Origin of the sequence: Nonomuraea sp. N2-4H, assembly GCF_045291505.1 — a bacterium.
Lineage (GTDB): Bacteria > Actinomycetota > Actinomycetes > Streptosporangiales > Streptosporangiaceae > Nonomuraea > Nonomuraea fastidiosa.
Genome location: NZ_CP147987.1, coordinates 285,026 through 340,979, shown reverse-complemented (window position 1 = coordinate 340,979; position 55,954 = coordinate 285,026). Strand labels below are relative to the sequence as shown.

Annotated in this window: 53 protein-coding genes and 1 tRNA gene (2 of these 54 cut by a window edge); 28 read left to right on the top strand and 26 right to left on the bottom strand. The window is 72.2% G+C overall.

The annotated features are described in order from the left end of the window. The 6 genes from WBK31_RS01560 to WBK31_RS01535 all read left to right on the top strand — a co-directional run. Positions 1-3,045, top strand: partial view of a BTAD domain-containing putative transcriptional regulator gene (locus WBK31_RS01560; RefSeq protein ID WP_364058686.1) — the 3' portion only. The gene continues 102 nt to the left of window position 1, outside the view; the window shows 3,045 of its 3,147 coding nt (coding positions 103-3,147); its start codon lies beyond the left edge, outside the window; its stop codon occupies positions 3,043-3,045. 51 nt (positions 3,046-3,096) lie between these two features. After that, positions 3,097-3,648: a sigma-70 family RNA polymerase sigma factor gene (locus WBK31_RS01555; protein ID WP_364058689.1), complete on the top strand. Its 552-nt coding sequence runs from the start codon at positions 3,097-3,099 to the stop codon at positions 3,646-3,648. Between the two features lie 30 nt (positions 3,649-3,678). Next, positions 3,679-4,896: a hypothetical protein gene (locus WBK31_RS01550; RefSeq protein WP_406674214.1), complete on the top strand. Its 1,218-nt coding sequence runs from the start codon at positions 3,679-3,681 to the stop codon at positions 4,894-4,896. A 261-nt stretch (positions 4,897-5,157) separates the two neighbouring features. Further along, entirely contained in the window at positions 5,158-6,102 is a 945-nt protein-coding gene (locus tag WBK31_RS01545) for a sugar kinase (RefSeq protein WP_364058695.1), read from the top strand. 53 nt (positions 6,103-6,155) lie between these two features. Beyond that, positions 6,156-6,530 (top strand): BlaI/MecI/CopY family transcriptional regulator, encoded by a 375-nt coding sequence (locus WBK31_RS01540; protein WP_406674213.1) that lies wholly within the window; start codon positions 6,156-6,158, stop codon positions 6,528-6,530. A 75-nt stretch (positions 6,531-6,605) separates the two neighbouring features. Continuing rightward, positions 6,606-8,264, top strand: a complete 1,659-nt coding sequence (locus tag WBK31_RS01535) for a catalase (RefSeq protein WP_364058701.1) — start codon at positions 6,606-6,608, stop codon at positions 8,262-8,264. 57 nt (positions 8,265-8,321) lie between these two features. Here WBK31_RS01535 and WBK31_RS01530 read toward each other — a convergent pair whose 3' ends face one another. Further along, on the bottom strand, positions 8,322-8,903 hold the full coding sequence (locus WBK31_RS01530; protein WP_378784961.1) for an HD domain-containing protein: 582 nt from the start codon (positions 8,901-8,903) through the stop codon (positions 8,322-8,324). A 50-nt stretch (positions 8,904-8,953) separates the two neighbouring features. Here WBK31_RS01530 and WBK31_RS01525 point away from each other — a divergent pair, with 50 nt between their 5' ends. From WBK31_RS01525 to WBK31_RS01515, 3 genes are all read left to right on the top strand, one after another. Next, positions 8,954-9,817: a DUF4429 domain-containing protein gene (locus WBK31_RS01525; RefSeq protein ID WP_364058708.1), complete on the top strand. Its 864-nt coding sequence runs from the start codon at positions 8,954-8,956 to the stop codon at positions 9,815-9,817. A 138-nt stretch (positions 9,818-9,955) separates the two neighbouring features. Continuing rightward, positions 9,956-10,390 (top strand): nucleoside deaminase, encoded by a 435-nt coding sequence (locus WBK31_RS01520; RefSeq protein ID WP_364058711.1) that lies wholly within the window; start codon positions 9,956-9,958, stop codon positions 10,388-10,390. Between the two features lie 70 nt (positions 10,391-10,460). Further along, positions 10,461-10,790 carry a hypothetical protein gene (locus WBK31_RS01515; RefSeq protein WP_364058714.1) on the top strand — a complete coding sequence of 110 codons (330 nt, stop codon included), beginning with the start codon at positions 10,461-10,463 and terminating at the stop codon, positions 10,788-10,790. A gap of 433 nt (positions 10,791-11,223) precedes the next feature. Here WBK31_RS01515 and WBK31_RS01510 read toward each other — a convergent pair. The 3 genes from WBK31_RS01510 to WBK31_RS01500 form a co-directional block, all read right to left on the bottom strand. After that, a tRNA-Lys gene (locus WBK31_RS01510) sits at positions 11,224-11,300 on the bottom strand. 82 nt (positions 11,301-11,382) lie between these two features. Further along, positions 11,383-12,309 carry a nucleoside hydrolase gene (locus WBK31_RS01505; RefSeq protein ID WP_364058716.1) on the bottom strand — a complete coding sequence of 309 codons (927 nt, stop codon included), beginning with the start codon at positions 12,307-12,309 and terminating at the stop codon, positions 11,383-11,385. 504 nt (positions 12,310-12,813) lie between these two features. Then, positions 12,814-13,206 (bottom strand): OsmC family protein, encoded by a 393-nt coding sequence (locus tag WBK31_RS01500; protein ID WP_364058719.1) that lies wholly within the window; start codon positions 13,204-13,206, stop codon positions 12,814-12,816. A gap of 52 nt (positions 13,207-13,258) precedes the next feature. Between WBK31_RS01500 and WBK31_RS01495 the strand changes: the two genes are divergently transcribed. Together WBK31_RS01495 and WBK31_RS01490 are read left to right on the top strand one after the other, a co-directional pair. Beyond that, positions 13,259-13,960 carry a hypothetical protein gene (locus WBK31_RS01495; protein WP_378784963.1) on the top strand — a complete coding sequence of 234 codons (702 nt, stop codon included), beginning with the start codon at positions 13,259-13,261 and terminating at the stop codon, positions 13,958-13,960. A 50-nt stretch (positions 13,961-14,010) separates the two neighbouring features. Beyond that, the gene (locus WBK31_RS01490) at positions 14,011-14,892 is read left to right on the top strand and encodes an FAD:protein FMN transferase (protein WP_364058725.1); all 882 of its coding nucleotides are present in this window, start codon (positions 14,011-14,013) and stop codon (positions 14,890-14,892) included. Positions 14,893-15,007: 115 nt separating this feature from the next. On the opposite strand, the gene WBK31_RS01485 is transcribed toward WBK31_RS01490, so the two are convergent. Next, positions 15,008-15,283 carry a hypothetical protein gene (locus tag WBK31_RS01485; protein ID WP_364058728.1) on the bottom strand — a complete coding sequence of 92 codons (276 nt, stop codon included), beginning with the start codon at positions 15,281-15,283 and terminating at the stop codon, positions 15,008-15,010. A 132-nt stretch (positions 15,284-15,415) separates the two neighbouring features. Here WBK31_RS01485 and WBK31_RS01480 point away from each other — a divergent pair, with 132 nt between their 5' ends. Then, positions 15,416-15,796 carry a phage holin family protein gene (locus tag WBK31_RS01480; protein ID WP_364058731.1) on the top strand — a complete coding sequence of 127 codons (381 nt, stop codon included), beginning with the start codon at positions 15,416-15,418 and terminating at the stop codon, positions 15,794-15,796. Positions 15,797-15,809: 13 nt separating this feature from the next. Next, positions 15,810-17,144 carry an aromatic amino acid ammonia-lyase gene (locus tag WBK31_RS01475; protein ID WP_406674212.1) on the top strand — a complete coding sequence of 445 codons (1,335 nt, stop codon included), beginning with the start codon at positions 15,810-15,812 and terminating at the stop codon, positions 17,142-17,144. Positions 17,145-17,304: 160 nt separating this feature from the next. On the opposite strand, the gene WBK31_RS01470 is transcribed toward WBK31_RS01475, so the two are convergent. After that, complete coding sequence (locus WBK31_RS01470) at positions 17,305-18,300, bottom strand: LacI family DNA-binding transcriptional regulator (protein WP_364058737.1); 996 nt, start codon at positions 18,298-18,300, stop codon at positions 17,305-17,307. A gap of 205 nt (positions 18,301-18,505) precedes the next feature. Here WBK31_RS01470 and WBK31_RS01465 point away from each other — a divergent pair, with 205 nt between their 5' ends. Further along, entirely contained in the window at positions 18,506-19,366 is an 861-nt protein-coding gene (locus tag WBK31_RS01465) for an amidohydrolase (protein WP_364058740.1), read from the top strand. After that, positions 19,363-19,950 (top strand): cysteine dioxygenase, encoded by a 588-nt coding sequence (locus WBK31_RS01460; RefSeq protein ID WP_378784968.1) that lies wholly within the window; start codon positions 19,363-19,365, stop codon positions 19,948-19,950. Before WBK31_RS01465 ends, WBK31_RS01460 begins: the two co-directional genes overlap by 4 nt. On the opposite strand, the gene WBK31_RS01455 is transcribed toward WBK31_RS01460, so the two are convergent. Next, positions 19,939-20,637, bottom strand: a complete 699-nt coding sequence (locus tag WBK31_RS01455) for a (2Fe-2S)-binding protein (RefSeq protein WP_364058746.1) — start codon at positions 20,635-20,637, stop codon at positions 19,939-19,941. The two genes, WBK31_RS01460 and WBK31_RS01455, sit on opposite strands and share 12 nt — an antisense overlap. Next, a complete protein-coding gene (locus WBK31_RS01450) occupies positions 20,634-21,809 on the bottom strand; it encodes an MFS transporter (RefSeq protein ID WP_364058749.1) in 1,176 nt (391 codons plus the stop codon). Before WBK31_RS01450 ends, WBK31_RS01455 begins: the two co-directional genes overlap by 4 nt. A gap of 68 nt (positions 21,810-21,877) precedes the next feature. On the opposite strand from WBK31_RS01450, the gene WBK31_RS01445 reads away from it, so the two are divergent. Then, positions 21,878-22,867 (top strand): LacI family DNA-binding transcriptional regulator, encoded by a 990-nt coding sequence (locus WBK31_RS01445; RefSeq protein WP_406674211.1) that lies wholly within the window; start codon positions 21,878-21,880, stop codon positions 22,865-22,867. A gap of 98 nt (positions 22,868-22,965) precedes the next feature. On the opposite strand, the gene WBK31_RS01440 is transcribed toward WBK31_RS01445, so the two are convergent. Then, positions 22,966-24,156, bottom strand: coding sequence for an MFS transporter (locus WBK31_RS01440; RefSeq protein ID WP_364058752.1), 1,191 nt, complete (start codon positions 24,154-24,156; stop codon positions 22,966-22,968). Positions 24,157-24,216: 60 nt separating this feature from the next. Here WBK31_RS01440 and WBK31_RS01435 point away from each other — a divergent pair, with 60 nt between their 5' ends. The 6 genes from WBK31_RS01435 to WBK31_RS01410 all read left to right on the top strand — a co-directional run bounded on the left by WBK31_RS01435 (position 24,217) and on the right by WBK31_RS01410 (position 30,993). Further along, complete coding sequence (locus WBK31_RS01435) at positions 24,217-25,194, top strand: DUF5937 family protein (RefSeq protein WP_406674210.1); 978 nt, start codon at positions 24,217-24,219, stop codon at positions 25,192-25,194. Between the two features lie 92 nt (positions 25,195-25,286). Beyond that, the gene (locus WBK31_RS01430) at positions 25,287-26,252 is read left to right on the top strand and encodes a sugar-binding transcriptional regulator (protein ID WP_406674209.1); all 966 of its coding nucleotides are present in this window, start codon (positions 25,287-25,289) and stop codon (positions 26,250-26,252) included. Between the two features lie 209 nt (positions 26,253-26,461). Beyond that, positions 26,462-27,940 (top strand): FGGY family carbohydrate kinase, encoded by a 1,479-nt coding sequence (locus WBK31_RS01425; protein ID WP_406674208.1) that lies wholly within the window; start codon positions 26,462-26,464, stop codon positions 27,938-27,940. Further along, positions 27,937-29,370 (top strand): FGGY family carbohydrate kinase, encoded by a 1,434-nt coding sequence (locus tag WBK31_RS01420; protein ID WP_364058764.1) that lies wholly within the window; start codon positions 27,937-27,939, stop codon positions 29,368-29,370. Before WBK31_RS01425 ends, WBK31_RS01420 begins: the two co-directional genes overlap by 4 nt. Beyond that, the gene (locus WBK31_RS01415) at positions 29,367-29,909 is read left to right on the top strand and encodes a histidine phosphatase family protein (RefSeq protein ID WP_378784974.1); all 543 of its coding nucleotides are present in this window, start codon (positions 29,367-29,369) and stop codon (positions 29,907-29,909) included. The genes WBK31_RS01420 and WBK31_RS01415 overlap by 4 nt, the downstream gene beginning before the upstream one ends. 76 nt (positions 29,910-29,985) lie before the next feature. Then, a complete protein-coding gene (locus tag WBK31_RS01410; RefSeq protein WP_364058770.1) occupies positions 29,986-30,993 on the top strand; it encodes a 2-hydroxyacid dehydrogenase in 1,008 nt (335 codons plus the stop codon). 76 nt (positions 30,994-31,069) lie between these two features. On the opposite strand, the gene WBK31_RS01405 is transcribed toward WBK31_RS01410, so the two are convergent. The 7 genes from WBK31_RS01405 to WBK31_RS01375 all read right to left on the bottom strand — a co-directional run bounded on the left by WBK31_RS01405 (position 31,070) and on the right by WBK31_RS01375 (position 37,512). Further along, on the bottom strand, positions 31,070-31,306 hold the full coding sequence (locus WBK31_RS01405; protein ID WP_406674207.1) for a hypothetical protein: 237 nt from the start codon (positions 31,304-31,306) through the stop codon (positions 31,070-31,072). Then, positions 31,303-31,929, bottom strand: coding sequence for a carbohydrate ABC transporter permease (locus WBK31_RS01400; RefSeq protein WP_406674206.1), 627 nt, complete (start codon positions 31,927-31,929; stop codon positions 31,303-31,305). Before WBK31_RS01400 ends, WBK31_RS01405 begins: the two co-directional genes overlap by 4 nt. Continuing rightward, the gene (locus tag WBK31_RS01395) at positions 31,926-32,822 is read right to left on the bottom strand and encodes a carbohydrate ABC transporter permease (protein WP_406674205.1); all 897 of its coding nucleotides are present in this window, start codon (positions 32,820-32,822) and stop codon (positions 31,926-31,928) included. The genes WBK31_RS01400 and WBK31_RS01395 overlap by 4 nt, the downstream gene beginning before the upstream one ends. Before the next feature lie 92 nt (positions 32,823-32,914). Next, a complete protein-coding gene (locus WBK31_RS01390) occupies positions 32,915-34,177 on the bottom strand; it encodes an ABC transporter substrate-binding protein (protein WP_364059567.1) in 1,263 nt (420 codons plus the stop codon). A gap of 266 nt (positions 34,178-34,443) precedes the next feature. Beyond that, on the bottom strand, positions 34,444-35,229 hold the full coding sequence (locus WBK31_RS01385) for an AMP-binding protein (protein WP_378784979.1): 786 nt from the start codon (positions 35,227-35,229) through the stop codon (positions 34,444-34,446). Between the two features lie 444 nt (positions 35,230-35,673). Further along, positions 35,674-37,116, bottom strand: a complete 1,443-nt coding sequence (locus tag WBK31_RS01380; RefSeq protein ID WP_364058782.1) for a penicillin-binding transpeptidase domain-containing protein — start codon at positions 37,114-37,116, stop codon at positions 35,674-35,676. 36 nt (positions 37,117-37,152) lie between these two features. Next, positions 37,153-37,512, bottom strand: coding sequence for a MerR family transcriptional regulator (locus tag WBK31_RS01375; protein WP_364058785.1), 360 nt, complete (start codon positions 37,510-37,512; stop codon positions 37,153-37,155). A 92-nt stretch (positions 37,513-37,604) separates the two neighbouring features. On the opposite strand from WBK31_RS01375, the gene WBK31_RS01370 reads away from it, so the two are divergent. Next, entirely contained in the window at positions 37,605-38,537 is a 933-nt protein-coding gene (locus WBK31_RS01370) for an aldo/keto reductase (protein ID WP_364058788.1), read from the top strand. On the opposite strand, the gene WBK31_RS01365 is transcribed toward WBK31_RS01370, so the two are convergent. Then, on the bottom strand, positions 38,534-39,190 hold the full coding sequence (locus WBK31_RS01365) for a TetR family transcriptional regulator (RefSeq protein WP_406674204.1): 657 nt from the start codon (positions 39,188-39,190) through the stop codon (positions 38,534-38,536). The genes WBK31_RS01370 and WBK31_RS01365 overlap by 4 nt on opposite strands. An 85-nt stretch (positions 39,191-39,275) precedes the next feature. On the opposite strand from WBK31_RS01365, the gene WBK31_RS01360 reads away from it, so the two are divergent. Beyond that, positions 39,276-40,610, top strand: a complete 1,335-nt coding sequence (locus WBK31_RS01360) for a GH1 family beta-glucosidase (protein ID WP_406674203.1) — start codon at positions 39,276-39,278, stop codon at positions 40,608-40,610. Here the strand turns inward: WBK31_RS01360 and WBK31_RS01355 are convergent. Then, positions 40,580-41,476 carry a hypothetical protein gene (locus WBK31_RS01355; protein ID WP_364058797.1) on the bottom strand — a complete coding sequence of 299 codons (897 nt, stop codon included), beginning with the start codon at positions 41,474-41,476 and terminating at the stop codon, positions 40,580-40,582. The two genes, WBK31_RS01360 and WBK31_RS01355, sit on opposite strands and share 31 nt — an antisense overlap. A gap of 350 nt (positions 41,477-41,826) precedes the next feature. On the opposite strand from WBK31_RS01355, the gene WBK31_RS01350 reads away from it, so the two are divergent. Further along, positions 41,827-43,260, top strand: a complete 1,434-nt coding sequence (locus WBK31_RS01350; protein ID WP_378784981.1) for an aldehyde dehydrogenase — start codon at positions 41,827-41,829, stop codon at positions 43,258-43,260. 239 nt (positions 43,261-43,499) lie between these two features. Here WBK31_RS01350 and WBK31_RS01345 read toward each other — a convergent pair whose 3' ends face one another. The 4 genes from WBK31_RS01345 to WBK31_RS01330 form a co-directional block, all read right to left on the bottom strand. Continuing rightward, positions 43,500-44,267 (bottom strand): alpha/beta fold hydrolase, encoded by a 768-nt coding sequence (locus tag WBK31_RS01345; RefSeq protein ID WP_364058803.1) that lies wholly within the window; start codon positions 44,265-44,267, stop codon positions 43,500-43,502. A gap of 148 nt (positions 44,268-44,415) precedes the next feature. Then, positions 44,416-44,796: an AMP-binding protein gene (locus WBK31_RS01340; RefSeq protein ID WP_364058806.1), complete on the bottom strand. Its 381-nt coding sequence runs from the start codon at positions 44,794-44,796 to the stop codon at positions 44,416-44,418. A 91-nt stretch (positions 44,797-44,887) separates the two neighbouring features. Further along, the gene (locus WBK31_RS01335; RefSeq protein ID WP_364058809.1) at positions 44,888-47,302 is read right to left on the bottom strand and encodes a LuxR C-terminal-related transcriptional regulator; all 2,415 of its coding nucleotides are present in this window, start codon (positions 47,300-47,302) and stop codon (positions 44,888-44,890) included. Between the two features lie 53 nt (positions 47,303-47,355). Beyond that, positions 47,356-48,099: an AMP-binding protein gene (locus tag WBK31_RS01330; RefSeq protein WP_364058812.1), complete on the bottom strand. Its 744-nt coding sequence runs from the start codon at positions 48,097-48,099 to the stop codon at positions 47,356-47,358. A gap of 177 nt (positions 48,100-48,276) precedes the next feature. Between WBK31_RS01330 and typA the strand changes: the two genes are divergently transcribed. Further along, complete coding sequence (gene typA / locus WBK31_RS01325; protein WP_364058815.1) at positions 48,277-50,127, top strand: translational GTPase TypA; 1,851 nt, start codon at positions 48,277-48,279, stop codon at positions 50,125-50,127. Between the two features lie 517 nt (positions 50,128-50,644). Then, positions 50,645-53,125 carry a hypothetical protein gene (locus WBK31_RS01320; RefSeq protein WP_406674202.1) on the top strand — a complete coding sequence of 827 codons (2,481 nt, stop codon included), beginning with the start codon at positions 50,645-50,647 and terminating at the stop codon, positions 53,123-53,125. A gap of 6 nt (positions 53,126-53,131) precedes the next feature. Here the strand turns inward: WBK31_RS01320 and WBK31_RS01315 are convergent, their stop codons facing one another. The 4 genes from WBK31_RS01315 to WBK31_RS01300 all read right to left on the bottom strand — a co-directional run bounded on the left by WBK31_RS01315 (position 53,132) and on the right by WBK31_RS01300 (position 55,692). Continuing rightward, the gene (locus WBK31_RS01315) at positions 53,132-53,782 is read right to left on the bottom strand and encodes a DUF2461 domain-containing protein (protein WP_406674201.1); all 651 of its coding nucleotides are present in this window, start codon (positions 53,780-53,782) and stop codon (positions 53,132-53,134) included. A 31-nt stretch (positions 53,783-53,813) separates the two neighbouring features. Then, positions 53,814-54,605 (bottom strand): polysaccharide deacetylase family protein, encoded by a 792-nt coding sequence (locus WBK31_RS01310; protein WP_364058824.1) that lies wholly within the window; start codon positions 54,603-54,605, stop codon positions 53,814-53,816. Between the two features lie 29 nt (positions 54,606-54,634). Continuing rightward, positions 54,635-54,940 carry a hypothetical protein gene (locus WBK31_RS01305; protein ID WP_364058827.1) on the bottom strand — a complete coding sequence of 102 codons (306 nt, stop codon included), beginning with the start codon at positions 54,938-54,940 and terminating at the stop codon, positions 54,635-54,637. 176 nt (positions 54,941-55,116) lie between these two features. Next, positions 55,117-55,692, bottom strand: coding sequence for an XRE family transcriptional regulator (locus WBK31_RS01300; protein ID WP_364058830.1), 576 nt, complete (start codon positions 55,690-55,692; stop codon positions 55,117-55,119). Positions 55,693-55,786: 94 nt separating this feature from the next. On the opposite strand from WBK31_RS01300, the gene WBK31_RS01295 reads away from it, so the two are divergent. Beyond that, on the top strand, positions 55,787-55,954 hold the beginning of the coding sequence (locus WBK31_RS01295) for a DMT family transporter (RefSeq protein WP_364058833.1). Its footprint extends 672 nt past the window's final position; the window shows 168 of its 840 coding nt (coding positions 1-168); it begins with the start codon at positions 55,787-55,789; its stop codon lies beyond the right edge, outside the window.

Here is a 55,954-nt window from a genome sequence, read left to right as displayed (position 1 = left end):
CGGCTGTGGGGCGGGGATCCGCCGCCGTCGGCGGCCGCCCGGGTGCGCGCGCTGGTCGCCGAGCTGCGCCGGGCGATCGGCGAGACGATCGAGACCCGCAGCCCCGGTTATCTCATCCCCGAGGGCACGGTCGAGGTGGACGCCGACGAGTTCGCCGCCCTCGTCAGGCAGGCGGGCGGCACGGGGCCCGCCGAGGCCGTCGCCGCCTACGACCGGGCGCTCGACCTGTGGCGCGGCGACCCGTACCCGGATCTGAGCTGCCCCGTCGCCGAGGCGGAGCGGCACCGGCTGGACGAGCTCAGGGTCGAGGCGATCGAGGGCCGCGCGCAGGCGCAGCTGGAGCTGGGGCGGCATCAGGAGGTCATCGCCGGGCTGGCCAGGCTGGTGGCCGAGCAGCCGCTGCGGGAACGTCCGCACGGCCTGATCATGCTGGCGCTGCACCGGGGCGGGCGCCTGCCGGAGGCGTTGCGGGTCTACCGGGGGTTCCGTGACCGGCTCGTACGCGAGCTCGGCGTCGAGCCTGGCAGGGAGCTGCAGGCCCTGCACCAGCGCATCCTGGCGGAGACCGCGGAGCCGACGGGGCCCGGCGAGCCGGCGCGTACGGCGGAGCCTCAGGAGGAGCCCGCGGCGCCGATCCCCCGCCAGCTTCCCCCGGTCACCGGCCACTTCGTGGGCCGCGAGGAGGAGCTGCGCCGCATGGACGACGGCCGGGTGACGCTCGTGGCCGGTCCCGCCGGGGTCGGCAAGACGGCGCTGGCGCTGCAGTGGGCGCACCGGCGGGCCGGCTGGTTCCCCGACGGGCAGCTCTTCCTCGACCTGCGGGGCTTCGACCAGCGGGCGCCCATGACACCGGCCGAGGCGCTGCCGCTGCTGCTGCAGGGGCTCGGGCATCCGGCCAGGGACATCCCGGTCGAGCTGGACGCGCAGGTCGCGCTCTACCGGTCGCTGCTCGCGGGCCGCCGCGTGCTGCTGGTGCTCGACGACGTCGGCGAGCCCGACCAGGTACGCCCGCTGCTGCCCGGCGACCCCGGCTGCCGCGTGCTCATCACCAGCCGGCACCGGCTGGGCGGCCTGGTCGCGCTGGACGGCGTCGAGCGCATCACGCTCGGCGTGCTGGAGCAGGACGAGGCGCTGCGGCTGATCTCGGCGGGCGTCGGCGAAGAGCGGCTGTCGCGCGAGTCGGAGGCGTCGCGCGAGCTGGTGGCGCTCTGCGGCAGCCTGCCGCTCGCGCTGTCCATCGCGGTGTCCTGGATCGGCGACCACGAGCACCGCAGGATCGGCGACTACGTGCGCGAGCTGGCCGAGCGCGGGCGGCTGGTGCGGCTGCGGGTGGACGGTGACGAGAGCGTGGCGGTGCGGGCGGCGCTCGACCTGTCGTACCGGGCGCTGCCCGAGCCGGCGCGGCGCGCGTTCCGCCTGCTCGGGCTGGCGCAGGGCGCCGGCATCTCCGCCGCGGCCGTCGCCGCACTGGCCGGCACCACCGCGGAGCAGGCGGCGGTCCTGCTCGGCTCGGCGGCGCGGATCCACCTGATCGAGGAGATCGGCCCCGACCGTTTCGCCGCGCACGACCTGGTGTGGGAGTACGCGGCCCAGCGCGGTCTCGCCGAGGACTCCGCCGCCGACCGGGAGGCCGCTCTCCGACGCCTGTACGACCACTACCTGCGCACGGCGGCGGGCGCGCTCACGGCGGCCGGTTTCGAGGTGCCCGAGACGCCCGGCGGCGAACCCGTGGCCTTCGCCGGACGGGAGGAGGCGCTCGCCTGGCTGGACGTCGAATGGGACAACCTGGCCGGGGTGATCGCCTCCGGCGCGCCGCACGCCTGGCTGCTGGTCGAGGCGCTGACCGACGTGCTGCTGCAGTACCGGCGCAGCCGCGTGGAGTGGCTGCGCCTGGCCGAGACCGCGCTCGCCGCCGCGGAACGCGCGGGCGACCTGCGCGGTCAGGCGGCGATGTGCCACTCGATCGGCCGGGCCCGCCTGCTCGTCGCCGACCTCAAGGGCGCGCTCGGCTACCTCGGGCGGGCGCAGGAGCTGTGCCGCCGCGCGGACTGGCCGCAGCAGGAGGCGGCGGTGCTGCAGACACTCGGCGTGGCGCGCAAGCAGCTCGGCGAGCCGCGCCGGGCCATCCCGCTCTACCGGCGGGCCGCGGAGATCAACCGCTCGCTCGGCCTGGTACGCGGCGAGGCCAGGGTGCTCAACAACCTGGCCTCCGCCCACCTCATGCTCGCCCGCCTCGACCAGGCGGAGGAGTCGCTGCTGGCCTGCCTCGGGCTCACGGGCCGGCCCGAGGACGCGCACCTGCGTACGCTGACGCTGGTCAACCTGGCGCTCGTCCGGCAGCGGCAGGCCAGCTTCGCCGACGCGCTCGGTCACCTGGACGAGGCGCTGGCCGTGGCCCAGGGGGCGGGCCTGCTCTACGCCGAGGCGGTCACGTACGAGACGTACGGCTGGGTGCACCGCGACGCCGGCGACCACGTACGCGCGATCGACGCCTTCACCCGCGCGCTCGGCCTCGCGCAGGAGGTCGAGAACCGGCGCTGCCAGATCGCCTCGCTCGCCGGCACCGCCGCCGCCGAGACCGGGCTCGGCCGGGTGGAGGCCGCGCTGGCGCATCTCGGCACGGCGGCCAAGCTCGCCGAGGACACCGGCATGGGCCTCGACCAGGTGCTGCTGGAACGCGCGGAGGTCAGGCTGCGCCAGGGCAGGCACGCCGACGCCCTGCTGGACGCGGGCCACGCGCTGGAGCTGGTGCGCACCGCCAACCCGCTCGACCTGCCCCGCGCGCACCGCCTTCGCGCCGCCGCCCACCTGGCGTCCGGCGACACCGAGTCGTGCGTACGTGAGTGCGAGCGGGCGCTGCGGCACGCCCGCAGGTCGGGGCAGCCGCTGCAGCACGCCCGCGCCCTGACGACGCTCGGGCACGCCCGCAGCAGGGCGGGTGACGACGGCCGGGCGGCCCGCCTCTGGGCGCGGGCCCACGCCCTGTTCACCGGTATCGGCGTGCCGGAACAGCAGGAGACGGCGGCGCTCCTCACCGGTCACTGAGAAATTCCGGGTCCCGTGGTAATCGAGAGACGGCCGCAGGGACTACTGGGTGTGGACGATCCCCAAGAGCGATTCACCGCGCTGTACGACCGGTACTACCGGAACGTGCTCGGCTACGTGCTGCTCCGCGTCGAGGAGGGCGCGGCCGAGGATGTGTGCAGCGAGACGTTCCTGGTGGCCTGGCGGCGGCTCGACGAGTTACCCGAGCAGGTGCTGCCGTGGCTGCTGGGCGTCGCCCGTAACAAACTCGCCAAGCAACGTCAGCTGTGGCACCGGCGTCAGGACCTGGTCGAGCGCATCTCCGCGCTGACCACCGAGCACGAGCACCTGGCCTGGGACGTCGCCGAGCACGTGGTGGACCGGGAGCAGGCCATCTCCGCCCTGCGCGCCCTTCCCGACAAGGACGTGGAGGCGTTGATCCTGGCCACCTGGTACGGCCTGACACCCGAGCAGGCCGCGACCGTCATGGGCTGCTCGGCGCGGACCTTCAACGTGCGGCTGCACCGGGCGCGCAAGCGGCTCGGCCGCGCGCTCCGCCAGGAGGCGCGGGCCGCCAGGTCACCGGCCCGATCACCCCGCAACAGATTCGCCGAGGAGAGCTGACGTGCGCACGACAACCCTCAGGGGGAGGACATGACCGACCGTACGTTCGCCCGGCTCAAGCCGGAGAAGCTGGACGAGCTCGCCGAGGCGGGCTACCGGCGGCGCCGCGACGGCGATCTCGCCAGGGCGTTCGCCGAGGCCCGGGAGGAGACCCGGCCGGAGCCCCGCCGCCTGCCCGCCCGGCGTCCCGTGTTCCTGCTGGCGGCGGGTGCGATCGCCGCCGTCACGGCGGGCGCCGTCGTCGTCTCGACCGGTGTGCTCACCGGCACGCCGCCCGCGCAGGTCCCGCCTCCGGGCACTTCGCAGGTCGCGACCGGCGAGGCGGGGGCGTCGCCGACCGCGAAGATCGACGCGCGTACCTTCCTGCTCGCCGCCGCCGACACCGCCCTGCGCGAGAAGCCCGGCTCCGGCTCCTATTGGTACGTGCGGCAGCGCACGGCCTCACCCACCGGCTACTGGCCGAAGAAGTTCTGGGACGGCGTGGCCAAGCTGCAGCGCCAGGAGCAGGCCGAGATCGACAGGACCGGCGCGAAGGACGACGAGCTGGTCGCCATCAATGAGAAGTACAACAAGAAGCTGGCGGAGCTGCGCGAGAGCGTCTACCCCGACGGCCCGCCGTTCAAGGCGTACGTCGTCGAGACCGAGGAGCAGTGGCGGCCGAAGCAGGCGGGCGGCACCAACCGCACCAAGCGCTCCGACCGCGAGGTGGTCTTCCCCACGCCGCAGGACGAGGCCGAGTGGCGCAGGCTCGGCTCGCCGAAGCTGCTCGATGACCGGTCTCAGAGCGTGGACGACACCCTGCCCAGGCCGCTGTCGATCTCCAACATGGACATCACCCTGCAGAACGTCGGCGACCTGCCCACGTCGAAGAAGGCGCTGGCCGCCCGGCTGCGCGCCCAGTTCGACCGGCTGCCGGACGACGACAAGGAGTTCGACCTCTACCTGTGGCAGACCGCCGTCGATCTGATGACCGCGCCGACCAGCCCCGGCACGCGGGCCGCCGTCTTCCGGATCCTCGCCGACCAGCCGGGCATCCGCTCCGGCGGCGAGGTGAAGGACGCCGCGGGGCGCGAGGGCGTCAGCGTGGCGGTGGACAGCGACGACGGGTACGAGTTCCGGCTGGTCGTCGATGAGGACACCGCCGAGCTGCTGGAGTACGCGGTGGCGGAGAAGGGCGAGGACGCCACGCGGGTGACGTTCGAAGAGCTCGGCTGGACCGACAAGCTGGGCCGCCGCCCGCAGAGCTGAGACTCCGCACCTGCCGGAGCCGTGCACCTGAGCCGGAGCGCGCCGCCCCGGGCGCGCTCCGGCCGGTCCGGGGTCGCGTCCGGCTCCGGCGGCCTTCAGCGCTCCCTTCCATGCCCCGGCGGCGGCCTTCACCGGTCCCTTCCATGCCCCGGCGGCGGCGCGAAAGCGCCCCGCTAGGGTGTGGGGGACGCGCCGCCACGGGACCGGCCGGGTCGCCGGGATTCGGCGCTGGTTCGAGGAAGGGCTGGGTAGCACGATCCGATGACTGAGCTGGTGACCTTCGGTGAGACCATGGCGTTGTTCGCGGCGCGGCGCACGGGGCCACTGCGCTTCGCCCGCGACTTCGACCTCGGCCTGGGCGGCGCGGAGTCCAACGTCGCGATCGGCGTGTCCCGGCTCGGCCACGCGGCCACCTGGGTGGGCCGGGTGGGAGCCGACGAGTTCGGCGACCTGATCAGGTTCACGCTCGCCGGCGAAGGCGTCGACGTGCGGGCCATCGCCGACCCCGGCGCGCCCACCGGCCTGATGATCAAGGGCAGGCGCACGGCCGACCTCATCGACGTGCGCTACTACCGCAAGGGCAGCGCGGGCTCGCGGCTGTGCGCCGACGACCTCGACCCCGCGCTCATCAGGTCGGCCAGGATCCTGCACGTCTCCGCGATCACGCCCGCGCTGTCGGCGTCGGCGCGCGAGGCCGTGCGCCACGCGATGACCGTGGCCAAGGACGCGGGCGTGCCGATCTCGCTGGACGTCAACTACCGCAAGGCGCTGTGGAGCCCCGAGGAGGCCGGTGCCTGGCTGCGCGAGGTCATCGGCGAGGTGGACGTGCTGTTCGCCACCGAGGCGGAAGGCCGGCTGATCGCCGACGTCGATGACGCCGAGGAGCTGGCCGCAGAGCTGGCCAAGCGGGGGCCGCGGCACGTGCTGATCAAGTTCGGCGCCGAGGGCGCGATGGAGCTGTCCGACGGCGCGGTGCTGCGGGCGGAGCCGTACCAGGTGACCGAGGTCGACTCGGTGGGCGCGGGCGACGCGTTCGCGGCCGGGTGGCTGGCCGACTGGCTGGCCGGCGCCGAGCCCGCCGACCGGCTGGCCACGGCGTGCGCGGCGGGGGCGTTCGCGGTCACCTCGCAGGGCGACTGGGAGAGCCTGCCCCGGCGGTCCGACCTCGACCTGCTGCGGCGGCCGTCCGACGGCGTGAGCCGCTGACCGAGTCTTGGAGCGGCGAGGTCCGTACGTGACCACGCTTTAACATGTGGGGCATGAAACGCCCCCTGGGAGAGCTCGAAGCCACGATCATGGACAGGATGTGGTCCTACCGCAGGCCCGCATCCGTCCGCGACGTGCTCGAAGACCTCCGCAAGGAGCGGGAGATCGCGTACACGACGGTCATGACCGTCATGGACAAGCTGCACACCAAGGGCCTGCTCAGGCGCGAGCCGGTCGGGCGGGCCTACATGTACGAGCCCGTCTCCACCAAAGAGGCCTACACCGCCGAGCTGATGCGCCACGCGCTGGCCGCCAGCGGCAACCAGGCCGCCACGCTGGTCCACTTCCTCGAGCGTCTCACGCCGGAGGAGGCCACCGTGCTGGAGACGGCGCTCCAGGTGGTGCCGCCCGGCAGCCGCCGCCCGTAGCCGGGCTCCCCCTGTTTCCGTCCCAGCCTCGCGGGCAGGCGGGGAGGACTACGCAAGGGGGAAGGAATCGGTACGATGACCGACGTTTCGGGTCAGGGCTCGCGGCCGGACGATCAGCGCCCCATCCTCACCAACCGGCAGGGGCATCCGGTCTACGACAACCAGAACCAGCGGACGATCGGCCCGCGCGGCCCGGCGACGCTGGAGAACTACCAGTTCCTGGAGAAGATCAGCCACTTCGACCGCGAACGCATCCCCGAGCGCGTCGTGCACGCCAGGGGCACGCTCAGCTACGGCTACTTCGAGTCGTACGGCAAGCTCGGCGACGAGCCGATCGCCCGCTACACCAGGGCCAAGCTCTTCCAGGAAGAGGGCAAGCGCACCGACGTGGCCGTACGCTTCTCCACCGTGATCGGCGGGCGCGACTCGGCCGAGACGGCCCGCGACCCGCGCGGCTTCGCCGTCAAGTTCTACACCGAGGACGGCAACTGGGACCTCGTCGGCAACAACCTCGCCGTCTTCTTCATCAGGGACGCCATCAAGTTCCCCGACGTGATCCACTCGCTCAAACCGGACCCCGTCACGTTCCGCCAGGACCCCAACCGGATCTTCGACTTCATGTCGCAGACGCCGGAGAGCATGCACATGCTCGTCAACCTCTTCAGCCCGCGCGGCATCCCCGCCGACTACCGGCACATGCAGGGCTTCGGCGTGAACACGTACAAGTGGGTCAACGCGGAGGGCGAGACCCGGCTGGTGAAGTACCACTGGATCCCCAAGCAGGGCGTGCGCAGCATGACCCAGGCCGACGCCGCCGCCGTCCAGGCGCACGACCTCGGCCACGCCACCAAGGACCTGCACGACGCCATCGAGCGCGGCGACTTTCCCGAGTGGGAGCTGCGCGTGCAGATCATGACCGACGACGAGCATCCCGAGCTGGACTTCGACCCGCTCGACGACACCAAGGTCTGGCCGGAGAACGAGTTCCCCGCGCTGCCGGTCGGCCGCATGGTGCTCGACCGCAACGTGCAGAACCAGTTCGCCGAGAACGAGCAGGCCGCGTTCGGCACCGGCGTGCTGGTCGACGGGCTCGACTTCTCCGACGACAAGATGCTCATCGGCCGCACGTTCTCCTACAGCGACACCCAGCGCTACCGCGTCGGGCCCAACTATCTGCAGCTCCCGGTCAACCAGACCAAGGCCGAATGCAGGACCAACCAGCGCGACGGCCAGATGACGTACTTCGTCGACACCGGCGGCGAGGACCCGCACATCAACTACGAGCCGTCGCTGCGCGGCGGGCTGCGCGAGGCGCACTATCCGCACCCCGACGAGGTCGGCCCGGTCGTCTCCGGCAGGCTCACCCGCAAGCGCATCCCGCGTACCAACGACTACAAGCAGGCAGGCCAGCGGTACCTGCTGATGGAGGAGTGGGAGCGCGACGACCTCGTCGGCAACCTCGTCACCAACCTCCAGCAGTGCGACCGGCCCATTCAGGAGCGCATGGTCTGGCACTTCCTGCTCGCCGAGGACGACCTCGGCCTGCGCGTGGGCGAGGGCCTCGGCATCACACCCGACGACGTCTCGCACCTGGAGCCGCTGCAGAGCCAGGACCTCACCGACGAGGACCGCGACCGGCTGGCCAAGCTGGGCAGGAACGGGCCGCGCGACGTCGAGAACCTGAAGATGACCCACTGCGTCCCGAACGAGCGGGCGGTGCACGCCGAGGCGTGACGCGCACGCGGGGCGGGCCTCCTGCGAGGGGCCCGCTCATCGCATCCGCTGGGGTCGTCAGGCCGGCCAGCGTTCGACGCGCCGCCAGTGTCCACGCCACTCGGCGAACCACGTCGCGAACCACGGATGGGCCCCGGCCAGCGGCATGATGTACGCGACCGTCTCCAGGTAGTAGCGCCGCTGAAACCGCCACGGCATGCGCTGCAGCTCCTGTACGTTGCTCACCCGGTCGGCCAGCTTCACCAGCACCGCCTTGGGCGGCGCCTTCACCAGCGAGGCCAGGTGGTCGGCCTTCGCACCGCCCGGCGGCCTGGTCACCCACCGCACCAGCGCGCCCACCTCGGGCCCGAACCGGCGCGCGACCTCCGCCTCGGTGCAGGGCGTGTCCTCCAGGACGTCGTGCAGCACGATCGAGACCAGCACGTCCCTGTCGCTCAGCCCGGCGCCGCGCACCGCCACCTCCAGCGCCTCGAGAAGATGCTCCAGGTACGGCCGCCCCGTCGGCCGCTGCTGCACGCCGTGCCTGCGCCGGGCGAAGGCGACCGCGTCACGCAGGGCGTCCACGGTGGGCGCGGGGAGCGCCGCGGCCAGCGGGCCCTCCGCGTGCGCCCAGGACGGCCAGCTCGTGAAGATCTCCATCGCGCTCCTTCGTCTGTGATCGTGCCGCGCGCGTGTCCTAGGCTGAGAATATGGCCGAGATCGCGGTGCCCGACGGGTCGTGGACGTTTGATGGGGAAACGCTGCGTATCGTCCCCGGGAGCGATAAAGGCATCGATGAGCTGCGCAGAGCTCTCGGCGACATCGACGTTCCGCTCGAGGCCATCGCGGGGGTGTCGTTCGAGCCCGGGCGCAAGGGCGGCCACCTGAGATTAAGGCTGCGCAAGGGCGCCGACGCGCTCTACGACGTGGTCGCGGGGGCGCTGACGCCGCCCGCCGACCCGTACCGGCTGGCCGTGCCCAAGGGCCGCACGGGCGCGGCCGAATACTTCGCCGACGAGGTGCGCGACACCCTGCGGGTCTTCCAGACGCCCAGCGGCCCCTGCGAGCACTACCTCGTCCGCGTCCCCGACGTGCCCATCACCGCCACCGCCGGCGACGGCACGGTCTCCTTCGACGGCGAGCGCATCCGCCTGGAGTGGACCGGCTGGGCCAGCAGCGACAAGGAGAAGCTGGGCCCGCAGGAGTTCCCGCTGACCGACGTGGCGAGCGTGGAGTGGAAGCCGCAGTCCGGCATGGGCTACGGCAGCCTGCGCTTCCGCCTCAAGGGCGGCGGGCCCGGCCTGGCACCGGACAAGGACCCGCGCTGCGTCTCGTGGGGCGTGCAGCGCTACGGCGGCACCACCGCCCTGGTGGCCGCGGCCGTGCTCGCGCGCCTGCCGCGCGATGTGCCCGAGCCGCCCCAGCCGCTGCCCGCGCCGCCCGCCGACGACGTGCACGACGCGGTGCTGCGCCGCCTGGCCGAGCTGGGCCGGCTGCACCAGTCGGGGGTGCTGACGGATGAGGAGTTCGCCGCGGCCAAGCAGGCCATGATCCGCCGCCTCCAGGAGACGTGACGGGCCGCCGCGCCCTTCCTGACGCACCTTTATCGAGTGGCGACGCGCCCGCAATGACCGGGGATGCCCTTTATTGGGTGGCGGAGTGCCGCGTCCCCTGTGAGAGGCTGCGGAGACCCCGACGACGAGGAGGAGCCGGTGACCGTGACACCTGACGAGGAGCGGCTGCTGCGCCGCGCGATCGAGCTGGCCGCCGAGGCGCGGGCGGGCGGCAACCCGCCGTTCGGCTCGCTGCTCGCCGGCCCCGACGGCACGATCCTGGCCGAAGAGCGCAACAGCACGCTCACCGACCGCGACATCACCGCGCACCCCGAGCTGAAGCTGGCCCGCTGGGCGGCCCGCGAGCTCGACCCGGACACGGCGGCGGCCACCACCATGTTCACCAGCTGCCAGCCGTGCGGCATGTGCGCAGGGGCCATCGCCCGCTCGGGGCTCGGCCGGGTCGTGTACGCGCTGTCCGGCGAGCAGCTCGACGGGCTCAAGCCGCCCGGCAGCGCCTTCACCGACCCGCCCAGCACCGGCCCGGCCCTGTACGACGAGGCCCGGGTTCCCGTCGAGGGCTACTACCGCTAGGCAACGCCATCACCCTTCGCTTACGATCGACCACGCAAAGTGATGTTCGATCGTTCGTCCAGGAGGGGCAATGTCCATGACCATCCGGATGGCCGCGGCCGCCGGCGCGTTCGCGCTGCTGACGATGGGGCTCACCGCGTCGCCGGCGGCGGCCGCCACCCACCTCGACTGCCACACGTTCGTCCACGCGATCGACCGCGACCTCGGCATCGCGTCTTGCACCAACCGCACGGGCCGCGCGTGGATCTTCCGCGCCGTGGTGGTCTGCGGCATGGCCCCTGACGTGGTCGGCGAGTGGGTCCGCCTCGAGCCCGGCGGCTCCGGCGAGTCGCAGGGCTACTGCGGCGGCATCCTCACCACCGGCGTGGGCGCGGTCGGCGTCGACGAACGCCCCGCCTGACCGGCCGTCCTGGCGACCCCACGGCGGGCACCTGAACGCGGCGCCCGCCGTCCCGCCGCATGCGCGGCCCGCCACAGCCGTTCCCGCCGTGGAGCGCCCACCGTGACGACGCCATCCCGAGGCGACGCGGCAAGCTCCTGCCGTGCCTACGCCTTCGCGACGCCGTCCACCCCTTCACCGCCTTCTCAGGAGTGCAGTCTTCGTCTGCTGGACGTAGGGAGCCGATGAGGACGAGGCCGGCTGCGATCACGTAGGCCGCGCGTCCACGGCACCTCGTGCCGGTCTTGCCCGCCTCCCACGCGAAGACGGCGACGCCCACCGCCCGGGGCAAAGACGCCCCACCGCCTGGGGCGAAGACGCCCCACCGCCTGGGGCGAAAGCGCCGCAGACGCAAGAAACCCCAGCCCGGTCATCCCGAGCTGGGGTTTTGCTGTGGTGCGCCGCCAGGGACTCGAACCCCGGACCCGCTGATTAAGAGTCAGCTGCTCTGACCAACTGAGCTAGCGGCGCAACGGGGTTAACTCTATCAGCCCTCGGACAGTGCCCGCGCCGCCCAGGCACATCCGTGCTCATCCGGTCCCTGACGACACGATCACGCCAGGCGGGCCGCCAGCTTCTCGTACGCCCCCAGCACCAGGTCCCAGAACGCCGGCACATCCATGGACGTCGCGACGAGGGCGTTGGCCTGGCGGCCTTCGACGCGGAAGTCCGTCACGGTCATGCCCCTGGTGTACTGCCCGGCGGTCTCCACGTTCACCACGGCGGGCACGCAGGTGAACAGCGACGGCCGCAGCACGTACGCGACCGCGCATGCGTCGTGGATCGCGGGCCCGCCCTCGGCCGTCACCATCCCGTAGTACTGCGCGGCCGGCACCAGCAGCTCCGACAACCGCCCGAGCGGCCGCATGCGCTCCAGCACCGGCGAGGTCACGGCGGCGGTCAGCGTCACGTCGAGACCCAGCATCTTGACCGTCCACCCGGCCTCGAAGGCGATCGCGGCGGCCTCGGGGTCGGCCAGCATGTTGAACTCGGCGGCCGGGTTGTGGTTGCCGCGCGTGAAGGAGCCGCCCATGATGACGAAGTCGCGGGCCCATTCGACGATGCGCGGCTCACGGCGTACGGCGAGCGCGATGTTCGTCAGCGGCCCCACCGCGACCAGCGTGATCTCGCCGGGCGCGGCCCGCAGCGTCTCCACGATGAAGTCGACCGCGTGCCCCTCGGAGGGTCCCCGCGTGGGGGCGGGCAGGACGACGTCCCCGAGCCCGGTGGGCCCGTGCACGTCGGCGGCCCGGACCGTGCGGCGCAGCAGCGCGCCCGCGCTGCCCGGGGTGACCGGCACGTCGCCCATCCGCAGGAACTCGCGCAGCGCCAGCGCGTTGGCGGTGGTGAATTCCAGGTCCACGTTGCCGCCGACGGTGGTGATGCCCACGAGGTCGATCTCGTCCGACGAGCCGGCGGCCAGCGCCAGGGCGAGTGCGTCGTCTATCCCCGGATCGCAGTCAATGAGAACTTTCTTCACTCACCGGAGGATACGCACGGATCAGGCCGGCGTAACGCAGGGATCGGACCGGGATTACGCCCGAGTCGGACCGGGATTACGCCCGAGTCGGGCCGAGGGGTCCCGGGCCGGGCCGAGGGGTCCCGGGCCGGGCCGAGGGCCCCAAATCGAGCCGAGGGGTCCCGAATCAGGAATGGGTCCCGAATCAAGCCGAGGGTCCCGAATTCGGGCCGAGGGGTCCCGAGTCGGCCGAGGGATTACGCCTGGATCCGGCCGGGGGTTGCGTACGCATGGATCGGGCCGGGCAGTTCCCCCAAATCTGCCCGGCCCGATCGGCGGCGGTACAGGCCGGCGTCTTCCCCAAAACGCAGGCGGTCCCGCACTTTGCGGCCCGCGGTCCCCCTCCGCGTCCGCATCGGTGAAGGTCCTCGCGGTCAGTCGCCAGTGCTCCTGACCTGCTACTACGCTACCGAGACGAATGCAACGGTCGCGTCATAACGGGGTCGAATATCTGTTTAATCCCAACTACGGAAGCTCCAACCGGACTTCAGTGCCGTCCTGCAACGACCGGCTCACCGTGCAGTACTTCTCGTGCACCCGGTGGGCGACCGCCTCGAACACCTCGCCGGCCTCCTCCGACGGCAGCTCGACGTCGTACGTCACCGTGACCGTCCCCAGCTTGTTGGGCTCGATCTTCTCCGACTCGACGGTCATCGCCAGGCGCACCAGCCGGTGACCCCGCTTGGCGGTGAGCGGCTCGACGGTGACGATGTTGCACCCGCCGACCGCCGCCAGCAGCAGCTCGACCGGGGTGAACACCCCCTCCTGATCGCCGCCGCCGATCGCAACCTCGGCGCCGCGGGCGTTCGTCGCCCGGAATCCGCCGTCTTCAGTCCGCTCCACACGCACGTTAGCCATGTTTCTAGACCCTACTCAGACGGCTTTCATGTTCGGTCCGCAAGGTTGAGGTATGGCTAGCGAGGCGAATGCTCAACAGGGGCCGATCCTCTTCTGGAGCGGCGTCGCGATCGCCGAGTTGGGGGCGATCCAGCCGGGTTTCGGCGCTCCGTGGACTCCTTCCGCCTACGCCGCGGCGGCGCTGCTCGTCGCCCTCGGCTTCGTCACCGTCAAGGCCGCCGCGTACCTCCGCACCGAGGAGGCCAGGCAGCGCCTGCGGCTAGGCGGCTATCTCACCGGAGCGCTGCTGGTGGCGCACGAGTTCGGCGGGACGACCGCCGTCAGTGGCTTCGGCCGGGTGTGCTCGCTCCTGCTGTACGCGGCCGCGGCCGTGATGGCCGTACTGAGCCACCGCGCGCCCCGGACCTCCAGACCGTCTCTGCTGATCGCGACCGGGCTCGATCCCAGGACGCTGCACGAGCGGCTGGCGGATGAGCCGGGCACCGTCGCCGTCTACCGCACCGAGCGGGTCACCGACGAGCTGCGCGAGCTGCAGGCCCGCTACCGCGTCATCCTCGTGGAGGGCGCCGAGCACGATCCGCGCGCCAAGGAGCGGGTGAGCGCGTCCGGGCTCGGACGTGAGATTCCCGACATCGCCGAGCGCGAGGTGGTGGTAGCAGGTCCGCGCCGCTTTCAGCGTTATGTAGGTGGGGCGCTGTCGCGCCTGGCCGTGCCAAGGTCACAGATCCATTTCAGTTCTGACCTCAAGGTTTAGGCTTACCATACGAGTGATCTGACAGCGTGGACGGCGGACAAGGAGGCAAGATGACGACTTCTGATCGTTTCCAGTCCGTGACGACTTCCATCGCCGAGTCCGCGATGACCTCTCATATCGCCGAGCCCGCCACGGCTCCCCTGACACCGGCCACGGCGGCGTCCTTCCCGGGCAGCAGCCGCACCGAGACCTTCATGGGCCGGCCGGTCACCATCGAGATCCGCACCCCGCTTCCGGCGCGCGAGCTGACCCCGCTGATGGACGACGCCTTCGCCTGGCTGCGCTGGGCCGAGGACACCTTCAGCCCGGCCAAGGAGGACAGCCAGATCAGCCGGCTCAACCGCGGCCTGACCCTCAAGCAGATCCCCGAGCTGATCGAGGTGCTGCACCGCTGCGACGAGCTGAGCGAGTCCACCGGCGGCTGGTTCGACGCCCGCATCAAGGGCGTGACCGACCCCTCCGGCTACGTCAAGGGCTGGGCACTGGAGCGACTGTCCCGCGCGCTGCTCCAGGCGGGCGCGGGCGACCACCGCATCACGGCGGGAAACGACGTACGCGTGCGCGGCTCCCACGCCCCCGGCAGGCGCTGGCGGGTGCCCGTGCGCGACCCGCGTACCGGGAAGATCCGCCGCACCGTGCTCGCACACGACCTCGGCATCGCCACCTCCGGCGGGTCCCGCGTGCTCGACCCGCACACCGGCGAGGTCCGCGACACGCTGGGCTCGGTCACCGTCATCGGCCCCGACCTGGGGCTCGCCGACGCGTACGCGACGGCCATGTACGCCATGGGCCCCATCCAGGCCCGCCGCTTCGCGAACGAGCTGGCCGCGAAGGGCTGCTACGAGACGCTGATCGTGCTGCACGACGGGCAGGAGCTGACCACGCCAGGCTTCGCGACCTACAACGACCGGCGCGCCCGCCTGGCCGGCTGACCGAGCCGCGCCTCACCCCCTCCGGTCCGCACCGCGTGACGCGGACCGCACGTCACGCTCCGCTCACGACTCTGACCGGGCGCGCGCACGGGAGACCCGTGCGCGCCCCCGGCGCTCAGGCATCCGGATGTTTACGCAGGTAGTCGAGATAGATCGGGCGCAGCGCCTCGCCCAGCTTGCCCTCGCCCGCCACGAGAGCGTCGCTCAGCAGCGCCGAGACCCTGCTGAGGTCGTTGGCGCTCTCATCGTGGTGACCGCTGGCGGCCTCGGCCGCCGGGATCACTTTCAGCAACTCCCATAGGAACCCCAGGTCCCCGTGGCGTACGGCGTAGCGCACCGCCCGGTCGTGCAACTCGGCGGCCGGCAACGACTCGAGCCCGTTCGCGTCCATGTCGGTTCCTCCCCTGCACGCCTCTTCCCCCCGATGTCCGTCGATAACCGGAGACTACGCAGAGTGATCGGCGGGCATCGTTCTGACGGCGCCCCTATCGACCACTGAGCTCAAGTGGGAGGATCAACCAGCGTGAGATTCATCATCAGAACGCTCGCAGCGGCAGTCGCGCTGTGGGTGGCCATCCAGTTGCTCGACGGCATTGAGGTCGACGCCCCCGCGAACTCGGCCAAGTACTGGGGTGTCCTGGTGCTCGTGGCGTTGATCTTCGGTGTCGTCAACGCCATCGTCAAGCCGATCGTGAAAGCGCTCGGCTGCGCCATCATCGTGCTCACGCTGGGCCTGTTCCTGCTCGTCATCAACGCGGCGATGCTGCTGCTGACGAGTTGGATAGCGGGCGAGCTCGGCATCCCCTTCCATGTGGACAACTTCTACCCGGCCGCCTTCTGGGGCGCGATCATCATCAGCGTGGTGAGCTGGCTGCTCAGCGCGTTCGTCCCCGACGGCGACTAGACACGCACCATCCATGGAGCTCGACGGTTCCGGCCTGACGTGCGCGCGAGTGCACGAGGCCGCCTGTGAAGGGGCCCGGGTCTCGATCGCCTCCCTCGATCGGGCCCGGGCCGCGTGGGCCACCGCCCAGGAGCTGACCGGCCGCCCGGTGTACGGCAGGAGCACGGGAGTCGGCGCGAACCGGGACGTGCTCCTGGAGGGCGGCGGCCTCGACCTGCTGCGCAGCCACGCGTGCGGTGCGGGCCCGCCCGTCGAACCCGCCAGGGCCAGGGCGATGCTCGTGGTCCGGCTCAACCAGCTCCTCGCGGGCGGCTCGGGCATCGACCCGGGCGTGTGCGAGGCGCTCGCGTACGCGATCAACCACGGTTTCACGCCGCCGCTGCGCACGTACGGGGCGATCGGCACCGGCGATCTGACCGCGCTGTCCACGACGGCGCTCTGCCTGCTCGGCGAGCTGCCCTGGAACCGCGAGCCAGGAGTGGCGGCGCCCGAGCCGCGCTTCCCGCTCGCCTCCAGCGACGCGCTGCCGTTCATCAGTTCGGGCGCGGCCACGCTGGCCGACGCCGCCATCGCGGTGCACCGGCTGCGCCGGCTCATGGAGGCCGCGATCGAGGTGGCCGCCATGTCGTTCGCCGCCGTGGACGCCTCCGCCGAGCCGCTGGCCGCCGTCGTGCACGAGGCGCGCCCGCACCCCGGCCAGGCGGCGGTGGCGGCGGCGCTGCGCGGCCTGGTGGCGCACGAGCCCAGCACCCGCGTTCAGGACCCGTACGGCTTCCGCGCCTTCGCCCAGGTGCACGGCGCGGCCGTGGACGCGCTCGACCGCGCGGTCACCGCGATCGAGACCGACCTCAACGCCTCGGCCGAGAACCCGCTCTTCGCCGAAGACCTGGCCTGGCACAACGGCAACTTCCACTCGGCGCCCGTGGCGCTGGCGCTGGACGCGCTGCGGCCCGCGCTCGTGCAGACCGCGCAGCTCAGCGCCGCCCGCCTGGCCACGCTCATGGACCCGGCCTACACCGGCCGCCTGCCCTTCCTCGCCGACCGTCCCGGCGCGTCCGGCATGCTGATCCTGGAGTACGTCGCCCAGGACGCGGTCGCCGAGCTGCGCCACCTCGCCGCGCCGGTGACCACGGGCACGGCGGTGGTCTCGCGGGGCGCGGAGGACCACGCCGGCTTCGCCACCCAGGCGGCCCGCCACACGCTGCGCTGCCTGGAGCCGCTGGAGATCGTGCTGGCCTGCGAGCGTACGGCGGCGGCCCGCGCGCTCGACGCCCCCGCGCCCGACCGCCCGCTCACGGCCGACCTTGAGGAGTCGCGCCATGCCCTCACCCGCGCCCTCCCGAACTGAAGCCGCTCCCGGCGACCACCCCGCACCAGCCCCACCGCAACCACGCCCCAGCCTGACCACCGCACCAGCCCCACCGCACCATGCCGGGCTGACCACCGCGCGAACCCCGCCAGCCGCGCCGGGCCGCCCCGGCGACATGACCGCCCCGCGCGTAGCTCCGTCAGGCCCCGGAGCGGCGGGCCACCGAGCCGCGTTCGCGCAGCGTCGGCTTCTGCACGACCCGCCGCCTGCGCGCCCCGCCGTCGGCCGCCGCCGCGATGAGCCGCACGGCGGCCCTGACGATGCCGTCGATGTCCCAGTCGACCGTGGTGAGCCCCGGGCTGAGCAGCCCCGACATCGGATGGTCGTCGTAGCCCATGACGGACACGTCGCCGGGGATCGACAGGCCCAGCTCGGCCGCCGCCGCGTAGACGCCGTACGCGATCGAGTCGCTGAAGCAGAACACCGCGCTCGGCTGCTCGCCCGACAGCACCCGCAGGGCGGTCGCGGTGGCGCCGGCCAGGTCGTGGGGCGCGGTGGTCAGCTCGATGTCGAGCCGCAGGCGCTCGGCCTCGGCCGAGACGTGGACGTCGGCGGGCCGGTCGGGGGTGCTCGGCCGGGTGGGCGTGAGCACGGCGATGCGGCGGTGGCCGAGCGCGTGGAGGTGCTCCAGGGCGAGCGTGACGCCGCGCCGGTTGTCGAAGACGACCTCACCGGCCGTACCGGTGATGGAGTCGCCGATCGCCACCACCGGCACCGACTCGCACAGCTCGGGCCAGAACGCGGCGGCGGGATCGATGGGCTGCACGATCATGCCGTCGACGCGCTGGTCGCGGAGCTGCTGGGCCAGGGCGCGCTCGCGGGCCGGGTCGCCGACCGCGTCGAGGATGAGGGCGTAGCGGTCCTTCTCCCGCAGGCCCCTGCTGATGCCGACGGCGAGCGACTGCTGCCACAGGTCTTCGAGCGAGCCGCACAGCAGGCCGATCATGCCGGTGCGGCCGCTGGCGAGTGCCCTGGCGATGGGGTCGGCCTCGTAGCCGAGCTCGGCGGCGGCGGCGCGGACCCGCTCCATGGTCTCCTCCGACACCTGAAGGCCGCGCAGTGCGTAGGAGACGGCCGCCGGCGACAGGCCCGTGGCCCGCGCCACCTCACGGATCGTGGCTCTCTTCCGAGGCATTCAGCCAGCCTATTGCGTGGGACCGGCGAGAGCCGCTTTCCCGTGAGAGCTTGTCGCTTTTACGTAAGAAACGCCCGTTGACATGACCTTCGTGAAGCGTTTCACTGAACCGTATCACTGAAACGGTTCACTCTGACCCTTGCGCAGGCAGACCGGTTTACATGTATTGTGAGTAGGAAATGGCGGGGAAGGAGGGAGTGACGGCATGACGATCGACGTGCACCAGCACTTGTGGACGCCCGGATTCGTCGATGCGCTGCGCACCAGAACCCGCCCGCCGTACCTCGACGGCTGGACGCTGATCCTCGACGGCGAGCCGCCGTACGAGGTGAACCCCGCCGATCACGAAGGGCGCGACACGACCGGCCTGGAGCTCGCGCTGGTGTCGCTGTCGAGCCCGCTCGGCATCGAGTTCCTGCCGCCCGAGGACGCCTGGCCGCTGATCGACGCCTACCACGACGGCGCGCTCGCGCTGGGCGAGCCGTACGGCGCGTGGGCGGCCACCTGCCACAGCGACATCGACCCCGAGCGCCTGGCCAAGGATCTCGACCGCGGCTTCGCGGGCCTGCAGATCCCCGCCACGGCCGTCCCCGACGACCGGATCCTCGAAGTCCTGACCGGCAGGAACCTGCCGCTGTTCGTGCATCCGGGGCCGGCCGCGCTGACCCCGGGCACGCCGCCCTGGTGGCCCGCGCTGGTGCCGTACGTCCAGCAGATGCACCAGGCATGGCACTACTTCCACGCCGTCGTCCGGCCCAGGCATCCCCGGCTGCGGGTCTGCTTCGCGCTGCTCGCCGGCCTCGCGCCGCTGCACTCCGAACGCCTCATCACCAGGGGCGGCGGCGGGCGCGGCCTGGTGGACCGCGACTTCTTCGTGGAGACCTCCTCCTACGGCCCGCGCGCGATCGACGCGATCGTCCGCGAGCTCGGCATCGACGTCGTGGTCAACGGATCCGACGCCCCCTACGCCACCGCACCCGATCCCGGGCTCGGCGCGGCCGCAGGCCACGCCATCCGGGTGGTCAACCCCCGTCGTCTGCTGAACAGAAAGGAGACTCGTACGTGAGCACTGACCAGATCCAGGACGGGGGCACCTGCTCCAGGCTCCCCGAGCGCACTCTCGACCGGCGCGAGCTGCGCGACCTGGTGGACGAGCTGGCCGCCCATCCGGAGGAGTGGCGCGACCAGGTGGACTTCCCCGCCGACGGCGGGCGGCACTACGCCTCCCTCTACCGCGACGCGTACGTGGACGTCTGGCTGCTGTGCTGGCGTCCGGAGGACGACACGGGCTGGCACGACCACGACATCTCCTCGGGGGCGGTGCGCGTGGTGCAGGGCGCGCTGCGCGAGTGCAACCCGCGCATCGGCGGCGAGCACCTGGAGACGGTGGTGACGGAGGGTCAGTCGTTCTCGTTCGGTCCCGACCACATCCACCGGCTGACGGGCGCAGTGGACCAGAGCGTGTCCATCCACGCGTACTCGCCGCCGCTGTGGCGGCTCGGCCAGTACTCCATCGACGGCACGGGCGTCATGCGCCGCGTCTCGGTGAGCTACGCCGACGAGCTGCGTCCCATCGACGAGCCGGTCCCGGAGCCGATCACCGGGCAGGAGGCCGTGCCCGAGGCGCAGCCGGTCGGGTCAGTCGCCTGAGGCCGCACGCGCCCGCGCGGCGGGCCTGAGCACGCAGCAGCTTCCGCAGGGCTCCACGTCCGGCAGGGTGATCCACAGGCAGCAGGTCCTGCGGAAGTAGCCGTCGCCGGCGGGCTCGATCAGCCCGTCGAGCGGCGGCCCGATCAAGCGCAGCAGCTCCATGTAGTCGCCGGGCACGATCGTGGTCAGCGGGTGGGCGAACGCCTCCGCCGTGGAGCCCCACAGCGTGCGCTCGCCCACCTTGGTCAGCGCGTTGATCGCCTCGACCAGCGGGCGCTGCGACTCCTCCAGCGCTTCGCGGATGGCGCCGACGCCGGTGTCCCAGCGCACGCGGGAGGCGGCCAGCGTCACCCCGGCGGGCGAGACCTGGAAGTACGTGGCGTCGAACGGCATGATCGGCACCCGCCCGCCGAGCGCCCACCCGAGCGCCAGCGGCAGCGCGTGCCAATAGCCGTAGGTCTTCCAGAACAGCGCCGCGCCGACGTGCCTCGGGGCGTTCCAGCGCGCGGCCGTCTCGTCCACCAGCTCGGTCAGCAGCGTGTACGGCTCCCGCACCAGCTCGGTGACCGGGGTCCAGGAGCCGTCAGGGTCGATGACGAGGCCGGGCACCACTCCGAGCACCCCGCCGCGCTCGTCCGCCAGCCGCCGGAGCGTGTCGGTCAGCACGCGGGACTCCCCTTCGATCATCGTCGGGCTCCCTCCAACGTAGCAGGGCGACCGGCCAGCCATCCGGCCACGAGCTGCACCACCAGTACGCCGAGTCCGGCCGAAAGCGGCACCGTCCAGCCGCCGGAGATCTCCCTGAGGTAGCCGAACAGCATCGGGCCGAGCGCCGCGACGACGTAGCCGACGGACTGGGCGACCGCGGACAGCGCGGTCACGGCCGCAGGGTCGGCGGGACGCAGCGCGATGATCAGCAGCGCCAGCGCGAACGAGGCGCCCTGGCCGATGCCCAGCACGATCATCCACACCCACGGCAGCGTCGTGGGGGCGAGCAGCATGCCGAGGTAGCCGAGCACGGTCAGCACGCACGCGCCCACCACGTACGGCACCTGCGAGGCGCGCCGCCCGGCCAGCACGGGCACCGCGAGCGAGGTGCCGACCTGCACCGCGTTGGTCAGGCTGAGCAGGTAGCCGGCCTGGTCGGCGGGCAGCCCCGCTTCCAGGAAGATGGTGGGGAGCCAGGCCAGCATGACGTAGAAGGTGAGCGATTGCAGCCCCATCAGCGCGGTGACGTACCAGGTGACGCGGCTGCGCAGCACGGCGCCGAACGGGCGCGGGCCGTCGGAGCCCACCTGCGGCCTGCCGCGCAACGCCTGCGGCAGCCAGAGCAGTGCCGCGAGCAGCGCGGGCACGGCGAGCAGCGCCGTGACGCCGCGCCAGCCGGCGCCGGTGGCGTGCTCGACGGGGACCACCAGCGCGGAGGCGAGCGCGGCACCGGCGACCACGGCCGAGACGTAGACGCCGGTCATGAGGTTGACGCGGGTGGGGAAGTGCTGCTTGACGACGCCGGGCATGGAGACGTTCATGACCGCGATGGCGGTGGCGGCCAGGGCGGAGCCGATGTAGAGCAGCGGCGCGCCGTCGAGCCCGCGTACGGCGACGCCCGCGGCGATGACGAGCAGGCCGGCGAGCAGCGTGCGGTCGAGCCCGATGCGGCGCGCGAGCAGCGGCGTGACCGGCCCGAACACGCCCAGGCAGACGACCATGACGGTGGTGATCGCGCCGCCGCCCGCGGGGCTCAGGCCCACGTCGCCCATGATCTCGTCGAGCAGCGGGGAGACGCCCGCGATGGCCGGGCGGAGGTTGAGCGCGGCCAGGGCGAACCCGGCCACGAGCACGGCGGATCTCAACGACATAGACGACCACTCTGGCACAACCGCTTGACAACGTTGTCCGCCCCTCCCGAGTAGGAAATGATCCAGGCGTGAGACCGACGATGAAGGACGTCGCCTCGGCGGCCGGCGTCGCGCTCAAGACCGTCTCGCGCGTCGTGAACGGCGAGCCCGGCGTCCACCCGGCCACCGCCGAGCGCGTGCGCGCGGCCATCGAGCGGCTCGGCTACAGCCGCAACGAGAGCGCGCGCGTGCTGCGCAGGGGCAGGACCGCCACGATCGGGCTGGTCATCGAGGACGTGGCGGACCCGTTCTACTCGGGGCTGAGCCGGGCGGTCGAGGACGTCGTGATCGAGCACGGCTGCCTGCTGCTGAGCGGCTCGTCCGGTGAGGAGCCCGGCAGGGAGCGGGAGCTGGTCGAGACGTTCTGCGCGCGGCGCGTGGACGGGCTGATCGTGGTGCCGGCCGGTGACGACCACACCTATCTGCGGCCCGAGCTGGAGGCGGGGACGCCGGTGGTCTTCGCCGACCGGCCGCCGGGCGCGGGGCTCGACGTGGACACCGTGCTGGCCGACAACGCGGGCGGTGCGCGGCTGGCGGTACGCCATCTGATGGCGCACGGGCACCGCAGGATCGCCTTCCTCGGCGACGACCCGGCCATCTTCACCGCAGCCGAGCGGCTGCGCGGCTACCGGGACGAGCTGGGCGGCCTGTACGACGAGCGGCTGGTGGCCATGCGGCCGCCGTCGCTGGAGACGATCCGTACGGACCTGGAGCGGATGCTCGCCCTCGACGACCCGCCGACGGCGCTGTTCACCGGCAACGGCCGCTACACCGTGACGACGCTGCGGGCGCTGGAGAGGCGGCGGATCGCGCTGGTCGGGTTCGACGACTTCGAGCTGGCCGACCTGCTCGACCCGGGGGTGACGGTGGTGGCGCAGGATCCGGCGTGGATGGGGCGGGTCTCGGCCGAGCTGCTCTTCCGCCGCCTGGGCGGCGACACCGGCCGTTCGGAGCACGTGGAGCTGCCGGTACGCCTCATCGTGCGCGGCTCGGGCGAGCTGCCCCCGACCGGCTTCTGAGGGCGAGCCGCCCCTGGCCGGCTCCCGACGCGCGTCCCCCGACGCCACGGACCGGGCGCGTTCACACAAGGACGCGTGTGCGGGCGGGGACCGCGGGCTCAGGCGGGGACGCGGACGGCCGGTGAGCGCAGCACGCCCGCCAGCGCCACCGCGACCACCACCCCGGCCAGCCCGGACGCGGCCATGGCGTACCCCGGCGCGATCACCTCGCCGAGCGCGCCGATCAGCGCCGCGCCGGCCGCCTGCCCCGTCATCAGCCCGGCCGACTGCAGCCCGAACGCCTGCCCGCGCACCTCCTCGGGCACCGCGTCCACGAACCGCCGCTGCAGCCCGAGCTGGTACGACAGCCCTGCGGCGCCGAGCGCCGCGAGCACCGCCGCCCACCCGATGCCGGGCCCGAGCGCGAAGGCCGTCCACGGCACGCCGAGCAGCAGCGCCAGCGGGAACGACAGCCGCTCGCGCAGCGCGGGCGCCGCGAAGCGCCCCACGGCGAACTCCCCCGCCGCCATGCCGACGGCCGCCGCCGCGAGCACCATCCCGGCCTGCCCCTGCCCGCCGAGGTACGGCACCACCATGGCCTCGGCCCCCGCCAGGCACACGCATGGCAGCCACATGGCGAGCAGCAGCCCGCGTACGCGCCCGTCGGCGATGAGCCGCCGGTTGACCCGCAGCGTCTGGCGTATCGCGCCGGGCCCGCCGTTCCCCCGCGCCGCGGTGTACGGCAGCCCGAGCCGCAGCACCACGGCCGCCACCGCCGACAGCACGGCGGTGATCGCGAGCGCCCCTGAGGGACCGACGACGGCGAGGACCGCTCCGCCCGCCGCCAGCCCGGCGACCTGCGCGCTCGCCGACGCCATGTTGAGCAGCGAGCGCCCGAGCACGAACGCGTCGCCGGGCAGCACCTCGGGAAGCATCGCCGCCCGCGCCGCGAAGAAGACGGGCGAGAACAGCCCCGTGGCCAGCACCAGCGCCAGCATCGCCCACACCGGCAGCCCGGCGTAGGCGAGCAGCAGGCAGGTGACGGCCCTGACCAGCTCCCCCGCGATCATCAGCGCCCGCGGCGGCAGCCGGTCGGCCAGCGAGATCAGAAGCAGCCCGCCTGCGATGTACGGCAGCCACCCGGCCATGTACGCCGCCGCCGACAGCCCTGCGGAGCCGGTCCGCGCGTAGACGAGCACGGACAGCGCCAGCATCCTGATCACATCGCCGCCGATCATCAGGGCGAAGCTGCCGAACAGGACGCGGAACTCCTTGACGGCGAAGACCTCGCCGAACGTCGCGCTTTTCACGGTTCCCGATGCTCGGGCCCGCCCCGAAGGTGGGGCGACTTTTTCGGATATAACCGAAAGGTGGTGACGATCGAGGTGGTGCCGCAGGACGTGATGGCCAGCAGGTTCGCCATCTCGCCGCTGATCGAGACCATGCACGCCCAATGGGTGCTGGCGGGCCGCTACCGGGCGGGCGCGCACGAGCCGTGGGCGGCGCGGTGGCGCGAGACGTACCGGCGGCTTGAGGAAGAGCTGCCGGCGCTGCGGGCCGCCATGGCGATCACCGGCAACCCGGGCTCGAACGTCGACTTCGTCGCGCCGCCGCCGACGGCCGTGGACGTGCCGTTCGAGGCGGAGATCGCCGCCGTGCGGGCCACGCCGGTGTCACGGGCGCACGCGGAGATCGAGCAGGTGCTGGCCGAGCGGCCCCCGGTGCCGGGCTGGGTGCGGGAGCTGCTGCTGGGCCCCGACGTGGTGACGCTGGTCGCGCGGGCGTACGAGGCGCTGTGGACGGAGATCCTGGTCCACGACTGGCCGCGGCTGCGCGCGGTGCTGCAGCGGGACGTGGCCTACCGGGCGGGGCGGCTGGCGGCGTACGGCTGGCAGGCGGCGCTCGACGACCTGAGCCCGCAGGTGCGCTGGCGCGGCGGGCGGATCGAGGTGAAGCTGCGCAGCATGCACGGGCAGGAGCGGCGGCTGGGCGGCAGGGGGCTGCTGTTCCTGCCGTCGGCGTTCATGGACAGCGTGGGCGCGTACCTGGAGGAGGATTGGCCGTACGCGCTGGTCTACCCGGCCAGGGGCATCGCCGCGTACGGGCAGGCGCGGCCCGCACCCGAGAGGCTGGCGGCGCTGATCGGCCGCAGCCGGGCCCGCATCCTCGCCGAGCTGGCGGAGCCGGCGACGACCACGCAGCTCGCCGCGCTGCTCGGGCAGAGCGTGGGCACGGCCGGCGAGCACGTGGCGGCGCTGCGCGGCGCGGGCCTGATCGCCGGCACCCGCACCGGCCGCAGCGTCGTGTACGCGCGCACCCCGCTCGGCGACGCCCTGATCGGGGCCTGACCTTTCCTCCGGCACGCGCGAAGGGCACGTGGCTATAGTGGGTTGCGCATCAGTTCTGAAAATCTGTTCACAGTCCATTCAGGAGCGCGCGCATGAATGCCGCCGACGTCGCACCCGAGGCGCAGGCCAGGTTTCCCCAGGAGCTGATGTACACCGCGGCCCAGCAGTATTACCTGGAGGACGCCACCCAGGGCGACATCGCCAAGCGGCTCGGCGTCAGCAGGGCCACCGTGAGCCGGCTGCTCACCGAGGCGCGCAGGCAGGGCATCGTCGAGATCAGGGTGCACCGCCCGGCCTCGCTCGGCGACGGCCCGCTGGCCGCCGAGGTGGCCGAGCTGCTCGGCCTCGACCGCGTCCACCTGGTGCCGAAGGTCAGCGGCCCGGCGCTCGGCCCCTGGCTGGCCCCCGGCGTGGCCCGCGCGCTGGCCGGGGCCGGGCTGGAGCCGGGCGACGTCGTGCTGGTCTCCTCCGGCACCACGGTCTACGAGTGCGCCCGCGAGGACCTCGGCCGCTACCCCGGCGTCACCATCGCCCCGGCGGTGGGCGGCCAGGAGGAGCCGCAGCCCTGGTTCCAGACCAACGAGACCACCCGCATCCTGGCAGAACGCGTCGGCGGCGTGCCCGCCTACCTCTATGCGCCGGCGCTGCCCGGACCCGAGCTGTTCTACTCGCTGCAGCACGAGCCGTCGGTGCGCCGGGTGATGGACCTGTGGGAGCGGGCCAAGTGCGCGCTGGTGGGCGTCGGTTCCCCGCCGCTGATGCGGCAGACGGTGCCCTCGCTCATGCCGCGCGACGCCGAGAGCCTGCGCCAGGCGGTGGGCGACGTGTGCATGCGGATCTACGACCGCGACGGCGAGCCGGTGACGTACCCGGGCGGCGAGCGGCTGGTCGCCGCCAAGCAGGAGCAGTTGCGGCGCATCCCGTGCTCGATCGCGGTCGCGGTGGGCGCCGAGAAGGTGCTCTCGATCATGGCCGGCGCGCGGGGCGGCTACTTCAACCAGCTCGTCACGGACACGCCCACGGCCGAGGGCCTGGTGGCGGCGGCTCACCAGCTCTGATCCTCACACCGCTCTGATCCTCACACCGCTCTGATCCTCACACCGCTCTGATCCTCACACCGCCAGCGCTGAACATCTGTGCTGGACAAAGTTTCTGACTGCGCGCTACCGTGATGGACACCCAGGGGTGTCCGCCCGTGCGCGGGCAGCCCCTGTCTTGAGATCGTCGACTCGATCTCGCGCCGGTCCAGGACCTCACATGGAAGGGCATGATGGCGATCATCTGCGTGGACGCCGGCACCACCGTCATCAAGGCCGTCGGCTACGACGAGTCCGGCCTGGAGACGGCCGTCGCCCGGCGCGAGACCGTCGTCACCAGGCCCGCACCCGGCCACACCGAGCAGGACATGCACGCCGTGTGGGACGCGGTGGCCGAGACCGTGCGCGAGGTCGCGGCCAGGACCGGCGGCGCCGAGCTGGTGGCGGTCACCGCCCAGGGCGACGGCTGCTGGCTGGTGGACGCGGCCGGCGAGCCCACCGGCCCGGCCATCCTGTGGAACGACGCCAGGGCCGCCGCCATCGTCGCCGCGTGGACGCGCGACGGACTGGCCGAGACGGCGTTCCGGCGCAACGGCTCCTCGGCCGCGTCCGGGCTGCCGCACGCCATCCTCACCTGGCTGCGCGCCCACGACCCCGACCGGCTCGACCGGTCCAGCGCCATGCTCACCTGCGGCGGCTGGATCTACTCCCGGATGACCGGGGAGATCGCGGCCGACGAGTCCGACGCCTCGGCGCCGTTCATGGACCTGACCGAGCGGGCGTACTCCCCCGAACTGCTCGCCCTGTTCGGCCTGGAGTGGGCCGAGCGGCTGCTGCCGCCGATCCGGCCGTGCCCGGTCGCCGGGCTCACCGCGCGGGCCGCCGAGACGCTGGGCCTTGCGGCGGGAACGCCGGTGGTGATGGCCCCGTACGACATCGCCGCCACCGCGCTGGGCTCCGGCGCGGTCAGCCCGGGACAGGCGTGCGGCATCCTCGGCACCACGCTGTGCACCGAGGTCATCGCCGCATCCCCCGACCTCGACGGCCCGCCGACCGGCATCACCATCGCGCTGCCCGGCGGCTACCTGCGGGCCTTCCCCACCTTCGCCGGCACCGAGGTCGTGCAGTGGACGTGCCGCCTGCTGGGGCTGTCGGCCCCCGCCGAGCTGGGCGAGCTGGCCGCGACCAGCGAACCGGGCGCCCGGGGGCTCGCGTTCCTGCCCTACCTGTCGCCGGCCGGTGAGCGCGCGCCGTTCTCCGACCCGCAGGCCAGGGGGTCGCTGCACGGCATGTCGTTCGAGCACGGCCGCGAGCACGTCGCCAGAGCCGTGCTCGAAGGGCTGACGATGGTGATCCGCGACTGCCTGGAGGCGACCGGAGCGGCCCCGACCGAGCTGCGGGTGTGCGGCGGCGGCGCCAACAGCGCGGTCTGGCTGCGGCTCATCGCCGACGTCACCGGGCTGCCCGTGCACCGCTCCGCCGACAGCGAGGTGGGCGCGCGGGGCGCGGCCCTGGTGGGGCTGGCCGCCACCGGCGCGGCGCCGTCCGTCGCCGAGGCGGCGGCCCGGCACGTACGGCTGCGCGAGCCCGTCGAGCCCGACCCCGCCCGCCGGGCCTTCTACGACGACCTCTTCGCCGACTTTCTGACCCTGCGCGGCGGCGCCGCCGGCACCTGGCCGCTGCTCGCCGAGCTGAGGAGCCGTTCATGAGCGTGTGGGTGGGCATCGACCTCGGGACGCAGAGCGTACGCGCGCTCGCCGTGGCCGCGGACGGACGGGTGCTGGGCACCGGCAGCCGCCCGCTGACCAGCCACCGCGACGGCCCCCGGCACGAGCAGGACCCCGAGCAGTGGTGGCGGGAGCTGGCCACGGCCACCCGCGAGGCGCTGCGCGGCGTGCCCGGCGGTGAGCGGGTCGAGGGCGTGGCCGTGGACGCCACCTCGGGCACGATCCTGCTCACCGACGCGGGCGGCCGGGCGCTGACGCCCGCCCTCATGTACGACGACCGCCGCGCCGACGCCACCCGCGCCAACGAGGCGGGCGCGGCGGTGTGGGAGCGCCTCGGCTACCGCCGCATGCAGCCCAACTGGGCGCTGCCGAAGCTGCTGTGGCTGCTGCGGGACGCCCCGCGAGGAGCCCGCGCCGCGCACCAGAGCGACTTCGTCAACCGCCGCCTGGTGGGGCACGACGTGGCCACCGACCTGAGCAACGCGCTCAAGACCGGCGTGGACCTGATCGAGGAGCGCTGGCCGGAGGAGGTGTTCGACGCGCTGGGGGTGCCCGAGGGCACGCTGCCCCGCGTCGTACGCCCAGGCGCCCGCCTCGGCACGGTGTGCGCGGCGGCGGCCGAGGAGACCGGCCTGCCCGAGGGCACCCCGGTGATCGCCGGCACCACCGACGGCTGCGCCGCCCAGCTCGGCGCGGGCGCCCGGCGTCCGGGAAGCTGGAACTCGGTGCTCGGCACGACGCTGGTGCTCAAGGGCGTCACCAAGGAGCTGATCCACGACCCGCTCGGCGTGGTCTACTCCCACCGCGCCCCCGACGGCTCCTGGCTGCCCGGCGGCGCGTCCAGCACGGGCGCGGGCGTGCTCTCCCGCGACCTGCCCGGCGCCGACCTCGACGCGCTCAGCCGGCAGGCCGCCGAGCGCTACGGCCGCCGCCTGCCGCCCGCCGTCACGTACCCGCTGGTCTCGCGGGGCGAGCGGTTCCCGTTCGCCGCGCCCGGCGCCGAGGGCTTCACGCTCGGCGAGCCGGCCGACGACGTGGAGCGCTACGCCGCCATCCTGCTCGGCGCGGCCTTCGTCGAACGGCTCTGCTTCGACTATCTCGACCTGCTCGGCGCGCCCGTGGACGGCGAGATCATCCTCACCGGCGGGGCCACCAGGAGCGCGTACTGGACGCGGCTCCGCGCCGACGTGCTCGAACGCCCGGTGACGCTGCGTGAGAACGCCGAGCCCGCGCTGGGCATGGCCGTCCTGGCCGGCGGCGACCCCGACGCGATGATCAGGACCAGCGCCGTCGTCGAGCCCGTGGACACCGGCGTGCGCGAGCCGTACCTGCGGTTCGTGGCCGAGCTGGAAGAACGCGGCTGGCTCGACGGCCGGGCCGCCGCACACGCCCGCGAGAGGACCGCCCGATGACCGACCTCGTGCTCGTCCGCCACGGCGAGACCGTCTGGCACGCCGAGAACCGCTACGCCGGGATCAGCGACATCGAGCTGACGCCGCGCGGCCACGAGCAGGCCGCCGAGCTGGCCTCCTGGGCGGCGGGAGCGGGGCTCGCGGCCGTGTGGGCGTCCACGCTGAGCCGGGCGGTGATCACCGCAGAGACCGCCGCGGCCAGGGCCGGGCTCTCCGTGCGCACCGACGCCCGGCTGCGCGAGCTGGACTTCGGCCAGGGCGAGGGCCTCACGTCGGCCGAGATGAAGGCCCGCTTCCCCGAGGCCAGGGCCGCGTTCGAGGCCGACCCCGCCGCGCATCCGCTGCCGGGCGGCGAGGACCCGTACGCCGCCGCCGAGCGGTTCGTCGCCGCGCTCGGCGACATCGCCGCCGCCCACGCGGGCGGCCGCGTGCTGGTCGTCGCGCACACCACCGCCATCAGGCTCTCCCTGTGCCGGCTGCTCGGGCTGCCGCTCGGCGAGTACCGCCGGCTGTTCCCCGGCTGGACAACTGCGCCCTGACCGAGCTGCGCCTGGACGAGGCCGGCACGGGACGGGTGGCGCTGCTGCAGTACAACTCCCCGATTGGAGCCGTTCGTTGACACTCAAAGTCCTCGCCGCAGGCGACCATTTCGTCAGGAACGACCTGCTCATCGACGCGCTGAAGAGCGCCGTGCCCGGTGAGCTGGACGTCCGCGAGCTGACGCTGCCCTGGCCGGTCGTGCCGTTCGGCCCGGTGGGCGAGGTGGACGAGGCGTCCGACGTGGAGGACGAGCTGATCGAGGCGCTGCGCGGCGTCGAGGTGTGCGTCACCCAGATGGCGCCGCTCACCAAGCGCGTGCTGGACGCCTCGCCCGGCCTGCGGCTGTTCTGCGTGAGCCGGGGCGGTCCGGTGAACGCCAACCTCAAGGCGGCCACCGAGGCCGGGGTGAAGGTGACGTTCGCACCCGGCCGCAACGCGGTGGCCACCGCCGAGCACACCCTGGCGATGCTGCTCGCCGCCACCCGCCGCATCCCGCAGACCCACACGGAGCTGAAGGGCGGCGCGTGGCGCAGCGACTACTACTCCTACGACCAGGTCGGGCCCGAGCTCGACGGCAACACGGTCGGCCTGATCGGCTACGGCGCGATCGGCAGCCGGGTGGCCCGCATGCTCGAAGGGTTCGGCGCGAACGTGCTGGTGCACGACCCGTACGTGGCCGCGCCCGGCAACGTCGGCCTGCGCGAGCTGCTGGAACGCTCGCTGTTCGTCTCCCTGCACGCCCGCGCCACCCCCGAGACCGCCGGGATGATCGGCGCGGCCGAGATCGCCGCCATGCCGAAGGGCTCGGTGCTGGTCAACTGCGCGCGGGGCGCGCTGCTCGACTACGACGCGCTGTGCGACGCGCTCGAGTCCGGCCACCTGTTCGGCGCCGCGTGCGACGTCTTCCCCGACGAGCCGATCCCGCCGGGGTCGCGCCTGCTCACGACGCCGAACCTGGTGATGACCCCGCACCTGGCCGGGGCCAGCAAGGAGACGGCGAAGAAGGCGGCGGCGATCGTGGCCGCCGACGTGGCCCGCTACGTACGCGGCGAGCCCATCGCCCACCTCGCCAACCCGAGCTGACCCGAGCTGACCCGAGCCGCCCCGGGCTGAGCCGGGCCGACCTGAGTCACCCGGATCCGGCCCGGGCAGGCCCGTGTCAGCCCTTGAGCGCGCCCGCCATGAGCCCGCGCATGAAGAACCGGCCGAGCAGCACGTAGATCAGCATCGTCGGGATCGACGCCAGGATGGCGGCGGCCATCTGCTGGCTGTACGGGGTGGCCTGCGCACCCGCGATGTTGTTCAGCATCACGGTCGTGGGCCAGCTCGTCGGCCCGGTGAGGAACACCGCGAACAGGAAGTCGTTCCACATCGAGGTGAACTGCCAGATGATCACCACGGCGATGGCCTGCCCGACACCGGCAGGACGACCGACCAGTACGCGCGGAGCATGCCCGCCCCGTCCACCCGCGACGCCTCGATCAGCTCGTCGGGGATCGTCACATAGTAGTTGCGGAAGATCAGCGTGCAGATCGGGATGCCGTACACGACGTGCGCGAGCACCAGGCCGGGGATGCCGCCGTAGAAGACGCCGTCCAGCCCGGTGAGGTCGTTCAGCCCGACGAGGAGCTGCACGAGCGGGATCATCACGCCCTGGTACGGGATGAACATCCCGAACAGAAAGAGCGTGAACAGCACGTCGGCCCCGGGGAAGCGCCACTTGGACAGCACGTAGCCGTTCATGGAGCCGAGCGCGCACGACAGCAGCGAGCCCGGCACCGCGAGCAGCACGCTGTTCCACAGGCCCGGCGCGAGCTTCTCCCAGGCCACCCTCCATGCCTCGGTCGTCCACGTCTGGGGCAGGTTCCACGCCTGCCCCGGGTCGGCCTCGGTGAGCGGCTTGAAGCTGGTGACCAGCAGCACGTAGATCGGGATGAGGAAGATCAGGACGAACAGGATGAGCACGGCGAGCCGCACGTACTGAAAGCCCGCCGCCCTGCGCCCGGCCACCGCCGTCATGACCGCCTCTCCTGCCTCTCCTTACGCACCGACCAGATCAGGTACGGGATCACGAAGATCGCCACGCTGAGCACGATGTAGGACGCGATCGTGGCGCCCTTGGCCGGGTCGTGCGAGTCGAACACCGCCACCCACATGAAGACCGCGGGCACGTCGGTGATGATCTGCTTGCCGGACACCGCGACGATCAGGTCGAAGACCTTGAGCGAGATGTGGCCGAGGATGATCAGCGCAGACAGCGTGACCGGCCGGAGCATGGGCAGCACCACGTGCCGGTAGACGCCCCACTCGTTGCAGCCGTCCACCCGGGCGGCCTCGCGCAGCTCCTCGGGGACGCCGCGGAACCCCGCCAGGAAAAGTGCCATGACATATCCGGACATCTGCCATATCGCTGGCAGTGCCATCGCGGCCATCCCCCAGTCGGGGTCACGGAACCACTGCCACTGCGGCAGCCCCAGCCAGTCGAACAGCCGGTTCAGACCGACCGCCCGCTCCCCCGTGCCGGAGTTCATCAGCCACCGCCACACGATGCCGGTCGCGACGAACGAGATGGCCATCGGGAACAGGTAGATCGCGCGGAACGTGCCCTCGCCCCTGATCCCCTTCTCCATCAGGAACGCCAGGAGCCACCCGAGCAGCAGCGCTCCCAGCACGAAGACGACCGTGAACATGATCGCGTGGTTCACGGACAGGTGCCACCGGGACTGGTCCCAGATGTCCACGAAGTTCTGCAGCTCCACGAACTCGCCCTCGGACACCTCGTCGTGCTGGTCGGTCATCGCCAGGCGGAAGTTCCAGCCCAGCATGCCGTACACGAAGACAGCGATCAGGATGATCGACGGTGTCACGAGGAGCAGCCCGGGCAGCCACGAGCGTGCCCGCCTCACAAGCATGACCTCCCACGGGGGCGGCGGGCCCGCAAGCCGGGCCCGCCGCGCCTGTGCCGTTTATCGAGCGGCTGTTGTCGAGCGATGCACCAGGAGCGTCACTGCGCGTTGGCCGCGGCCGCGTCGGCCAGGGCCTGCTGCAGCGCCTTGACGTCCTTGGTGCCGATGAACAGGCCGACCGCCTCGTTGATCGCGGCCAGCCAGGGCTGGTTCACCGCCACACCGTGCTGGATGGAGCCGGCGAGCTTGTTGCTCTGCCAGTCCTTCAGCGCGTCCGCCAGGTAGTCGGTGTAGAGCGACTGGTCGGCGTCCTTACGGGCGGGGATGGAGCCCTTCTTCGGGTTGAAGGCGTCCTGGCCCTCCTTACTGGCGGCCACCTTCAGCCAGGCAAGCGCCCCGTCGCGGTTCTTCGCGCCCTTGGGCAGCGTGAAGCTGTCGGACAGCCACAGGTAGGTGCCCTCGGTGCCGGGCGACGGCGCCCAGTCGAAGTCCGTCTTCGACGTCTTGCCGAGGCCGCCCTCCGGCGGGTTGTGGAAGTAGCCGTACGCCCAGTCGCCCATGATGTTGAACGCCGCTTCGCCGTCGGCCACCTGCTTGGCCGCCGGCTGCCAGTCGTCCTGCGGGTCGCCCGCGTACTCCATGATCTTGGCGAAGTTCTCCAGGGCGGTCGTCACCTGCGCGCTGTTCCAGTCGGCGCCCGGCTTGAACAGCGCGTTGTAGTTGTCGGCGCCCAGCGTGCCGAGCAGCACGCTCTCCAGCAGGTGGGTGACCGTCCACTCGGAGCCGATGGACAGCGGGATCTTGCCGGTGCCCTTGACCTTCTCCAGCGCCGCGATGAACTCCTCGATCGTCTTGGGCGCACCCGAGACCCCGGCCTCCTTGAGCACGCCCGGGTTGTACCACAGGACGTTGGAGCGGTGGATGTTCACCGGCACGGAGTAGATCTTGCCGTCGACGCTGATCTGCTCGATGAGCTGCTCGGGGAAGACGTCCTTCAGCTTCAGCTCGTCGTAGAGCGGGGTCAGGTCCTCCAGGTTGCCCGCCTTGATGTAGCCCTGCAGCTCGGCGCCCGCGTGGCCCTGGAACGTGTCGGGCGGGGTGTTCGCCTGGAGCTTCGACTGCAGCAGCGCCTTGGCCTTGTCACCGGAGCCGCCCGCCACCGCGGCGTCGAAGAAGGAGTAGTCCGGGTTCTTCTCCTCGAAGATCTTCTTCATCGCCTGCAGGCCGTCGGCCTCACCCGGTCCCGTCCACCAGGAGAAGACCTCAACCTGCTGCTTCCCGCCGCTGTCCGCCGCGGGTGATTGCGATGCCTGTCCGCCGCCGTCGCCTCCGCAGGCAGTCAGACCCAGCACGCTGACCATCGTGATCGATACGGCCGCTAACCACCGTCGCATCCCCACACCATCCCTTCGATCCCCCGAAGGTTTGCTTCTTGACAACGTTGTCAACGTGTGGCTATCAACCCACTTCCGGCCGCGCCCCGTCAAGGGATGGGCGGTAACAGCTCCGCATACTCGAGCTGTGAAGCGATACGCCCCACCGCGCCGGGCTCGCCACCAGCCGAGACGCCGCACGCACGCCGGTGCCCCGCGCCGACCGGCGCGCCTCGGCATGTTGACTGCGCTTGTCAGGCGAGACGTTCCAGCTTGCCGTCGGGGCCCGCCACGACGGTCACGCCGAAGTCGTGGCGGGTGCCCGCGAGATCGCCGCCGCCCGCCGCGATGACCAGCGCCCCCTTCGACACCCCGAGCGCCACCAGGACGAGCAGGTCGCAGCCGCAGTCGGGCGGCCACGTGGTCAGCACGACGTCGGACTCGGTCAGGCGGATCCGCAGGTCGAGCTCCGCCATTTCGGCCAGCAGCTCGGCGTGGGACAGCCGGCGGCCGCCGGGCAGCAGCAGCGCGGGCTGGCGGGCCGCGTCGAGCGCGGGCAGCGCGGCCGGCTCCAGCGAGAGCAGGCAGCGGAAGTCGATCGTGCCGAGCGCGCGGCCCAGCGAGTAGACCTGCCGCACCCGCGACTGCTCGGCCGCCGCGATCGCCGGCTCGGCCAGGTCGGGCGTGGTGATCAGGGCGCGGGCGTCGCACTCGCGCAGCCACGCACCCAGCTCGTATGCCCCCATCCCCGCCGCGACCGGCGCCGCCACCCCGCCCGCCGCCATCACCGTGTGCACCGCGAGCGTCTGCGCCCCCGCCGTCGATACGTGCACGCCCACCACCTGGTCGCGCCTTGCGCCTCTGCGGACGAGGCCGGATGCCGCCCTGGTCACCTCGGTCACCAGGCGGCGGTAGCCGTAGACGTGGCCGCCGCGCAGATCGACGAGGGCGGGACGGTCGCCGCGCTCGTAGGCCCGGTGGAAGACTTCGTGGATCACGGTGCCGGTGGCCGGATCAGGGGCCGGGGCGGTGGATCTCATGCCCGCCAACGTACGGCCGGCAGGGCGGCCCGGCATCCACCGATCTATGTAGGCGGTTGTGCATTCGGCCGGGTGTGCGGGCCCGAGCCCTGCGCGACTCGGGCCCGCTGTCACGAGCCCCGGGAACCCGGCCCCCACCCCTCCGAGAAGGCCGGCCTCCGTACGGACGCGTGACGTCTCCGACCGACCGGCCGCGGCGCCTGCGCTCGCCTGGCGCAAGTGCCGGGCGGCGTGGCCGATCACACGAAGAACGGTAGGCGTGCACATGCCGCCGCACATGCGCTGACATGGCCATTCGACGATGTAAGCGGGGACCCGCCGGGATGTGTAGAGACGTCACTTGCCGCCGATCACCCATGCGGCGATCTGTGTACGCGTGGAGAATCCGAGCGGATCACGTTTCGCGCCCCCGAGCGATCCAGCGGTGAAGCAGGCGGATGAGAGCTAGCTGAGCGCCGCCCGGATCATGGCGCGGGCGATCGCGGTCACCGCCCGGCCCCGCACGCCCGGCCGTTCGAGGACCACGCCCACCGCCACCTCCGGCGCCTCGGCCGGAGCGAACGCCGTGACCAGTGCGACGTCCTGCGCCCCCGGCACGCCGGGCGGCGAGGTGGCCGCCTTCATCGCCACCCGCACCCCCGCGATCGACCTGCTGGTACCACCGGCGCCCGGAGCGGTCGCCATCATGGCCGCCAGGTACCGCGCCAGCATCGGCGGCATCACCGTCCGGTACGCCACGGGCGCCGCCCTGCTGATCACCGCCCCGTCCGCGAGCCGGACGTCCTCCACCAGGTACGGCCGCATCAGCACCCCGTCGTTGGCCACCGCCGCCGACAGCATGGCCACCATGAGCGGCGTGGCCCGGTTGTCGTGCTGCCCGATGGCCGCGAGCGCGGTCTGCGAGCGGTCGGTGGACACCGGGTAGCGGCTGCCGCTGGCGGCCAGCGGGATGCGCAGTTCGCCGGCGTTGAACCCGAACGCCTCCGCCTGGTCCCTGAGCAGGTCCTGCCCGAGCTGCAGCCCGATGCCGGCGAATGCCGTGTCGCAGGGGGCCTGGAAGGCGTACAGGAGCGTGGGGTGCTCGGCGCCGCAGCCGGTGTCGCGCACGTACACGGGCGAACCGGGCAGCCGCAGCCGGGCGGGCGCGTCCAGCAGGACCGTCGGCGTGTACTCGCCCGAGGCAAGCGCCGCCGCCGCGGTGACCAGCTTGAACGTGGCCCCGGGCGGATAGAGCCGGTTGAGCGCCCGGTTGAGCAGCGGCCGGTCGGGCGACCCGCGCAGCCGCTTGGATGTCGCGGCCAGCTTGAACCGGTCGAACGTGGCCAGCGTGTTGGGGTCGTACGTCGGGGCGGTGACCAGCGCCAGCACCGCCCCGGTCGCCGGGTCGATGGCGACCGCCGCGCCCGCCAGGCCGGTGGCGGCGAGCCCGTCGTAGGCGGCGAGCTGCACGCGGTCTCTGATGGTCAGCCGTACCTGCGCGCCCGCGCCGCTGCCGCCGCTGACCAGCGAGCGCACCTTGACCTTGGGGTCGTCGCCGGTCAGCAGGGGCTCCTGCGCCTGCTCGATGCCGGTGGCCCGGCGCAGCGACACGTGGCCGGTGACGGCCGCGTACCTGGCGCCCTGCGGATAGACGCGCTGGTAGCGGTAGCGGCCCTCGGCGGGGCGGCTGGTGGCGATGACGGTGCCGTCGTAGGTGCGGATGTCGCCGCGCGGGCGGGCGTACCGGTCGATGAGCGTGCGCTCGTTCCTGAGGTCGGCGTTCAGCGCGCCCGCGCCGAACGCCTGGATCAGTGTGATGTGCGCGAGCAGCACGAACAGCAGCGCCGAGCACAGTCTGGCCACGCGGGCCAGGGGTACGTTGATCCACCTCGCCCTCGAACCGGCCATGGTTCGAGGTGTACCAACCGCGCCGCAAAGCGGGAGCTAGAGGACGCTGCGGTAGTAGGAGATCTTGTTGTGGATGTAGCGCTGCCGCTCGATGAGGTTGTCGATCTGGGCCTGCACCTGGCGGTCGTGCTCTTCCAGCAGCTCGATGCGGTCGGGGATGGTGTGGTCGCCGGCGCGTACGAGCTCGGCGAAGCGCAGCATGGTGGCGATGGGCATGCCGGTGTCGCGCAGGCAGCGCAGCATGCCGAGCCAGCCGACGTCCTGCTCCGTGAACCTGCGCTGGCCCGCCGCGTTCCGGTTGACGCGCTCCAGCAGGCCGATCTTCTCGTAGTAACGGAGGGTGTCGATGCTGAAACCGGTCTCCTCGGAGACCTCCGCGGGTGTGTACACGCTCACGGGCCCCAGCATCGCACCTGGAGTGCACTCCAGGTCAACCCGAAATGAACGCTGTTGACGTGGAGTGCACTCCAGCCTGCACAGTCGTCGCCATGAACGCCATCGACATCGCATTGGGCACGATCCACTTCGGTACGTCCGTGAGCAAGGAGGACACCTTCGCCATCCTCGACCGGTTCCGCGAGGCCGGCGGCACCAGGCTCGACACGGCCAACAACTACCCGTTCTGGGTAGAGGGCCGTACGGGCGACGAGAGCGAGCTGACCATCGGCGCGTGGCTGGCCGCGCGCGGCGTCCGCGACGAGATGGTGATCAGCACGAAGGTGGGCGCGCGGCCGACCGTCCCCGGCGACCGGACGCTCGACTCGGCCGAGGGCCTGTCGGCGGGCGTCATCGCCAAGGCCGTGGAGGGCAGCCTGCAGCGGCTGGGCACCGACAGGATCGACGTCTACTGGGCGCACATCGACGACCGCTCCACGCCTCTTGAGGAGACGCTGGGGGCGTTCGACGAGCTGGTACGCGCCGGCAAGGTCCGCTCGATCGGGGCGAGCAACATGGCCGCATGGCGGCTGGAGCGGGCGCGGAACGTCTCGGCCGCGCACGGCTGGGCCCGCTACACCCATCTCCAGCTCCGCCACACCTACCTGCGGCCGCGACCGGGCACCAGGCCGGCCGAGACCGGGCACACGCTGGCCACCGACGACACCTTCGACTACCTGGCCGCCGAGCCCGAGATCACGCTGTGGGCGTACAACACGCTGATGTTCGGTGCGTACACGCGGCAGGACCGGAAGATCCCGGAGATCTACGACCACCCGGGCACGGAGCGGCGGCTGGCGGCGCTGCGAGAGGTGGCCGGCGAGCTGGGCGCCACCCCCAACCAGGTGGTGCTGGCCTGGCTGATCGGCGGCGGCGTGGTGCCCATCGTCGGGGTCTCCACGATGGAGCAGCTCGATGAGGCCATCGGCGGGGCGCGGCTCACGCTGGACGCGGGCCGGCGTGCCCGGCTCGACGCGGCCTGCTAGCCCTGCTCGGGCAGCGGCGGGAGGTGGTCGGCGAGGTAGCGGCGGACGAGTTTCTTGCACTCGGCGATCAGGCCGGGATCGCCGGCCGGGTCGGCTCTGAAGGCCAGCTTGAGCACCGAGTCGCCGGCCTCGACGGCGACGAGCAGGGCGCGGTCGAGCTCGGGGCTCGCGGGGGCATCGACGAGGTGGAGCGTCAGCGCGCGCATGCGCTCGGCCACCACGACGCCGTTCTCCTGGGTCTCGTCGAGCGCCCGCTTGCTGCCCCCGACGGCGGGCCCGCCGGGGGTGGCGAGCACCTCGCCGAAGTCGACCACCCCGAAGCCGGGCGTGGTGCGCTTCATCTCCACGAACTCGTCGATGGTCGCATCGACCAGCTCGCCCCAGTGAGCCGGGCGGGCCTGCTGGATGCGCTGGACGACGCGCTGCAGGAACGCCTCCAGGTTGCGCCGCGCCAGCGCACGCACCAGGCCCTGCTTGTCGTGGAAGAACTGATAGAAGGTGCCGATCGGCACCTCGGCCCGGCGGGCGACCTCCTTCGTCGTCAGCGCGTCGTAACCGACCTCGTCGAGCAGCAGCGCACACTCGTCGAGCATGCGCTCCACCCGCTCGACGCTCCGGCGCTGGGCGGGGCGGCGGCGCAAGGTACTGGTCATGTCCCCATCCTGACGCATGTCCGTGAGGCCCAGTCACGCCCTCAGCTAACATGAGCCGGACTCGCGGAGCATTGGAGGGCCGGGCATGTTCTTGTGGGGTACGGCCACGGCGGCCTACCAGATCGAAGGCGCGACCGGCGAGGACGGCAGGGGCACCTCCATCTGGGACGTCTTCTCCCACGAGCCCGGCCGCACCCGCGACGGCCACACCGGCGACGTGGCCTGCGACCACTACCACCGCTGGCGCGAGGACGTCGCGCTCATGGCGGATCTCGGCGTCAACGCCTACCGCTTCTCCATCGCCTGGCCGCGCGTGCTGCCGCAGGGTGCGGGCCGGGTGAACGAGCGCGGCCTCGGCTTCTACGACCGGCTGGTGGACGGGCTGCTCGCGGCGGGCGTACGGCCGGTGCCGACGCTCTTCCACTGGGACCTGCCGCAGGCGCTGGAGGACAGGGGCGGCTGGCTGAACCGCGACACCGCCGAGCTGTTCGCCGACTACGCCGCCGTGGTCGCGGGCCGTCTGGCCGACCGGGTGCCGCTGTGGATCACGCTCAACGAGCCGTTCGTGCACATGGCCTACGGCTACGCGATGGGCCTGCACGCCCCCGGCCACGCGCTGCTGACCGGCGCGCTGCCCGCCGCGCACCACCAGCTCCTGGCCCACGGCCGCGCGGTGGCGGCGCTGCGGGCGGCCGGGGCGCGCCAGGTGGCGCTCACCAACAACCACACCCCGGTCCGGCCCGCCTCCGGCGACGAGGCCGACGTGCGGGCCGCCGAGGCGTACGACATCCTGCACAACCGCCTGTTCACCGATCCCGTGCTGATGGGCGCGTACCCCGACTTGTCGGCCTACACCACCGATCTCGGCTTCGTCAGGGACGGCGACCTGGAGGCCATCTCGGCCCCCATCGACGCCCTGGGCGTCAACTACTACAACCCCACCCGCATCGCCGCGCCGACGGACGACGCCCTGCCGTTCACCGACGCCGGCATCACCGGCCACCCCACGACGGCCTTCGGCTGGCCGGTGGTGCCCGAGGGCCTGCACGAGCTGCTCACCGGCCTGCGCTCGCGCTACGGCGCCGCGCTCCCGCCGATCCTCATCACCGAGAACGGCTGCTCGCAGCCCGATGTCCCCGGCGATGACGGCACGATCGACGACGCCGACCGCGTGGCCTTCCTCAAGGAGCACATCGCGGCGCTGCGCCGCGCCATGGACGACGGCGTGGACGTGCGGGGCTACTTCGTCTGGTCGCTGCTGGACAACTTCGAGTGGGCCGAGGGCTACCACCAGCGCTTCGGCCTCGTCCACGTGGACTTCGCCACCCAGCGGCGCACGCCGAAGCGCTCCTACCACTGGTTCCGCGACTTCCTGAGAGCCCAGAGCGCTCAGAACACCGAGACGTGGACGTGGTCGTAGTGGTTGGCCGTCACGCCGCCGCGGTCGGACATCGGATCCCAGCCGCCGCCTGAGCGTATGTCGTAGTAGCGCTGTTTCCAGATGATGTACATGACGCCGATGCGGGCGCCGTTCTTGATCAGCCAGTTGGCGAGCGCGTCGCCGATCGCCTCGTCGGCGCCGGTGGCCATGGTGCCGCCCCTGGACATCATGAAGTCGCAGGCACGGCCCTTGCCGTGCTCGCCGGGGTCGCCGGGGCGCAGGCAGCCGACGCCGTACTTCATGGGGAAGTTCGCCATGATCTCGGCGCGGACCGCGACCATGCGCGGGGTCAGGCCGCTGGAGGAGCCGGGCTGCTGGAAGCCGTATTTGGCGAGCAGTTTCTGAACCTCGGAACGCCGCGACTGGAGCCGCTTGATCTCCTTGCGGAGGTTCTCGACCTTCTTATTCGCGTTGATCTTGGCCTGGTTCGATTTCGCGATGAGCCTTTTGATGCTCGCGACGCGCTGGGCGCGCTCGTTGGCCATGTACGCGAGGTTCGCGGCCTGCCCGAGCACCTGGTACGGGTCGCCGGAGGGCGTGAGGAGGTGGACGCCTTCGAGCGGCCCGACCATGTAGGAGGTCTGCGCGATGCGCCTGACCTCCTCCTGAGCGGCCTTGAGCTGGGCCTGCAGCGCACCGGATGTGGCGTTCGCCCGCTTCACCTGGAGCTTGATGTCCTCCAGGCTCTGGATCTGGCCGCGGTAGTCCTTTTCGAGCTGGGCCGCCTGCTTGGTGAGTTTCCGCAGCTCAGCAGGGGAGGGAGCGGCTGCGGCCGGGGTGGGGGCGGGGAGTGCGAGCAGCCCGGCGAGCACGGTGAGGAGAACGGCGAGCCGCCAGATTCTCACACCCGTCCCCTCCCCTCGTAGACGGACCGAAACTATAGAAGATGATCTTGATTCCTGTCATCCGAACGACGTAACTGCTGCACCTTTGATGGGGTTCTCGGGCTTTTGACCGACATAAGCGCGACATAAAAATTCGAGCGCTTTCAGGGACCGCCGGCAGCCCGAGACGGCGGCCGAATCCGCCACCGCGAAATGGCGCTCGACGTGCCGGGGAGCGACATCCGCCGGCCCGCGCGCCGCGCCCGCAGGAGGTGCGATGCGCCTCTTGCACGCATGGACAGAACATGGTTCGGTCGCCTTGAGGCACTCCCCCAGCAAGCAAGCATCCGGTCAAGCAGGAGGTCCACGTCATGCGCCAGCACGACAGGCTGTTCATCGGGGGCGAATGGGTGGCCCCGGCGGGCACCGGGACGATAGACGTCATCTCCCCCCACACCGAGGAGGTCGTCGGCCGCGTGCCCGACGGCACCGCCCAGGACATGGACCGCGCCGTCGCCGCCGCCCGTGAGGCGTTCGACCACGGGCCCTGGCCTCGCATGACGTTCGCCGAGCGGGCCGAGGTGATCGGCAGGCTCGCCGACATCTACGACGCGCGGCAGAGCGAGATGGCGCGGCTCATCACCGAGGAGATGGGCTCGCCGATCACCTTCTCCAACCTGGCGCAGGCCCCGCAGCCGCTGTCCATGCTGCGCTTCTACGCCGAGCTGGGCAGGACGTTCGAGCAGGAGGAGCAGCGGCCCGGCCTGTTCGGCCCGCTCACCGTGCGCAGGGAACCCGTCGGCGTCGTGGCGGCCGTGGTGCCGTGGAACGTGCCGCAGTTCGTCACCATGACCAAGGTCGCGCCCGCGCTGCTCGCCGGGTGCACGATCGTGCTCAAGCCCGCGCCGGAGACGCCGCTGGACGCGTACCTGCTGGCCGAGTGGGCGGCCGAGGCGGGCGTACCGGCCGGCGTGCTCAACGTCGTCGCGGCCGGCCGCGAAGTCGGCGAGCACCTGGTCTCGCACCCCGGCGTGGACAAGGTCGCCTTCACCGGCTCCACCGCCGCCGGGCGGCGCATCGCCGCCATCTGCGGCGAGCAGCTCAAGCGGGTCAGCCTGGAGCTCGGCGGCAAGTCCGCCGCGATCATCCTCGACGACGCCGACCTGCAGGCCGGCATGGGCTTCCTGCAGATGGCCTCGCTGATGAACAACGGGCAGGCGTGCGTGGCCCAGACCCGCATCCTCGCCTCCCGGCGGCGCTACGACGAGGTCGTGGACGCCGTCGCCGGCATGGTCTCCTCCCAGGTCGTCGGCGACCCCGCCGACCCCGCCACCGGCATCGGCCCGCTCGTCGCCAAGCGGCAGCAGGAACGCGTCGAGGGCTACATCAGGATCGGCATGGAGGAGGGCGCCAAGGTCGTCGTCGGCGGCCTGGACCGGCCGCGCGACAAGGGCTGGTACGTCTCCCCCACCGTCTTCGCGGGCGTCTCCAACGACATGCGCATCGCCAGGGAGGAGATCTTCGGGCCGGTGCTCGCCGTCATCCCGTACGAGGACGAGGCCGACGCCGTACGCATCGCCAACGACAGCGAGTACGGCCTGGCCGGCACCGTCTGGACGGCCGACCCCGAGCACGGCATGGAGGTCGCCCGCCAGGTGCGCACCGGGACGTACGGGGTGAACTGCTTCATGCTGGAGCCCAACGCCCCGTTCGGCGGCTATAAGGCCAGCGGCATCGGCCGCGAGCTGGGCCCCGAAGGGCTGAGCGGCTACCTGGAGTACAAGACCATCGCCCGCCTCGGCTGAGCCGGCGAGCGGAAGGGGGCCTCCCTGCACGAGACCCCCCTCGAAGGCCCCCTTCCCTCCAGCCCGTACGGACCTAGCGCGCCCCCGCGACGCTAGGTCCAGGCGGCGCGAGACAGCGCGTGACGCGGCCGCTACGGACTGACCACAGCAGTATGTCCCACGACAGGCGCTACGACGCTTTGCTGCCTCGGAGACTTTCTCCCGGTGGTTTCCATCCGTACGCCGCAGGATGACGGGTATTACTCCGAAAGGCGGGTTGTCAGCCATTTGCCGATGCGGCGGATGAGTTCGGGGGTCGCCGCGGACTCCGCGTGCCCGTAACCGGGCTCCACCCACAGCTCCTTCGGCTCCTTGGCGCCCGCGTAGAGCTGCTCGGCGTGCTCCAGCGGGAAGAACGCGTCGGCGTCGCCGTGCACGATCAGCAGCGGCGCCGGCGAGATGAGCCCGGCGGCCTCGTGCGGCGGCATCGGGATCGGGTCCCACTGCCCGCGCGCGATCCTGGTGCGCTTGGCCACCCGCGCCGCCAACCGGCCGAACGGCCGCTCGATCGCCCAGTGCACCTGCCGCATCGGCCGGGTGCCCCGGTAGTACCAGCGGGCCGGGCCGCTCACCGCCACCACCGCGTCCACGCCGCCGCGCAGCCCCGCATGGCGCACGACCACCGCCGCGCCCATGGAGAAGCCCACCACGCCGATCCGCCGGTAGCCGATCACGCGGGCGTGCCTGACCGCGGCCTCCACGTCGAGGATCTCCAGGTCGCCGACCGTGGTCTCGCCGCCCGAGCGTCCGTGGCCGCGGAAGTCGAACGCCATCACGCCGCCGTACCGGCTGAGCACGTGGACGATGCGGCGCGCACTGCGCTCCCGCCACGAGCCGGTGAAGCCGTGCGCCACGACGATCCCCACGTCGGTGCTCGCGCCCTGGCCGGTGGGCGGGGTGTGCGCGGCGTCGATGCGGACGCCGTCCTCGGTTCTGAGCATGACGGGGAAGTTGGGCGCGAACGGCATGCTCACGAGCTTAAGGTCGCCGCCCCCAGGGTCCTCGCCCACACCTGCCGCCGCGTGCCGCTCAGGGGGCGCCGGGGCACCGCCCAGAGACGCCGGGGCTCGACTGGGGGCACCGCTCAGGGGTGCCGGGGTGCGGTGCGGTCGCCGCTCAGGGGCGCCGGGGCGCGGCGGGCTCGCCGCTCAGGTCGGCCATGCTGAGCACGATCCGCACCCGCGACTCCTCGGCCGCGTCCAGCGCCTCGCGCACGTTGGAGATCATCACCCGGGCGCCGCTCTCCTGGATGCGGTCGCGCAGCACGGGCGCGTCGAGATGGGCGGGCAGCGGCCACACGACGCCGCCCGCGGCGATCACCGCGTCGGTCGCCACCAGCAGATCGGGCCCGACGGGCAGGCAGATGAGCACGGTGTCGCCCGGCCGCACCCCCGCGTGCCGCAAGTGGATGGCCGCGACCGCGGACCGCTCGTCCAGCTGCTCCTCGGTGAGCTTCAGGCCGGTGCCCGAGTCCACCATCACGATGCGCTCATCCATGGGGAACACCGTAAGGAGGGCGACCTGTGCACACATGGGGCGGAATATGCAGATCTCTATGCAGATGCGCGCGCTCGCCCACCGGGCACCCTTACGTGACGGACCGGGGCTGCTCGGCCGCCCACACCGCGATCTGCGCACGCGAGGTATAGCCCAGCTTCTCCATGATGTTGGCGATGTGGCGGGCCACCGTCGCCGGGCTGATGACCAGCTCTTCGGCGATGGCCCGGTTGGACAGCCCGCGGGTGAGCAGGCCGGCGATCTCTAGCTCGCGTGCGGTCAGCAGCGAGCGCCTGACCGGCTCGGCCGCCGCCGGGGCGCGCGGCGCGGGCCGTTCGCCGTCGAGCACGTGGCGGGCCGCGTCGTCGGGGCTCATCGTCCTGCCGCGCGACCACAACGCGGCCGTGCGGCCCTCGCCCAGCTTCGTCCTGGCCCGGCCCAGCAGCTCTTCGATCCTGAGCGTGGCGAAGTGCTGGCCGATCGCCTCGCGCAGCGCCGCCGCCGCCGCTGCCGCGAGCACCGCGCCTTCGATGTCGCCCTCGCACTCGGCCAGCACCGACAGCCCCACCAGGCAGCGCGCCACGCCCTGGCGCTGCCCCGTGGCCCGGCTCAGGTCGAGGCTGGCGGCCAGCCGCTCGCGGGCCACGCCGAACTCGTGCAGCAGCGCCGCCACCCGGCCGATCCTGGCCAGGCAGCGCGCCAGCTCGAGGTCGCCGCCCAGCTCGCGCAGCCAGGGCACGGCCTGCTCGTACTGTTCCTTGGCGGTCACCAGATCGCCCCTGGCCTCGGCCACGCAGCCGAGCTGCACGGCGGTCCTCGCCATGATCCAGCGGTGGCCGTGCTCACGCGCCCGCGCCAGCGCCTCCTCGCCGAGCCGCTGCGCCTCGCGCAGCCGCCCCCTGGTCAGCGCCACCGCCGACAGCCCGGCCAGGCCCGCCGCCTGGTTCCAGGTGTCGCCGGACGCGGTGGCCAGCGCGAGGCCCTCCTCGGCGTGGTGCAGCGCCTCATCGGCCCGGCCCATGCGCAGCAGCACGACGACGATGAGGCTGTGCATGACGCAGCGCGGGAACACCTCGTCCGGCGCGAGGCCCGCCAGGCTGCGGCGGGCCAGCTCCAGCGACCGGCTCAGCTCGTCGCGCGCCTCCAGCCCGTACGCGAGGTACGCCAGGGAGTGTGCGATCTCCTCGGCCGGCACGTCGCCGGTGTCCAGCGCGAGCAGCCGCTCCACCCAGCCGACGATCTCCGTGACGTTGCCGCCCAGCGGCAGCAGACCGGTGCTGGTGCGGCAGAGCCGCAGCCCGAGTGCGACGTTGCCGGACTCGGCCGCCCAGTCGAGCGCCGCGCGCTGGTCGTCCATCAGGCGACGGCTCGCCCGCGCCGCCGCCAGCCGCCGCTCCCACGGCTCTCTTGGCGCCGTCAACTCCACCGCGAAGTGGTGTCCGAGCAGGTCGCAGAGCACGCGTAGGTGCCGCTCGCGCAGCGCGCCACGCTCGCCCGCCCGGTCGAGGCGTTCGAGCGCGTACCGCTTGATGGTCTCCAGCAGCCAGTAGCGGGCGCGCGTCTCGTCGCAGAGCACCAGCGACTTGTCCACCAGGCCGCCCAGCAGGTCGAGGATCTCGCCCGCCGCGATGGGCGGGGCGGCGCACACCCGTTCGGCGAGCTCGAGGTCGAAGTCGCCGGCGAACACCGACAGCCGGCGCAGCAGCACCTGCTCGCCGGGCGAGAGCAGGTCGTAGCTCCACTCGACGGCGGCGAGCAGCGTGCGCTGCCGCGCGGGGGCCGTGCGCCCGCCGGTGGTCAGCAGCAGGAAGCGGTCGTCGAGCCGCCCGGCGATGCGGCCGGGGCTGAGCAGGCTCGTACGCGCGGCGGCCAGCTCAAGCGCCAGCGGCAGCCCGTCGAGCGCCCGGCACAGGCGCACCACGTCGGGCAGGCTCTCCGGGCCCAGCCTCGTGCCGACGGCGGCAGCGCGGTCGAGGAAGAGCCGCACGGACTCGGCGTCGGCGGACGCGTCGTCGGGCAGGTCGAGCGGCGGCACCCGCCAGACCAGCTCGCCGGCGATGCGCAGCGGCTCTCTGCTGGTGGCGAGCACGCGCAGCGACGGGCATGCCGACACCAGCGCCGACACCACGTGGGCCGACCTGTCGATGAGGTGCTCGCAGTTGTCGAGCAGCAGCAGGCAGCGCTGGCCGCGCAGCCGGGCCGTGACGGTGTCGAGCAGCGGGGTGCCGGGCTCCTCGCTGACGCCGAGCACCTGGGCGATCTCGTGGTCGACCAGCTCGGGGCGGCCGATCCTGGCCAGCTCGACCAGCCACACGCCCCCGGGGAACGACGGCACCAGCCCGGCCGCCACCCGCAGGGCCAGCCGGGTCTTGCCGATGCCGCCCACCCCGCACAGCGTCACCACGCGGGTCTCGCCGATCAGGTCGCGCAGATCGTCGAGATCGCGTTCGCGGCCGATGAACCGGTTGGGCTCGACCGGAAGGTTGTGCCGGGGGGAATCTGGCATGTGCTCACCCTGCGTCGCCGAAGGATCACACTCTCGCACAGTCTCGCACGTTGTTACAGGCCGAGCGAGCTGACGACCGCCCTTTCGTCCACGACGCGCAGGGTGGGGTCGCCGAGCAGCCGCCGCGCCAGGTCGTACGGCGCCACGACCACGGTCGCCCGCCGCTCCTGGGCCAGCACCCGGCAGCCGACCAGGCTCGGCTCGTGCGCGACGACGACGTGGGCCCCCGCCGTCATCGCCAGGTCGATCGTGCGCAGGCCGCGGAACGGCTCGCTCACGGCGCTGATCACCACGTCGTCCTTGGCGACGACGAGACGGGTGGAGAGCCTGCGCAGGTCGGTGGCCAGCTCGGCGTTGTCGAGCAGCCGCACGCCGTCGAGCGTGATCGCGGGCCCGGCCAGCGGGCCGAACTCGACGGCCGCCGGCCCCACCAGGTCGCCGAACGGCCGGGCGCCCGCGACGGGGCGGAAGGAGAAGACCAGGTCGGCCTTGACCGCGGTGGGGTCGTAGCGGTCGTAGGTGATGAGAATGCGCGACTCGCCGCGGCCGCCGAGCACGGCGACGCCGCCCGCCCAGGCCACCGCGTGCACCGCCACCGGCAGCGCCGCGCCGAGCGGGACGTCGACGAGCACCCGCTCGCCGTAACGCAGCCCCTGCGCCTGCAGACCGGCCGCCGCTCTGGTGACCCGCCTGGCGAAGGCCGCGTAGGACAGCACCTCGCCGGTCCTGACGTCGCTCACCGCCGGCTGATCGCCCTGCATCGGTGCCGCCGCCATCACCAGCTCTGTCCAGGTCATGCCGCCAATCTAGGGATCCGGGCCGCACTTGCCATGCGCAGGAATGTGCAGGCCGCTATGTAGTCGCGGGGATCGGAGGCCGTCAGCGGCTCGCGCCGGTCAGCGGAGGGGATCAACTAGACTTAGGAGGTCGCGACTTCGCGCGGCCGCCCCCACGACACAGAGCGAGACGTCATCATGCCTTTGAACAGCCGCGACGACCTGCGGAACATCGCGATCATCGCGCACGTCGACCACGGTAAGACCACCCTGGTCGACGCAATGCTCTGGCAGTCCGGGGCCTTCCGCGCCAACCAGGACGTCGACGACCGCGTGATGGACTCCAACGACCTGGAGCGCGAGAAGGGCATCACCATTCTTGCGAAGAACACCGCGGTCAAGCACGGCGGCATGACCATCAACATCATCGACACCCCCGGCCACGCCGACTTCGGCGGCGAGGTCGAACGCGGGCTGTCGATGGTCGACGGTGTGGTGCTGCTGGTCGACGCCTCCGAGGGGCCTCTGCCGCAGACGCGGTTCGTGCTGCGCAAGGCGCTGGCCGCGAAGATGCCGGTCATCCTGTGCATCAACAAGGTCGACCGGCCCGACGCCCGCATCAAAGAGGTCGTCGACGAGGTCTACGAGCTGTTCATGGACCTCGACGCCACCGACGAGCAGATCGACTTTCCGATCGTCTACGCATCGGCCAAGGCCGGCCGGGCCTCGCTGCAGCGTCCCGCCGACGGCGGCATGCCCGACTCGGAAGACCTTGAGCCGCTGTTCGACATCATCAAGTCGACGATCCCGGCGCCCACCTACGACCCCAACGCGCCGCTGCAGGCTCACGTCACCAACCTCGACGCGTCCTCCTACCTCGGCCGTATCGCGCTGTGCCGCATCCACCAGGGCGTCATGCGCAAGGGCCAGCAGGTGGCCTGGTGCCGCACTGACGGCTCGATCCAAAAGGTGAAGATCACCGAGCTGCTGATGACGGAGGCGCTGGAGCGCAAGCCCGCCGAGGAGGCCGGGCCCGGCGACATCATCGCGATCGCCGGCATCCCCGAGATCATGATCGGCGAGACGCTGGCCGACCCCGACGACCCGCGCCCGCTGCCGCTGATCACGGTCGATGAGCCCGCCATCTCGATGGTCATCGGCACCAACACCTCGCCCCTGGTCGGCAAGGTCAAGGGCTCGAAGGTGACCGCCCGCATGGTGAAAGACCGCCTTGACAAGGAGCTGGTCGGCAACGTCTCGCTGCGCGTGCTGCCCACCGACAGGCCCGACGCCTGGGAGGTGCAGGGCCGCGGCGAGCTCGCGCTGGCCATCCTGGTCGAGCAGATGCGCCGCGAGGGCTACGAGCTGACGGTCGGCAAGCCGCAGGTGGTCACCAAGGTCATCGACGGCAAGGTGCACGAGCCGGTCGAGCGGCTGACGGTCGACTGCCCCGAGGAGTACCTCGGTGCGGTCACCCAGCTCCTGGCCGTGCGCAAAGGCCGCATGGAGCACATGACCAACCACGGCACCGGCTGGATCCGCATGGAGTTCGTGGTGCCGGCGCGCGGCCTGATCGGCTTCCGTACGGAGTTCCTCACCGAGACCCGGGGCACGGGCCTGGTGCACCACGTGTTCGACTCGTACGAGCCGTGGTTCGGCGAGCTGCGCACCCGCAACAACGGCTCGCTGGTGGCCGACAGGTCCGGCCCGGTCACCGCGTTCGCCATGCTCAACCTCCAGGAGCGCGGCACGCTGTTCGTCTCGCCCGGCACCGAGGTCTACGAGGGCATGATCGTCGGCGAGAACTCCCGGTCCGACGACATGGACGTGAACATCACCAAGGAGAAGAAGCTCACCAACATGCGCTCCTCCACTGCCGAGGAGACGGAGAAGCTGATCCCGCCGCGGGTGATGTCGCTGGAGCAGGCGCTGGAGTTCATCCGCGAGGACGAGTGCGTGGAGATCACGCCCGAGGCCGTGCGCATCCGCAAGGTCATCCTCGACGCCGCCACGCGCGCCCGCGCCGCGGCCCGCGCCAAGCGCTCCTGACGCAACCAGTGGCCAGGCGAGCCCGCGCCGCGTCTTTCTGACGCAGCGCGGGCCACGCCGAGCACTCCCGACACCGCCACGCGGGCCCCACGCCCGCGCAACGTGCGAGCGCTCCGAAGCAGCCACGCGGGCCCGCTCCAAGCGCCTCCCGACGCAGCGCGGACCCGTGCCCGAGTGCTTTTGGCGGAGCCGCCTCAGGTCCGCGCCGAGCGCTTCTGGCGGAGCCGCCTCAGGCCGGCGCCGAGCGCCCTCGAAGCGCCTTCACGAAAATCCGCGTTTTGTCCTACTTAGGCGGGCAAAGTGCGGCTCTCGAGTAAGTGGCGGCGGTCAGTGCGATACCCCTTGCCACCTGTGATGACGTCGTGCTTTTCCCGAGAAGCCGTCAAGTGCCGTTGTCATGGGAGCAGCTGTAATCACACCGTGACCCCATGACATAGAACAAACGCCTTTGCCGGAGAATCATCCCTTTGTGGGAAAGCTCCGGACTGCAATCGCGTTCGGGCTGGCTCTGGTGTCGTTGGGGGCGATCGTTTGGTGCACCGTCGCAGCCAGACCGGTAGCGGGACCCGCGCCGCCCGAGGACACCGCGGCGCCCAACCCGTGGGTGGCCGCCGCCGCCCGCGCCGACCCGGAGGTGGGCTGGGCTCGTACGGCGGCGACGGAGGTCACGATCGCCAGGACGGCGGAGCGCGACCTGGAGCAGGTGCCCGAGGGCCGCATCGACCCCCGGCAACGGCAGATCAAGGTTTCGGTCGTGCACCGGCTCACGATGGTCCGCGACGACCCGCTCATCGAGGCGCTGCGCCAGGGCGCCGGCTTCCCCGCCACGCTGCAGCAGGTCACCGACGCCGCGTTCGGCGCGATCAAGGTGGACAGCGCCGGCCTCGCGCCCACCACCCGCCTGGCGCCGAGGCTCACCACGGCCGACGGGCGCACCACCGCCGAGTTCACGGTCACCCTGCTGCGCCAAGTCCGCACGGACGCGCTGCTGAAGCTGCACTTCGAGGCGCCGAACGCGGTCCCGCTCATCGTCACCGGCCGCTCCATCGCGGTGCTGCCCGGCGAATGGGCGGTGCTGCGGCTCGAAGGCATCACGCCTGAGCATGAGCGGCGGGAGCGGCTCGCGTTCACCGTCGGGGCCTATCCGGTGAGCATGACGCTGGCGCCCTCGTCGCATGGGTTCGCCGACGTGGCCGAGGCCGACGACTTCTCGTGGGCCACCGCGCTCGGCGTGCTGACCGCGATCGCGCTGACCGCCGTGCTGCTGCGCTCGCTGGGCGAGGGCTGGTGGTCGCGGCTGCCCAACAGGGAGCTCGGCGCAGGGCTGGCGGTGGCCGCCCCGGCGCTGCTGATCCCGATGTTCGACGAGGACTGGTCGGCGCTCGCGTACGTGATCCTCTTCCTCGCCGTGCCCCTGCTCGCGCTGCGGCATGCCGGACGGGTGATCCCGGCGAACCCGCCGTGGACCACCCGCGACCTGTTCATGGTCACCGGCGTGGGCGTGCTGCTCGGTCTCGGCATGCTGAGCTGGTCGTGGCTGCACGGGCAGCTCTCCGGGCAGCACCTGCTGGCGGGAGGTGCGGTGGCGGCGCTGGCGGCGGCGGGCGCGGCGGTCGCGTTCAGCGCGGACCTCGGGGTGCGGCCGGTGATCGTGCGGCTGGCGGTGCTGTCGGCCGAGGCCGCGATCGGGCTGCTGGCGCTGGCGCTGTGGCTGCGCGCGCTGCTGAACGGGGTGTATCCCCCTGACAGCGTCCGGCTGGTGCTGGCGCTGGGCTGGGCGATGATCCCGGTGGCGGCCATGGCCGTGGCGACCAAGCGGTGGAGCCGCCAGGTCGTCGTGGGTGCCGTGCTGATCGGCCTGCTCGTGCAGGGCTGGCCGACGGAGTGGCTGGACGCCGGGTCGTGGAGCCTCGCTGTCTCGCAGCCGGAGCCCGCCATCGGCAGCCTCACGCTCACCCCGCTCGTCCGCGGCGTGCTCGGCCTGCTGCTGCTCGGTTTCGTCATGCTGGTGCTGCGCCTGTGGCGGCTCGGCGGGCGGCCGGCGGCCGTGGACGACCCGGTCGCCGAGTCCACCATGATCGCCGTGCTGATGGTGCTGTACATCACGCCGGGAGGCAGCATCTCGCTGGCCGACATCGACGTCCCGCTGCCGCTGCTGGCGATCACCTCGCTGGTGGCCTGGGGCACCTCCCGCTGGCTGCTCAACGGACCGCGCCTGGCCGTGCCCGAACCCGCCGACCAGCACGAGCACCGCAGGCTCGTCAGGGCCGCGCTGCACCGGCGGCTGCTGCTGGTCGCCGAGCAGGAGCTCTACCGGGCGGGACGCAACCGCATCGGCGCGGGCGAGCTGTCGATCCCCGAGTTCGAGCAGCAGCGCGACGCGCTCGAAGGGGCGATGAACCGGCACGGCAGCCATCCGGAGACCGCGTTCGCCACCTCGGCGGGCTGCACGCCCTGGCAGAACGCGGTGCCGGCGTTCACCGTCTGCCTGCTGCTCAGCCTGCCCTTCGCCATCGTGTACGGCTGGCCGGAGGGCGCGGACCTGACCAGCTTCGTCTTCGACGCCCGCTACCTGCTGACGCTGCCCGCGTTCGGCTTCCTGTACGGCTACTTCTACCCGCGCGTACGCGGCACCCAGCCCATGACCAAGGCGCTGCACCTGGCCGCCACCGCGCTGCTCACCGAGCTGTCCGGCTACCTGTCGACGCTGGCCGAGCCCGACATCGGGGCCTTCGACAAGGTGCAGGTGGTGGCGATCGTGGTGGGGCAGGTGCTGCTGGTCTGCGTCGGCCTCGGGCTGTTCTGGGAGTGGCGCATCATGCACCTGGCAGGCGAGCCGTGGGCGCGGGTGCGCACGCTGCGCAGCGTGCGCAGCCTGGCCGCCCCTGCGCTGGCCGTGGTGCTCGCCGCCGGCACCACCGCCGCCTCGTCGGCCGCGGGTCAGACGGTGGACCGGATCCTGAAGGGCGACCAGATCACGGTCACCGCGCCCCGCTGAGCGGGCTCAGCGGCGGGGCAGCTCGCTGCCGCGCACGTGCGTGCACAGCCATTCCACCAGCGGGCCGAAGGCGCGCCATGCGCGCTCGACGCGCCCGCGCACCTCGGACGTGTGCACCCACGGCTCGGGCTCCCAGCGCACGCCCGCATACAGCGACCGATGGCGCAGCAGCTCGATGCGCGGGTGGTCGTCGTCGAAGCCCCTGGGCCGGGTCTTCAGCCGGTCGCCCATCAGCTCATAACCGGCGGTCTCCAGGCGCTCGGCCAGCGCCGCGAGCGGCTTGCCCGAGACGTCCTCGTCCACCGCCGCGCGGTAGCGGGCCACCTGGTCGGAGGCGCTGCTGTAGACGCCGCCCGCGACGAAGAGCCCGTCCGCGCTCACCTCGACGTAGTAGCCGATGCCGGGCATCAGGCCGGCGAAGGCCCCCTGATGCGTCTTGTACGGCGACTTGTCCTTGGAGAAGCGCACGTCGCGGTAGGGACGGAAGAGCCGGACCGCGCCGAACTCCGGCTCCAGCTCGTCGGCCAGCGCCTGCATGGGCGCCCGCACGGCCTCCTCATAGAGGTCTTTGTGCCGGGCGAAGTACGTCTTGGAGTTGTCCGCCTCCAGCCCCTCGTAGAAGATGAACGCCTCGTCGGGGAAGCCGGTGAAACCCATGACGTCAAGCCTGCCACGGGCCGGGGGCGGCTCAGCGCTCGGTGTACATCTTCCCCGGTGACGGGGCCCTGCCGTACAGCTCCGAGACCGTGACGAACGTGAAGCCCCGCTTGGTGAGGGTGTCGAGCACCTTGGGCACGGCGTCCACGGTGGTGCGGTGGATGTCGTGCATCAGCACGATCGAGCCGGGCTTGGCGTGTCCCGCCCGTTTGGCGACGATCTCGGTGACGCGGTCGCGCCAGTCGAGGGTGTCGAGGTTCCACAGGATCTGGGCGAGGCCCTCGCGCCTGGTCTCGGCGGCGACCCTGGCGTCGGTCGCCCCGTACGGCGGCCGCATCACCTGCATCCGCACCCCGGTGAGCCGCCGCACGATCTCCTCAGTGTGCCGCAGCTCCTGCTTCATCCGGTGCAGCGGCAGCGCGGTGAGCGGCGGGTGGCTCCAGGAGTGGTTGCCGATCTCGTGGCCCTCGTCGACGATGCGGCGGACGGTCCTGCCGCCCTTGTCGGCCGCCACCATCTGCCCGACGACGAAGAACGTGGCCCTGACGTCGCGGTCGCGCAGCAGGTCGAGCAGCCGGGGGGTGTGCTCGCCCGGTCCGTCGTCGAAGGTCAGGGCCACGCACTTGAGCTTGGCGCAGTCGAAGTTCCTGCTGCGCGGCCAGCCCGCCTGCATCGACCTCAGCCGCTTGGCCAGCGCCACCGGGTCGAAGGCGCCGAGCCTCATGGGTGTGACGTCCACGTGCTGGTGCTGACGCCGCGCCACCGAGTAAGTGACGCAGCTCGCCAGCGCGAGCAGGGCCAGCGGCAAGGCCCATACGCGCATGCTTCCCCCGAAACGCCGCATGCGGGGGCCTATGGATAGTCCTGGACCGGCACCCCCCGCAGTTCCCTGGCCAGGTCGTCCCACCAGAGTGGGATATCGGCCTGCAATTCCTGGAAGCGGCGCGCCACGCGCATGGCACATCCAAGCGGATCCGTACCCAGATGCCGACGTTTCACCGGTCCTTCCTGCCACCGGTAAAAACCATCTCTATAACGTACGACCAGCCCGATCCACACCGAGATGGTCGCACCGTCGCCTATCTCGTAAGCGCTGGTGACGCCCAGACCGTGAAGCTCCGCCTGGAGCTTCTCGGTCGCCGCGCGGGCCTCACTCACACGTCACCCCCTGCCGACGTCGAGCGCGCCGGCCGCGGGACGCGGTCGCCGCACACCAGGGGTGTACCCAGCCACGGGCATGAGCCGTCCAAGCCATGGAGTAATCATGAAACTCCGCCGGGTCACGCGGAGGGGTTTCGCGCTTATAGATCACGCGTCCGGCGCAGGCGTCTCGTTCAGGTGTCGCCGGCGGTGCGCGGCTCGGCCACGGCCATGATGAACCTGAGCTCGGCGTCGCCCTGGTTGGCGTAGCGGTGCGGCCGGTCGGCGGTGAAGAGCACGGCGGCGTCGGTGCCGACCACGTGGCTCTTGCCCGCCACGATCAGCGTCAGCTCGCCCTCCAGCACGGTGAGCATCTCGCGGGTGCCCGGCGGGTGCGCGTCGCCGTCGTGGTGCTGCCCGGGGCTCAGCCGCCAGTCCCACAGCTCCAGGATCATCGGCATGTCGGCGCCGACCAGCAGCCGCGCCCGGCCCTCGCCCTGGTCGAAGGTGACGACGTCGTCCTTTTGCACGACCCGCACCATGGGCACGTCGCCGACCTCGACCAGGCGGGCGACGGTGACGCCGAGCGCGGAGGCGATCCGGGTGAGCGTGGACACGCTGGGGTTGGTGCGCCCCTGCTCGACCTGGACGAGCATGCCCCGGCTCACGCCCGACCTGGCGGCCAGCGCGTCGAGGGTGAGCCCGCGGTGCGCGCGCTGGGCGCGCACGTTGTTGGCGATGGCCTGGGTGATGAGCTCGGGGTCCTCCATGCAGTGCAGTGTAGTGAATGGGTAGTGCAGCAGGATGTACTCTGTGCATTGCACTAATAGTGCAATACATTGATCCGAGGAAGGACTCCCCCTGGTGACGGTCATCCTGGCGACCGCCTGCGCCATCGTTTACGGCACCGCCGACTTCTTCGGCGGCCTGGCCACCCGGCGCTCGCGGGTGCTCTCCGTCGTCGTGCTCTCGCAGACGGCGGGCCTGGCGCTGATCCTCGTGCTGCTGCCGCTGCTGCCCGGCGCGTACGGC

Excerpts from the sequence above, each read along its gene's own strand:
- WBK31_RS01550 (WP_406674214.1), top strand. The coding sequence starts at position 3,679 with ATGACCGACCGTACGTTCGCCCGGCTCAAGCCGGAGAAGCTGGACGAG.
- WBK31_RS01545 (WP_364058695.1), top strand. The coding sequence starts at position 5,158 with ATGACTGAGCTGGTGACCTTCGGTGAGACCATGGCGTTGTTCGCGGCG.
- WBK31_RS01540 (WP_406674213.1), top strand. The coding sequence starts at position 6,156 with ATGAAACGCCCCCTGGGAGAGCTCGAAGCCACGATCATGGACAGGATG.
- WBK31_RS01535 (WP_364058701.1), top strand. The coding sequence starts at position 6,606 with ATGACCGACGTTTCGGGTCAGGGCTCGCGGCCGGACGATCAGCGCCCC.
- WBK31_RS01530 (WP_378784961.1), bottom strand. The coding sequence starts at position 8,903 with ATGGAGATCTTCACGAGCTGGCCGTCCTGGGCGCACGCGGAGGGCCCG.
- WBK31_RS01525 (WP_364058708.1), top strand. The coding sequence starts at position 8,954 with ATGGCCGAGATCGCGGTGCCCGACGGGTCGTGGACGTTTGATGGGGAA.
- WBK31_RS01515 (WP_364058714.1), top strand. The coding sequence starts at position 10,461 with ATGTCCATGACCATCCGGATGGCCGCGGCCGCCGGCGCGTTCGCGCTG.
- WBK31_RS01500 (WP_364058719.1), bottom strand. The coding sequence starts at position 13,206 with ATGGCTAACGTGCGTGTGGAGCGGACTGAAGACGGCGGATTCCGGGCG.
- WBK31_RS01495 (WP_378784963.1), top strand. The coding sequence starts at position 13,259 with ATGGCTAGCGAGGCGAATGCTCAACAGGGGCCGATCCTCTTCTGGAGC.
- WBK31_RS01490 (WP_364058725.1), top strand. The coding sequence starts at position 14,011 with ATGACGACTTCTGATCGTTTCCAGTCCGTGACGACTTCCATCGCCGAG.
- WBK31_RS01485 (WP_364058728.1), bottom strand. The coding sequence starts at position 15,283 with ATGGACGCGAACGGGCTCGAGTCGTTGCCGGCCGCCGAGTTGCACGAC.
- WBK31_RS01475 (WP_406674212.1), top strand. The coding sequence starts at position 15,810 with ATGGAGCTCGACGGTTCCGGCCTGACGTGCGCGCGAGTGCACGAGGCC.
- WBK31_RS01470 (WP_364058737.1), bottom strand. The coding sequence starts at position 18,300 with ATGCCTCGGAAGAGAGCCACGATCCGTGAGGTGGCGCGGGCCACGGGC.
- WBK31_RS01465 (WP_364058740.1), top strand. The coding sequence starts at position 18,506 with ATGACGATCGACGTGCACCAGCACTTGTGGACGCCCGGATTCGTCGAT.
- WBK31_RS01455 (WP_364058746.1), bottom strand. The coding sequence starts at position 20,637 with ATGATCGAAGGGGAGTCCCGCGTGCTGACCGACACGCTCCGGCGGCTG.
- WBK31_RS01450 (WP_364058749.1), bottom strand. The coding sequence starts at position 21,809 with ATGTCGTTGAGATCCGCCGTGCTCGTGGCCGGGTTCGCCCTGGCCGCG.
- WBK31_RS01430 (WP_406674209.1), top strand. The coding sequence starts at position 25,287 with ATGAATGCCGCCGACGTCGCACCCGAGGCGCAGGCCAGGTTTCCCCAG.
- WBK31_RS01425 (WP_406674208.1), top strand. The coding sequence starts at position 26,462 with ATGATGGCGATCATCTGCGTGGACGCCGGCACCACCGTCATCAAGGCC.
- WBK31_RS01420 (WP_364058764.1), top strand. The coding sequence starts at position 27,937 with ATGAGCGTGTGGGTGGGCATCGACCTCGGGACGCAGAGCGTACGCGCG.
- WBK31_RS01415 (WP_378784974.1), top strand. The coding sequence starts at position 29,367 with ATGACCGACCTCGTGCTCGTCCGCCACGGCGAGACCGTCTGGCACGCC.
- WBK31_RS01400 (WP_406674206.1), bottom strand. The coding sequence starts at position 31,929 with ATGACGGCGGTGGCCGGGCGCAGGGCGGCGGGCTTTCAGTACGTGCGG.
- WBK31_RS01395 (WP_406674205.1), bottom strand. The coding sequence starts at position 32,822 with ATGCTTGTGAGGCGGGCACGCTCGTGGCTGCCCGGGCTGCTCCTCGTG.
- WBK31_RS01390 (WP_364059567.1), bottom strand. The coding sequence starts at position 34,177 with ATGGTCAGCGTGCTGGGTCTGACTGCCTGCGGAGGCGACGGCGGCGGA.
- WBK31_RS01385 (WP_378784979.1), bottom strand. The coding sequence starts at position 35,229 with ATGAGATCCACCGCCCCGGCCCCTGATCCGGCCACCGGCACCGTGATC.
- WBK31_RS01380 (WP_364058782.1), bottom strand. The coding sequence starts at position 37,116 with ATGGCCGGTTCGAGGGCGAGGTGGATCAACGTACCCCTGGCCCGCGTG.
- WBK31_RS01370 (WP_364058788.1), top strand. The coding sequence starts at position 37,605 with ATGAACGCCATCGACATCGCATTGGGCACGATCCACTTCGGTACGTCC.
- WBK31_RS01365 (WP_406674204.1), bottom strand. The coding sequence starts at position 39,190 with ATGACCAGTACCTTGCGCCGCCGCCCCGCCCAGCGCCGGAGCGTCGAG.
- WBK31_RS01360 (WP_406674203.1), top strand. The coding sequence starts at position 39,276 with ATGTTCTTGTGGGGTACGGCCACGGCGGCCTACCAGATCGAAGGCGCG.
- WBK31_RS01350 (WP_378784981.1), top strand. The coding sequence starts at position 41,827 with ATGCGCCAGCACGACAGGCTGTTCATCGGGGGCGAATGGGTGGCCCCG.
- WBK31_RS01345 (WP_364058803.1), bottom strand. The coding sequence starts at position 44,267 with ATGCCGTTCGCGCCCAACTTCCCCGTCATGCTCAGAACCGAGGACGGC.
- WBK31_RS01340 (WP_364058806.1), bottom strand. The coding sequence starts at position 44,796 with ATGGATGAGCGCATCGTGATGGTGGACTCGGGCACCGGCCTGAAGCTC.
- WBK31_RS01335 (WP_364058809.1), bottom strand. The coding sequence starts at position 47,302 with ATGCCAGATTCCCCCCGGCACAACCTTCCGGTCGAGCCCAACCGGTTC.
- WBK31_RS01330 (WP_364058812.1), bottom strand. The coding sequence starts at position 48,099 with ATGACCTGGACAGAGCTGGTGATGGCGGCGGCACCGATGCAGGGCGAT.
- typA (WP_364058815.1), top strand. The coding sequence starts at position 48,277 with ATGCCTTTGAACAGCCGCGACGACCTGCGGAACATCGCGATCATCGCG.
- WBK31_RS01315 (WP_406674201.1), bottom strand. The coding sequence starts at position 53,782 with ATGGGTTTCACCGGCTTCCCCGACGAGGCGTTCATCTTCTACGAGGGG.
- WBK31_RS01310 (WP_364058824.1), bottom strand. The coding sequence starts at position 54,605 with ATGCGCGTATGGGCCTTGCCGCTGGCCCTGCTCGCGCTGGCGAGCTGC.
- WBK31_RS01300 (WP_364058830.1), bottom strand. The coding sequence starts at position 55,692 with ATGGAGGACCCCGAGCTCATCACCCAGGCCATCGCCAACAACGTGCGC.